Here is a 57,671-nt window from a genome sequence, read left to right as displayed (position 1 = left end):
GGCCCGCAATCTTGCCGTGGGGGATGGCGATGCCGTTGCCGACCCCTGTGGAGCCGAGGCGTTCGCGCTGCAGGATGACGTCGAAAATTTCGCGTTCCGCAAGGCCGGTGAGTTTCGATGCCTTGCCAGCCAGTTCCTGGAGAAGCTGCTTCTTCGAATTGGCGCGCATCGCGGGGATGATCGCATTCTGCTGCAGCAAGCCTGCCAATGCCATTGTCTCTTCCTCGTCCACGAACGAAGGGCTTGTGGCTCCTTCGCTCAAATCTCGCTGTGGCTGATCGACCGGCAGGGCGGCGGGGAACGCGTGATCCCCCGCCGCAGTGCGTCTCAGGCCTTGATGCTCGCGGCGTCGATCCAGCCAATGTTTCCGTCATTGCGCCGATAGACGATGTTCAATCCGGCGCCGTTGGGCGTCTTGAACATCAGCACCGGCTCGTCGGTCATATCGAGCGCCATTACGGCGCCGGCGACCGACATGGTCCGCAGTTGCTTGGAGCTTTCCGCCACGATGGTGGGGGCGAAGTCTTCGGGAACCTCGTCCTCTTCATCCGGCACCGGATCCATCACCGTATAGGCGATTTCTTCGAATGCGCTGGCATGGCCATTGCCGTTGTGGTGATCCTTGAGCTTCCGCTTGTAGCGGCGCAGGCGCTTTTCGATCCGCTCAGCGGCGCTATCGAAGGCGGCCTGGGGCTCGTTCGCCTGACCGTTCGCCTGCAGCACGATTCCCGTGTCCAGGTGAAGCTTGCAGTCGGCGCTGAACCGCGATCCGGATTTGTCCACAGTGACCTGACCTGAATAGCCTCCGTCAAAGTATTTGGTTACGGCCTGCTCGATCTGCTCCTCGATTCGGAGCCGGAACGATTCACCGATGTCCATATGTTTCCCGGATACACGCACACTCATGGAGTTTCCTCTCTTTGTTGTGGTCTGCGTGTCCAGTCTATTCCAAGCGCCTCCCGCATCCAAGCTTTTCAAGCATGTATCGCATCTTTAAACGGTGCGGGCGCACGCCGCGCTGAAGGCCCTCAATTCCGGGCCTGGCGCATGTGTGGCGGGGCATTAACGCTTCGGGGCGCCGGAGTCAAATCGCGTCTTGGGGAGTCCAAGCGTGATCATCCGCGGCAAAAATGTGGTCAGGAGGCGCACGTCAGGCGGTGGTTCGCTTCGCCAGCGCTCGTTTTTCGCGCCGCCGCTGCACGGATGACGCGATATTCATCGCCTCCCGGTACTTTGCGACCGTCCGGCGGGCGATATCGATGCCGCCCGCTTTTAGCATGTCCACAATATCGTCATCGGACAGCACCGTTTCCGCCGTTTCCTGGCCGATCAGGGTGCGGATCCGGTGGCGGACGGCCTCTGCGGAATGGGCATCGCCGCCCTCGGCCGAGCCGATCGAGACGGTGAAGAAATACTTGAGCTCGAACAGGCCGCGCGGCGTCATCATGTATTTGTTGGCGGTCACGCGGCTGACGGTCGATTCGTGCATCTTGATGGCGTCCGCCACCGTCTTCAGGTTCAGCGGCCGCAGGTGATGGACGCCCAGCCGGAAGAAGGCGTCCTGCTGGCGCACAATTTCGCTGGCGACCTTGAGGATCGTCTTGGCGCGCTGGTCGAGGCTGCGTGTCAGCCAGTTGGCCGTCTGCAGGCATTCGCTGAGAAAGACGTGGTCGGCCGAATTCTTCTGCGCGGTGCGCGAGACCGAGACATAATAGTCATGGTTGACGAGGACGCGGGGCAGGGCATCCGGATTGAGCTCGATGCCCCAGCCATCCGAGGTCTGCCGCAACACGATATCGGGCGTGATGGCTTCGCTGACATCCGTCTCGAAACTCGTGCCCGGCTTCGGATCGAGGCTTCGGATCTCCGCCAGCATGTCGATGAGATCCTCGTCATCGACGCCGCAGATCTTGCGCAGGCTCGAAAAATCGCGCCGCGCGAGGAGGTCCAGATGAGCAAGGAGCGCGAGCATCGCCGGATCGAGCCGGTCGCGGGCCTTCAACTGGATGGCGAGGCATTCCGACAGCGAGCGGGCAAAAACCCCCGGCGGATCGAACTGCTGCAGAACGGACAATACCCGGTCGATATCGGCTGCGGCGGCGCCCAGTCTTTCGCAAAGCTCCTTGAGATCGCATTGCAGATAGCCGGTCTCGTCGAGATGGTCGAGAAGATGTCCTGCAATCAGCCGGTCGGCCGGACCGGGAACGGCGAGCGGAATCTGCCGTTCGATGACGCTGCGCAGCGTCGCACGCTCGGCAACGAAATCGTCGAGGTCGTAGGCGTCGCTGCCTTCGCCATCCCCGCCGGGCATCGACTTCCACTGCCCCAGCAATTCCGGCGCATCCGGCCGGCTGGCATCGCGGTCATCGGGAAAGACGTTCTCGAAGTCGGTGTCGAGCTGCTCCGTCATGCGCCGGCCATCGGTGGCGAGCGTGCTGTCGTAGAGGTCGGTGGTGCTGCCATGCGCCGGCAGATCGCCCGCCTCGCGCTCGCGCTGCGCCTCACCGGCGTCGCCCGCCTCGCCGCGAGCACCGCCCGGCTGGTCGTCATTGGCCACGAGTTCGAGCAGCGGGTTCTTCTCCACCTCCTGCTCGATGAACTGGTTGAGCTCGACATGCGTCATCTGCAGCAGCTGGATCGACTGCATCAGTTGCGGGGTCATTACCAGCGATTGGCTTTGACGCAGATATAGGCTGGCCGAGAGTGCCATACGGACGCGAAACTCCCCTGATTTCGGGTGGATGCGCGTTTGTTCACGTTCTTTTCCGCGCCACGTCCCGAACTGGCCTGAAAATTGCTTATTATGCTCTCTTGGTCAAGAGCCGCCTTGAAAGGGGATGGTTTTTGGCCGCTAAGGGCCAGTCCCGTGCCGATTGCATAGGCACTGTGCCGCCGAAGCGCTCACCCACGCGCCGGGCGCGCCACAACGTGGATGATGGCCGACGTTCGCGCGCCTACGGGCTCGTCTGGCCCAAAAATTGCGTACTCTGCGCCCCCGGTCAAGAAAAATGCGCAAATGAGGGACGCACGGGTGCGCCCTTTGACGCAGGCCTGCGACAAGGGGCGCGATGGGCTGGCCTCAGAGGCTGAAATTGTCGCCGAGATAGAGGCGGCGTACATCGGCATTATTGACGATGTCATTGGCCCGTCCATGGGTCAGCACTTCGCCGGCATGGATGATGTAGGCCCGGTCGATCAGGCCGAGCGTCTCGCGCACATTGTGGTCCGTGATGAGAACGCCGATGCCGCGCTGTGTGAGATGGCGCACCAATGCCTGGATGTCGGCGACCGAGATGGGGTCGACACCCGCAAAGGGCTCGTCGAGCAGCATGAAGGTTGGGTCGGTCGCAAGCGCCCGGGCGATTTCAAGGCGCCGCCGCTCGCCGCCCGACAGCGAGATTGCCGCCGCCTTGCGCAGGTGCCCGATGGAGAATTCACCGAGCAGTTCGTCAAGCTTCGCCTCGCGCCGGTCGCGGTTCTTGTCGTGAACCTCAAGCACCGCCCGGATATTGTCTTCCACCGAAAGGCCACGGAAGATCGATGCTTCCTGCGGCAGATAGCCGACGCCGAGCCGGGCGCGACGATACATCGGCATGGTGGTCACAACATTGCCGTTGATTTCGATCGAGCCTTCGTCGACGGGCACAAGGCCGGTGATCATGTAGAAGCAGGTGGTCTTGCCTGCCCCGTTCGGCCCGAGCAGGCCGACGGCCTCGCCGCGCCGGACGACGAGCGAGACGCCATTCACCACGCGGCGGGACCGATAGGCCTTGGTCAGCCCGCGCGCGATCAGCGTGCCCTCGTAGCGCGCCTTGTCGGCGCGCGTGGCAGCGTCCTGCGCCTCGGGGCCCGCGCCCTTGGCGCTGCTCTTGAAAAAAGGGATCTGCACGGGTGTCGGATCAGTTCTGCTGCGGCTTGCGGGATTGCGGGTCGAGCTGAATCTGGACACGACCGCCACAGCTTTCAAGCTGCGCCTCGCCGCTGTCCATCTGCACGTTCAGCCGGCAGCCGACGAACACGTTCTTGCCTTCCGATAGAACCACCCTCTTGCCTTCCAGTACGAAGGTCTGGCGGGTCATGTCGAAATTGCCCTTGTCGGCAGTCGCCTGCTGCGTGCCGGAGGACAAGAACACCTTGTCATTGACCTCGATGCGGTCGATGTCGGCATCGCCGCTGGAGATGGAGCCGCCGCCGGACTTGTAAAACACGGTCATCGTGCCGCCCTGCAGGGTGGTGGTGCCCTGCACGACCTTCACATTGCCGGTGAAGATCGCCTTGCTTTCGGAATCCTTGATCTCGAGCTTGTCGCTCTCGATCTGGATCGGCTGGTCGTTGGAGAGTTTGAGGCCCTTCATGTTGCTGCTGGTGGTCTGCGCAGCGACGGGCGCGGCAGCAAGGGCGAGCAGGGTGCAAAGGGCGAAAAGGCGGGCGGGCGCGTACGAAAGGGCAAGCATGGCGACGACGGGTTCCTAGTTGTCAATCTTGCGGATGGCTGCCGGATCGACGTTCACCCGGACATTGCCCTCGAAGGTCACATTTCGACCCTTATCCGTCATTCTCAGCCGCTGCGCAACAATGGAACCGCCCTTCATGCTGATGGCGATTGGTTTGTCGCTGTTCATCTCGCCGGCGGTGATGTCGAGAAAGGCGGACTGGAAGTCGGCATTGGTGCCGTTGTTGATGGAAATGGAGAAGGGCTTGTCCATCTCCAGCGTGTTCTTGCCGCGATCGTAAATGCCGCTCTGGGCCTCCACGGTGGCGATCATGCTGTCCTTCATCGGCATCTGCGCGCGGATCGTTTCCAGCGTGATCATGTCGGGGTTGGCGATGTCCTGCAGCGCCCGGACCGCCTTCATGGAATAGGAAATGCCGTCCTTGTTGCGTCCCGCGATCGCCGGGTTCTGCATGACGATCTTGCCGTTCTCGATTGTTGCGGACTGAAGCTCCAGCTCTTCCGGCAGGAAGGTCCTGACCACGGAGACGCCGATGAAGGCCGCAGCGATCACTCCGGCAATGACCGGCAGCAGGATGCGCAGCCGCCGCACGCGCGACGAATGCTGGCGCGCCTTGCGGTAGGCTGCCTCGCCAGCGTCAAGCCGGGCGCTGCCAGGGGGGGAAACTGCGTCGAGCATGAAGCGGGCTTTCGACTTCCTCGCGGGGGCCCGCTTGCGGGGCGCGTTGGTAGGTGGCGTTTAACGCAGCGAATATGGCGATTTTTCTGGCAGGCTACAATGGAAGCGCTTAATTGTTTGCCAACCCTTTGCGCCGCCCGCCGGTTTTGCGCAAACCAGAAGGAATTGAGATGGAAGACCTCGCGCTTCTCGACCGCCGCCGCCTGCGCTCCAGGCTGGCCTTCTGGCGCTTTGCCGCCATCGGCATCGCGCTCGCCGCGATCGCTGGTGCCATCTATTTCGCCGGCAGTGGCAGCCGACAGGCGGTGCCGCATGTCGCCCGTGTCACGATCTCGGGCCTCATCCAGGATGATCGCGACCTGCTGGAGCGGCTTGACACGATCGAGAAGACCGATGCCGTCAAGGCGCTCATCGTCTCCATCTCCTCGCCCGGCGGCACCACCTATGGCGGCGAGGCGATCTACAAGGCGCTGCGCCGCATCTCGGCCAAGAAGCCGGTCGTTGCCGATATCCGCACGCTGGCGGCCTCCGCCGGCTATATGATCGCCATCGGCGCCGATCATATCGTGGCCGGCGAGACCTCGATCACCGGTTCGATCGGCGTCATCTTCCAGTATCCGCAGATCAAGCCGCTACTCGACAAGCTCGGCGTCTCCCTGGAAGAGATCAAATCCGCGCCGCTAAAGGCCGAACCCTCGCCCTTCCACCCCGCCACGCCGGAAGCGCAGGCCATGATTCAGGCGATGATCAACGACAGTTTCGGCTGGTTCGTCGACCGCGTCGCCGAGCGTCGCGGCATGGACCCGGCCGCCGCCCGCCAACTGGCCGACGGCCGAATTCTGACCGGCCGCCAGGCCAAGGCCGCGGGCCTTGTGGATGAACTCGGCGGCGATCCCGAGATCAAGGCCTATCTGGAAACGCGAGAGATCGACGAGGATCTGCCGGTGATTGAGTGGCGTGCGCCATCAACCGGTCTGCCTTTCGGTCTTGGTTCCCTGGCCGATGCGCTGGCCGACCACTTCGGGAGCCAGTTTTTTCAATCTTTTCAGGGGATAGAAAAGCACATGACCGACAAGTTGTTCCTTGACGGTATGGTTTCCGTTTGGCAGGTTGAGCCACGTTAAGAGGAAGCGGAAGGCTGGCAGCTGCCCGAAAGGGTGTCTCGCCGCGTGGTGGGTCAAGCTTCCCTATCGATAGAACCTTTGGAAACGGGCGAGGGGCGACAGTGATCAAGTCGGAACTGGTACAGATCGTTGCGGCACGCAATCCGCATCTCTATCACCGCGACGTCGAAAACATCGTCAATGCCGTCCTCGACGAGATCACCGATGCGCTGTCCGCCGGCAACCGGGTCGAACTGCGCGGCTTCGGCGCCTTTTCCGTCAAGAACCGTCCGTCCCGCTCCGGCCGCAATCCGCGCACCGGCGACAGCGTGTTCGTCGAGGAAAAGTGGGTGCCCTTCTTCAAGACCGGTAAGGAACTGCGCGAGCGCTTGAACCCGGGCATGGCCGACAAGGATGATGATTGAGGCTGGCGGCCGGGCCGAAGAAGGGTCCGGTGCGACACCGTGCCAATAAGCCCCCCTTGTCTTCCGGCGCCATCGCCCTGTTTATGCCGAAGTGACCCGGCAACGCTGACCGGACCGGCCCGGAGGCTTGAGAAGAGACATGATCAGGAAAACCGTCAACATCATCGTGCTCGTGCCGATCGCCATCGTGCTGATCGTGCTCTCCGTCGCCAACCGGCAGGCGGTGACGCTGGCGCTGAACCCCTTCGAGCCGACCGATCCCGTGCTTTCGGCCACGGCGCCCTTCTTCGTCTTCCTGTTTGCCGCCCTCATCCTCGGCATGATCATCGGCTCGATGGCCACCTGGGTCAGTCAGGGCAAGCACCGCAAGCGCGCCCGTGCCGGCGCAACGGATGCTGTGAAGTGGCAGAGCGAGGCCGAGCGCCAGCGCCAGCGCGCCGAAACTGCCGCATCGCAGGCCGTCGTGCCGGTCAAGACTTGAGCCTATTTTCCGGCTCTGGATGCGCAAACGCGCGGCGGGTGTTTCCCATTGTGTGAAAAATGCTCTATGGGCAGCGACCAGACCAGAAACAGTCAGTTGATCGCACGGGAACATCCACGTGAAGGATAGGCAGAAGCGCCCCGCCGGAGCTCCGGCCAGGGGCAAGCCCTCCGGCAAGCCCGGCACGAAAGGGGTCGACAAGCGCCCGTCCGGCGCCGCCAGCGCAAAGGCTTCGTCGCGGACCGAACGCCCGCAGGCGGCGGAGCGCATGGCCGCCGACCGCAAGCGCGGCCCCGAGCAGGCGCTGTCAGCCGCTCCCTCCGGCCAGCCGAAGCGCGAGCGCATGCCGGCCCGCGAGCCGGCGGCCGCGATGGAGGCTGCGCCTCGCTATGTCATGGTGGCCCGAACCGGCGAGAAGCCGGGCGAGCGCGTGCCCCTCATCCTCGAGACCGTCGCCGGCGGCGATTATCACCTGATCGACAGCGGTGATGGTGAGAAGCTGGAGCAATACGGCCCCTACCGCATCGTGCGCCCCGAGGCGCAGGCGCTCTGGCCGCGCGCGTTGCCTGCCTCCGTCTGGGAGAAGGCCGATGCCATCTTCACCGGTGATACGGACGAGGAGGGCATGGGCCGCTGGCGCTTTCCCGGCCTGCCGCTTGGCGAGACCTGGCCGATGCGTCTTCTGGACACCGATTTTCTCGGCCGCTTCACCGCCTTCCGCCATGTCGGCGTCTTTCCCGAGCAGCTCGCCCACTGGCGCTGGCTGGCCGGCGAGGCCGAGAAGGCACGGCGTCCGCTGAAGGTACTGAACCTTTTCGGTTATACCGGCGTCGCCTCGCTGATCGCGGCGCGGGCCGGCTGCGAGGTCACCCATGTCGATGCCTCGAAAAAGGCGATCGGCTGGGCGCGCGAGAACCAGACGATCGGCCGCCTCACCGACCTGCCGATCCGCTGGATCTGCGAGGACGCCATGAAATTCGTGCAGCGCGAGGAGCGCCGCGGCAGCCGCTACGACATCATCCTCACCGACCCGCCGAAATTCGGCCGTGGCCCGAACGGCGAGGTCTGGCACCTCTTCGATCACCTGCCGGCCATGCTCGACACCTGCCGCGCCATTCTCTCGGACGATGCGCGCGGCCTCGTGCTGACGGCCTATTCCATCCGTGCCAGCTTCTATTCGATCCACGAGCTTCTGCGCGAAGTGATGCGCGGACGCGGCGGCGTGGTCGAATCCGGCGAACTCATCATCCGCGAGGCGGGTCTGGATGCGGCAACGCCGGGCCGGGCGCTCTCCACCTCGCTCTTCAGCCGCTGGGTGCCCGCATGACGCAAGACAGACGCAACGACGGACCTTCCAAGGTGGGCACTGGGAAGGTCGGGCAGGTGAAGGACGTCACCAGCCTCGCCAATCCGATCATCAAGGACATCAAGGCGCTTTCACTCAAGAAGCACCGCGACGAGACCGGCACCTTCATGGCCGAAGGGCTGAAGCTCGTGATCGACGCTCTGGACCTCGGCTGGACCATCCGCACGCTGGTCTATGCCAAGAACGTCAAGGGCAAGCCGGCGGTGGAGCAGGCGGCGCTGAAGACCGTGTCGCGCGGCGGGCTCGTGCTCGAAGTCAGCGAAAAGGTCCTGTCCGCCATCACCCGGCGCGACAATCCGCAGATGGTCGTCGGCATCTTCGATCAGCAATACCGTCGCTTGTCGGATATTCGCCCCGCCAGGGACGAGACCTATGTGGCGCTCGACCGGGTGCGCGATCCCGGCAATCTCGGCACGGTGATCCGCACTTCCGATGCGGCCGGCGCTTCCGGCGTCATCCTCGTCGGCGACACGACCGACCCCTTTGCCATGGAAACGGTTCGCGCCACGATGGGCTCGGTCTTCGCCATGCCCGTCAGTCGCGCGACGCCCGAAGAGTTCATCGCCTGGAAGAAGCAGGCCAAGGCAAAGGTCGTCGCCACCCACCTTGCCGGCGCCGTCGACTACCGCACCATCGAGTATAAAGGCGCGCCCGTCGTGCTCCTGATGGGCAACGAACAATCCGGCCTTCCCGACGAACTGGCACGGGAGGCCGATGCGCTCGCCCGCATCCCTCAGGCCGGACGGGCCGATTCGCTGAACCTTGGGATCGCCACCGGCATCATGCTCTTCGAGGCCCGCCGCCATCTCCTGACCCTGGATGCCCGCTGATATGCTGGAAGACACGACTGTCGAAACGGACGCCCCGCGCCCCGCGCTCTTTTCCCGCCCGCTGCCGATCGCGCTCTTCATTTTCGTGGCGGTGGCGCTGGATCAGGTGATCAAGGTCGCGCTGAGCGACATGCTGCCCTTCGAGCAGGCGGTGTCGCTGCTGCCGTTCCTGGCGCTCTATCTCACCCACAATTACGGCGTTGCCTTTTCCATGCTGTCTGGCATGGAAACCGAATTCATCATCGCCCTTCGCCTTGCCGTGGTCGCCTTCGTGCTGTGGCTGTGGAAGAAGACGCCGAAGCATCGCGGCCTTGCCCATCTCGGCTACGCCATGATCATCGCAGGCGCGATCGGCAATCTCATCGACAAGCTGATCTTTGGCTATGTCGTTGATTACGTGCTGTTCCACACCGCGACCTGGTCGTTCGCCGTTTTCAACCTCGCCGACAGCTACATCACGCTCGGCGCGGGCGCGATCATCCTCGACGAAATCCTGCCGCGTCGAAACCCGAAACACGAGAGCCCAAAACACTAAAATCCGAACCTTTGCCGGAAGCCATTCGGAACGTCTGGTGTGATAGGGTCGCACCATGACAAACCCGTCCCGACTTCACGATCGCGTTCGCTTGGCTTTTGCCGCCGCCCGGCCAGAACGGCGCCGGCTCCGGGAGCGACGCGGCAAAACGGCCTTCGGGCCGCCCTCCCTGTATGGTGCCGGCGATGCCGCCGCCATCTGCGCTACCGGCCTCGCCCACGAGCACGCCCCGGCCGGCAACGTGGCGATCGCGGGTGCCGGTCTCCTGTCTTCCGCATTCATTCTCGGCACCGGTCTGGAACAGGGCCTCGGCGCGCTGGCAGCCGGCGTGGCGGCGGCCGGTATCGTCGGTGCGATTGCCCTGCTGCGCCGCCGCAAGCCGGCCGCCTCCGGCCGCAAGGACCTTGCCGAACGGCAGGGCGACCGCCGCTGGGAGCGGCTGGAAACCCGCGAACTTCTCTTCGGCGTCCACGACCAGTTCGGTGATATCGCCATGATCCGGGATCACCTGGGCCGCATTCTTGCCGCCAATGCGGTGGTGCGCCGGCTGGGCGACGACAAGGACCCGATCGGCAGGACCTGCGACGAACTCGGGCTTCTGTTCGAGCCGGCCGAGGGCCACGAGCATTACCGCGTCTGCGCACCCGGCCCTGACGGCATGCGCGTTTATGACTGGCACAACATTCTCCTGCGCGATGCCGAGACCGGCCAGCTGACCATGCATTCCATCGGCCGGGACATGACCCGCGAGGAGCGTGTGATGCGGGTCAATGAAGCGGCGCGGCTGAGCGCCGAGGAGGCCAATCGCGCCAAATCGCAATTGCTCGCCACCGTCAGCCACGACATTCGCACGCCGCTCTCCGGCATTCTGGGCATGAGCAATCTTCTGTCGCAGACCCGCCTGACGCGCGAACAGGCCAACTATCTCGCCGGCATGCAGCAATCGGGCCACGCGCTGGTGCAGCTTGTCGAGGATCTCCTCGATTTTTCCAGCATGGAGGCCGGCCGCTTCGAACTGAGGCCCGGCGATCATGGTCTTCGCGAACTCCTGGAAAGCGTCGTCGAGTTGATGTCGAGCCGCGCCCATGACAAGGGCATTGAGATCGCCTCCACCGTTGCGGTCGACATTCCTGCAAAACTCTCCTTCGATGCTCCGCGCCTGCGCCAGGTGCTCTTCAATGTGATTGGAAATGCCGTGAAATTCACCTCCGCCGGTGGCGTCTTCGTCTCGACCGTCCTTGAGGCCGGCAACGTCGTCATTCGTGTCGAGGACAGCGGCGCAGGCATGACGGAGGCCGAGCTTGCCCGTATCTTCGACGAATTCGAGCAGGCCGGCGCGCCCGACCAGAAGGCTGACGGCACGGGACTCGGGCTTTCGATTTCACGACGCATCATGACCGCCTTCGGCGGCGCGCTCACCGCCGACAGCCGGCCCGGCTGCGGAAGCTGCTTCACCATCCGCTTCCCGCTAACGCCTGCCCGCGAGCCCGTTGACGATCCCCGCACCGGCAGCTTGGCCTCCACGCTTGCGCTGGTTCTTGCCCCCTCCGGCCCCGTGGCGCGGGCGCTCGAAGGCACCATCACGGCGCTCGGCGGCACGGTGGTTCTTGCCGCCACGCTGGCCGAGGCCGAGGCCGCGGTCGCCGCGATCATGGCGACCGGATCCGCACTCACGGATGTGATCGTCGACCATCGCCATGCCCCACAGTTCACGCGGCTTCTCAGCCTTCATCCAGAGCTTGCCGCGCCGCAGCTTCGCAAGACCTATCTGCTCAATCCGGAGGAGCGGCTCGCCCATCCCATCAACCAGGTCGACGGCTATCAGGCGTGGTTGATCCGTCCCTTGCGCGAACGCACGCTGGTCGATGTCCTCCGGGGCCGGATGAAGGGCATCGAAACGCGCGATGCCATCAATGACAATCGGCCCGTCCTGCGCGATGCCGCCAACCCCGCGGTGGCGCCTGAGGTGGCCGTTCCGTCGCCGCGGGCCGCCGGCGAGCGCAGCATCCTGCTGGCCGAGGATGATCCGGTCAATGCCATGCTGGTCCGCTCTGTCGTGGAAAAGGCAGGCTTTGCCGTGCGCGTTGTCGGCAGCTTCCCGGCCGTCACCGCCGCCCTTTATGACGCTGCTGCGCCCGCGCGCCTGCAACCCTCCCTGCTGATCACTGACGTCAACATGCCCGGCGGCGATGCGGTTCGGCTCATCGAGACGATCCGCGCCCAGCCGGATGCGGACGCTGCGGCCCTGCCGATCCTCGTCCTGTCGGCGGATACGAGCGCCGGCACCCGCCTTGCCCTTGCGGCGGCTGGAGCCGACGCGATTCTGGCAAAGCCGGCCGCCCCAGCCGCACTTCTCGCCGAAATCAAGCGTCTCCTGTCTGCTTGATGCACGGTTTGTCGTCGCCTTTTCAATGGGTAAGCCGGTTCCGCGCGTCTTGTCACTTTCATGTCGCAGAATGGTGGTTTATGGCGTCCATTCACAAGCGACGTGGAATGGCGGGATGACGATCGAACTCCTCGAGCATGGGCAGAAACCAGCCGTCACGACGGTGTTGGCGCGGACCGACTTTGCGCGCACCGCTGACGACGTTCTCGGGCGGATCGGAAATCTGGAAACGCGCCTTGCCCGCAGCCGCGAGGAAATCGAGGCATGCCTGTCGGTTCGCTACCGGGTGTTCGTCGAGGAAATGAAGGCCGAGGTGGCGCCCGAGTGCCATCTGCGCCGCCAGGAGACCGATGCTTTCGACGCGATCTGCGACCATCTTCTCGTCATCGACAACGGTATTGACGGCGACATGGAAGACCGCGTCGTCGGCACCTATCGTCTGCTGCGGCAGGAAGTGGCGGCAGCCAAGGGCGGCTTCTACTCCCGCTCCGAGTTCGAGATCGACCAGCTGCTCGCGCGCCACGGCGACAAGCGCTTCATGGAGCTTGGTCGCTCCTGCGTGCTGCCGGCCTACCGGACCCGCCGCACCGTGGAGCTTCTGTGGCAGGGCAACTGGGCCTATGCACTGCGCCATGGCATCGATGCCATGTTCGGCTGCGGCTCCTTCCCGGGCATCGTGCCGGAAGAACACGCGCTGGCCCTGTCCTTCCTGCATCACAATGCACGCGTCCGCGACGAATGGGTGGTGAGCGCGCGCCCCGAGCTTTATCGCCTGATGGACTTGATGCCCGCCGAGGCTATCAATCCGCGCACGGCTTTGTCTGCCCTGCCGCCGCTTATCAAGGGCTATTTGCGGCTGGGTGCGATGATCGGTGACGGCGCTGTGGTTGATGCCGCCTTCAACACCACGGATGTCCTTGTGGTTCTGCCCATCAGCAGCATCGCTGGCCGCTATTTGAATTATTATGGTGCCGATGCAGGACGGTTCGCATAAAAACTTAGATGCCGCATCGCAGCATTCCCGCTTGACTCTGCGTCAAAAAAAGGCATAATCACTTTCAGGTTACTTTTTCATCAAGAATGTTTATTGCATCGACTATTAGTGGTGTCCGGTCCTCCCACGGACGAAAATTCACCGGATAAAGCTGCCGTTTCAGTATTGTTTTCAGAACCCAAAACACCCGCCTCTTTCCGGAGGCGGGTTTTTTGTTTTCCAGCTCGGATGAGCGTGAGCGTTCGACATGGCGCAGGTCGTTGTCGATAGGGCCACGTGCACCCCTCCGGCGACCTGACATCGCCGAAGGCTGAAATGGCCTTGTTGCGCGCGTCCGTGCGGGCCTACGCACCGGCATTGTAGGCCGCAATGGCGGCCATGGTGACGATATCGCTGTCCTTGGCGGCCATGGAGACGATCTGCACCGACTTGTCGAGGCCGACGAGCAGCGGGCCGATCACGGTCGAGCCACCCAGCTCCTGCAGCATCTTCGTGGCGATGGAGGCGGAGTGGAAGGCCGGCATGACCAGCACGTTGGCCGTGCCGGAGAGCCGGCAGAAGGGATATTGCTCCATCAGCTTGCCGTTCAGCGCGACGTCGGCGGCCATTTCCCCGTCATACTCGAAATCCACGCGGCGCTTGTCGAGGATATGCACCGCCTCGCGTACCCGCTCGGAACGTTCGCCCGAGGGATGCCCGAAGGTGGAGTAGGCGAGCATGGCGACGCGCGGCACGTAGCCGAGGCGCTTGGCAAGGCCGGCTGCCTCCTCGGCGATATCGGCCAGTTCCTCTGAGGAGGGCATGTCGTGCACGGCCGTATCGGCCACCAGCACGGTGCGGCCGCGGCACAGCGCGATGGAAACGCCGATGATGCGGTGGCCAGGCTTCGGGTCCAGGCAGCGGCGCACATCCTCGAGCGCCGTAGAATAGTTGCGCGTTACGCCCGTCACCATGCCGTCGACATCGCCGAGCGCCACCATGCAGGCGGCAAAGTGGTTACGGTCGTTGTTGATCAGGCGCTGCGCATCGCGGAAGAGGTAACCATTGCGCTGCAGGCGGGCATAGAGGTAATCCGTATAGGCGCCGATCCTGCGCGAGATGCGCGCATTGACGATCTCGATACCGGGACGGTTGAGGTCGATGCCCTCGCGTTCCGCCGCCTCGCGGATCCGCTCCTCGCGCCCCAGGAGGATGGCCGTGCCGAGCTGCTGGTTGGCGTAGGAGACGGCAGCGCGCATCACGAGCACTTCCTCGCCCTCGGCAAAGACGATGCGCTTCGGCTGCCGGCGCACGCGCTCGAAGATGCGCTGGGTGGTCGACGCGATCGGGTCGCGCCGGGCCGAGAGCTGGCGGGCATAGGCGTCGAGATCCGGTATCGCCTTACGGGCAACGCCCGTTTCCATGGCCGCTTTCGCGACCGCGATCGGAATGGAGGAAATGAGGCGCGGATCGAAGGGGACCGGGATGATATATTGCGGCCCGAAGCGCGGACGGTTTCCCTGGTAGGCGGCGGCGACGTCGTCCGGCACGTCTTCCTTGGCAAGGCTGGCGAGCGCCTGCGCGGCGGCGATCTTCATCGCATCGTTGATCGTCGAGGCGCGCACGTCGAGCGCACCGCGGAAGATGTAGGGAAAACCGAGAACGTTGTTGACCTGGTTCGGATAGTCCGAACGGCCGGTGGCGACGATCGCGTCGTCACGAATGCCCGCCACCTCTTCCGGCGTGATCTCCGGGTCGGGATTGGCCATGGCGAAAATGATCGGCCGCGCCGCCATGGACTGGATCATCTCGGCGGAAAAGGCGCCCTTCTGTGACAGACCGAAGACGACGTCCGCATCGACCAGTGCTTCGGCAAGGGTCCGGTGTTCCGTCTCGACGGCATGGGCCGATTTCCACTGGTTCATGCCCTCGGTGCGGCCCTTGTAGATGACGCCCTTGGTGTCGCAGAGCGTCACGTTCTCCGGCGCAAAGCCCATGGCCTTGATGAGCTCGATGCAGGCGATGGCTGCGGCGCCCGCGCCGTTGCACACGAGCCGCGTCGTCTTGAAGTCGCGGCCGGTCAGCGCCAGCGCATTGATGAGGCCGGCCGCCGCGATGATGGCTGTGCCGTGCTGGTCGTCGTGAAAGACGGGGATGTCCATGAGCTCGCGCAGACGCTGCTCGATGATAAAACAGTCCGGCGCCTTGATATCTTCAAGGTTGATGCCGCCGAAGGACGGCCCGAGATAGCGCACCGCGTTGACGAATTCATCGACATTTTCCGTGTCGACCTCAAGATCGATGGAATCGACGTCGGCAAAGCGCTTGAAGAGCACGGACTTGCCTTCCATGACCGGCTTGGAGGCGAGAGCTCCGAGATTGCCGAGGCCGAGAATGGCGGTGCCGTTGGAGATGACGGCAACCATGTTTCCGCGCGTCGTGTAGTCGTAGGCAGTTGCAGGGTCCGCCGCGATCGCCTTCACGGGCACCGCAACGCCCGGTGAATAGGCGAGCGAAAGATCGCGCTGCGTCGCCATCGCCTTGGTGGGCGTGATCTCCAGCTTGCCCGGCCGTCCCTGGCTGTGGAAGTCGAGGGCTTCCTGTTCCGTCACCGTCGTCGTGGCGCGCTCGCTGCGGGGCTTTGCGGGGATCGTTGGCGCGGGCATGGGGGTCCTCCTCCGTTGTGGGCGGCTTCGGGACGGCCGCTGTTTCCAGTTGTGTTCTATAACCCGCAGCGAATACTGTGCACGCACTTTTTTGACGGAATTCAAGCTCGTGAATGAATTGGGACTGACGCGCGACGAGGTCTTTTCGGCAGCCGAACTCGCGGCCGGGGAAAGCCGTGCCTCCGCCACGCCGATGATGGAACAGTACATCGAGATCAAGGCCAACAACCCGGATTCGCTGCTCTTCTACCGCATGGGCGACTTCTACGAGCTGTTCTTCCAGGATGCGCTGGATGCGTCGCGTGCGTTGGGCATCACGCTCACCCGGCGCGGCCAGCACATGGGCCAGGACATCCCCATGTGCGGCGTTCCTGTGCACGCGGCGGACGACTATCTTCAAAAACTGATTGCGCTCGGCTTCCGCGTCGCGGTCTGCGAGCAGGTGGAAGATCCGGCTGAAGCCAAGAAGCGCGGCTCGAAGTCGGTCGTCAAGCGCGATGTCGTGCGCCTCGTCACCCCCGGCACCATCACCGAAGACAAGCTGCTTTCGCCATCGGAATCCAACTACCTGATGGCGCTCGCCCGCATCCGCGGCGGCTCGGAGCCGGCCTTCGCTCTGGCCTGGATCGATATCTCCACCGGGGTCTTCCGGGTGGCGGAGAGCGGGGAGGGGCGGTTGCTCGCCGACATCCTGCGCATCGAGCCGCGCGAACTGATCCTCGCCGACGCCGTCTTCTATGATCCCGAGATGAAGCCGGTCATGGACGTTCTCGGCCGTGTGGCCGTGCCGCAGCCGGCTGTGCTTTTCGACAGCGCGACGGCCGAGACGCGCGTCGCGCGCTACTACGGCGTCAAGACGCTGGACGGTTTCGGCAGCTTCTCCCGCGCCGAGATCGCCGCCGCCGCCGCCGCCGTGTCCTACATCGAAAAGACGCAGATCGGCGCCCGCCCGCCGCTCGGCACGCCCGAGCGCGAAAGCGTCGCCTCCTCCCTCTTCATCGATCCCGCCACCCGCGCCAATCTCGAGCTGACCCGGACGCTCTCGGGCGAACGCTCGGGCACGCTGATGCGAGCCATCGATCGGACGGTCACGAGTGGCGGCGCCCGGTTGCTCGCCGAACGGCTGATGTCGCCGCTGACGGATCCCGTTGCCATTGCCGAGCGGCTGGACTCCGTCACTGCCCTGCTGTCCGCACCGCTGGTGGCGCAGGATGCGCGCGACTGCCTGCGCCGCGTGCCGGACATGCCGCGCGCCCTTTCGCGCCTGGCGCTCGGTCGCGGAGGCCCGCGCGATCTGGGTGCCCTGAAGGCTGGGCTGGAGGGGGCAGTGCGCATCCGCGACATCCTCGCCCGGATCGACCTGCCGGCCGAGCTTGCCGCCGCCTGCGCCGCGCTCAGCCGCCTGCCGCAGTCGCTCGCCGATCACCTGACGGAGATCCTTGCCGACGAACTTCCGCTGCTGAAACGCGACGGCGGTTTCGTGCGGGAGGGCGCCCGGCCCGAACTCGATGAGTTGAGAGCCCTGCGCGACCAGTCCCGCCGCGTCATTGCCGGATTGCAGCTCTCCTATGCCGAGGAAACCGGCATCCGCTCGCTGAAGATCAAGCACAACAATGTGCTCGGCTATTTCATCGAGGTGACCGCCGGCAATGCCGGGCCGCTGACGGATACCGATGCCGCCAAGGCGCGCTTCATCCACCGTCAGACCATGGCAAACGCCATGCGCTTCACCACGACCGAACTCGCCGACCTCGAAAGCAAGATCGCCAACGCCGCCGACAAGGCGCTCACCCTCGAGCTCGGCCTCTTCGACGAGATGGTCGCCGCCGTCGTGGAGGCGCAGGAGGCGATCAAGGCAGGCGCGTCGGCGCTTGCCGTTATCGATGTTTCGCTCGGTCTTGCCATTCTCGCCGACGAGCAGGATTACCGTCGGCCGGTGGTCGACCGCTCCCGCATGTTCCGCATCGAGGCCGGCCGCCATCCGGTGGTCGAGCAGGCGCTGCGCAAGCAGGCATCCGATGTCTTCGTGGCGAACGGCTGCGATCTCTCGCCGGCTGACGGCGGCGACTTTGGCGCGCTCTGGCTGCTGACCGGCCCCAACATGGGCGGTAAATCGACCTTCCTGCGCCAGAACGCGTTGATCGCCATCATGGCGCAGATGGGCTCCTTCGTGCCGGCGACTGCTGCCCATATCGGCGTCGTCGACCGGCTCTTTTCCCGCGTGGGCGCCTCCGACGACCTCGCCCGCGGCCGCTCCACCTTCATGGTCGAGATGGTCGAGACGGCGGCGATCCTCAACCAGGCGACGGACCGCTCGCTGGTCATCCTCGACGAGATCGGCCGCGGCACGGCGACCTTCGATGGCCTGTCGATTGCTTGGGCGGCGGTGGAGCACCTGCACGAGGTCAACCGCTGCCGCGGCCTCTTCGCCACTCACTTCCACGAGCTGACGGTGCTCTCCGAAAAACTGGCGCGGCTGTCCAATGCCACGCTGAAGGTCAAGGAGTGGGATGGCGAGGTGATCTTCCTGCACGAGGTCGGTCCAGGCTTTGCCGATCGCAGCTATGGCATCCAGGTCGCCCGTCTTGCCGGCCTGCCGGCGGCGGTGGTGACCCGCGCCCGCGACGTGCTGGCCCGGCTGGAGGATGCCGACCGCAAGAATCCGGCAAGCCAGCTCATCGACGATCTCCCGCTCTTCCAGGTGGCCGTGCGCCGCGAGCAGGCTGCAAAAGCCGGGCCCTCGAAGGTCGAGGAGAGCCTGAAAGCGCTCGAACTCGACGACATGACGCCGCGTCAGGCGCTGGACGCGCTCTATGCGCTGAAGAAGCAGCTGTCCTGAAAGGGTCGGCTTCGAAGCCGAAAGAACTTGGCAAGGCCGGCGCTCTATAAGGAAGCCGAACATCGCCGCCGGGGCCGGCGAGCGAATTTTTTCTGTGCAGTGCCGGGCAAAGGGATTATAGCGCATGCAAACGCAGACGCAGCCGCTCGCAGGACGCGACAGACAGGAGCGCGACGGCGACCCGATGGCAACAGACCTTCAAGCCCATATCGAAATCTTCGATCCGGCAGCGCTTCGCGCCAAATGCCGCTTCATAGCGTCCGCCTATGCCGAACAGCGCGATCCCATGCGCCGAGCGCTTCTGGCCGCCTTCAAGGAAGCCAATCTCGCTGGCCGGGCCAAGGCGCGTGAACTGCTCTTCGCCGATGGCAGTGGCCTCGAATGCGCCCGCCGCATTTCCTGGCTGCAGGATCAGTTGATCTCGATCCTGCATGATTTCGTGCTCGCGGAAATCTTCGATGCCGGCCAGACACCCGAGATCATGCGCATCACGGTGGCGGCCGTTGGCGGTTACGGCCGCGGCACGCTGGCGCCGGGTTCCGACATCGATCTGCTCTTCCTGCTGCCGCAGAAGAAGCAGGCCTGGGCGGAGCCCGCCATCGAGTTCATGCTCTACATTCTCTGGGATCTGGGCTTCAAGGTCGGTCATGCCACGCGCACGGTCGAGGAGTGCATTCGCCTGTCGCGCAGCGACATGACGATCCGCACCGCCATTCTCGAATTCCGCTACATCTGCGGCTCCGCCACGCTGGCGGCCGAGCTCGAAACGCGCTTCGACAACGAGATCGTCAAGAATACCGGCCCGGACTTCATCGCCGCCAAGCTCGCCGAGCGGGACGAACGCCACCGCAAGGCCGGCGACACGCGCTATCTGGTCGAACCCAATGTCAAGGAAGGCAAGGGTGGCCTGCGCGACATCCACACGCTGTTCTGGATTGCCAAGTATTTCTACCGCGTCAAGGACAGCGCCGACCTCGTCAAGCTGGGCGTGCTCTCGAAGCAGGAACTGAAGCTCTTCGAAAAATCCGACGATTTCCTGTGGGCCGTGCGCTGCCACATGCACTTCCTGACGGGCAAGGCGGAAGAGCGGCTGTCCTTCGACATCCAGCGCGAGATCGCCGAATGCCTTGGCTATCAGGACCATCCGGGCCTCAGCGCCGTCGAGCGCTTCATGAAGCACTATTTCCTTGTCGCCAAGAATGTTGGCGACCTCACGCGCATCATCTGCGCGGCGCTGGAAGACCAGCAGGCCAAGCAGCAGCCCGGCCTTTCCGGCGTCATCTCCCGCTTTGCAAACCGAAGCCGCAAGATTGCCGGCACAACCGATTTCCTGGATGATGGCGGCCGCATCACCATTGCGAGCCCGGACGTCTTCAAGCGCGACCCGGTGAATCTCCTGCGCCTCTTTCACATCGCCGATATCGCCGGCCTCGAATTTCATCCGGCTGCGCTGAAGCAGGTGACGCGCTCGCTGTCGCTGATCACGCCGCAGCTGCGCGACGACGAGGAGGCGAACCGGCTCTTTCTCTCGATCCTGACGTCGCGGCGCGATCCTGAACTGATCTTGCGCCGCATGAACGAGTCGGGCGTCCTCGCCCGCTTCATTCCCGAATTCGGCAAGATCGTCTCGATGATGCAGTTCAACATGTATCATCACTACACGGTGGACGAGCATCTGCTGCGCACGGTGCGCGTGCTCTCCCGGATCGAGCAGGGCAAGGAAGAGGATGCCCATCCGCTGGCCGGTAAGCTCATGCAGCATATCGAGGATCGCGAGGCGCTCTACGTTGCCGTTCTTCTCCACGACATTGCCAAGGGCCGCCCGGAGGATCACTCGGTCGCAGGCGCCCGCGTTGCCCGCAAGCTTTGCCCGCGCTTCGGCCTGACGCCCAAGCAGACCGAAACGGTCGCCTGGCTCATTCAGGAACACCTGACCATGTCCATGGTCGCCCAGACCCGCGATCTCAACGACCGGAAGACGATCATCGATTTTGCCGAAAAGGTGCAGTCGCTCGAGCGGCTGAAGATGCTGATCGTGCTGACGGTCTGCGACATCCGCGCCGTCGGCCCGGGCGTGTGGAACGGCTGGAAGGGCCAGTTGCTGCGCACGCTCTATTACGAGACCGAGCTCATGATCTCCGGCGGCTTTTCCGAAATGCCGCGCAAGGAGCGGGCACAGCATGCCGCCGGCATGCTCGAGCGCGCCCTGACCGAATGGAGCGACGCCGATCGCGAAATCTACGCCAAGCTTCACTACCAGCCCTATCTGCTGACGGTGCCGCTGGAGGACCAGATCCGTCACGCCGATTTCATTCGCGAGACCGACAGGGCCGGCCGGACGCTCGCCACCATGGTGCGCACCCACCAGTTCCACGGGATCACCGAAATCACGGTTCTTGCGCCCGACCATCCGCGCCTTCTGGCCGTCATCGCCGGCGCCTGCGCGGCAGCGGGCGCCAACATTGTCGATGCGCAGATTTTCACGACCTCGGACGGGCGCGCGCTCGATACCATCCTCGTCAGCCGGGAATTTGCTATCGATGGCGACGAGATGCGCCGTGCCACCAGTGTCGGCCGGTTGATCGAGGAGGTGCTGTCGGGCACCAAGCGCCTGCCGGAAGTGATCGCATCGCGCACCAAGGGCAAGCGTCGCAGCAAGGCCTTTACCGTCACTCCGAGCGTCACGATCTCCAACAGCCTGTCGAACAAGTTCACGGTGATCGAGATGGAGTGCCTGGACAGGCCGGGCCTGCTCTCCGAGGTTACCTCGATGATGTCCGACCTCTCCCTCGACATCGCCTCGGCCCATATCACCACCTTCGGTGAAAAGGTCATCGACACCTTTTATGTCACCGATCTCCTCGGGGAGAAGATCACCAGCGAAAACCGCCAGATGAACATCTCTGCGCGCATCCGTGCCGTCATCGCTGAGGAGGCGGACGAGGCGCGCGAGCGCATGCCCTCCGGCATCATTGCGCCCCCCGTCATTCCCCGCTCCCCGCGTCGTCCGAAGGCCGAGTCATGAGTCTCGTCAAGAAATTCGTCACCGTCGGCGGCGCCACGCTCGGCAGCCGCATCCTTGGCTTCACCCGCGAAACGATGATGGCAGCGGCGCTGGGCACCGGTCCCTATGCCGATGCCTTCTACGCCGCCTTCCGCTTCCCCAATCTCTTCCGGCGCCTCTTCGCCGAGGGCGCTTTCAACGCCGCCTTCGTGCCGCTCTTCGCCAAGGAGATCGAGGCGAACGGGATCGATGGCGCCAAGCGCTTCTCCGAGGAGGTCCTCGGCGTCCTCTTCACGGTGCTCCTCCTCATCACCATCGCCATGGAACTGGCGATGCCATGGATCGTCGCCACCATCATTGCGCCGGGCTTCGTGGGCGATGCCGAGAAGTTCGACGTGACCGTGCAATTGTCCATGGTCATGTTCCCCTATCTCATGTGCATGTCGCTGACGGCGATGTTGTCGGGCATGCTGAACTCGCTGCATCATTATTTTGCTGCCGCAGTCGCGCCCATTTTCCTGAACCTCGTGCTGATCGCGGCACTCGGCTACGGCCTGTGGACCGGGGCCGATCCGCTGACCACGGCCTGGTATCTCTCCTGGGGTGTGCTGGCGGCGGGACTCTTGCAGATGGCCGTGCTCTATGTCGGCGTGCGCCACGCCGGCATGCGCTTCGGCCTCAGCCGCCCGCGCATGACACCCAACGTCAAGCGACTGCTGTGGCTGGCGTTGCCCGCGGCCGTCACCGGCGGCATCACGCAGATCAACCAGGTCATCGGCCAGATGATCGCCTCCACCAAGGACGGCGCCATTGCCGCCCTCCAATATGCCGACCGAGTCTACCAGCTGCCGCTCGGTGTCGTCGGTATCGCCGTTGGCGTCGTGCTCCTGCCGGAGCTGGCACGGGCGCTCAAGGGCGGCCACGAGATCGAGGCACAGAACCTGCAGAACCGCTCGGCCGAGTTCGTGCTGTTCCTGACTCTGCCGGCCGCCGGCGCGCTTTGGGTCATCTCCGACGAGATCGTCCGCGTGCTGTACGAGCGCGGCGCCTTTTCGCCGGAAACGACGTCCGTCGTTGCCGGCATCCTTGCCATCTACGGCCTCGGGCTTCCGGCTTTCGTGATGATCAAGGCGCTCAATCCCGGCTTCTTCGCCCGCGAGGATACGCGCACGCCCATGCGCATCTCCGGCATCTCGGTCGCGATCAACTGCGCGCTTGCCGTCTCGCTCTTCCCCTTCTTTCAGGAGCGCGGCATCGCCACGGCCGAAGCCGTCTCCGGCTGGCTGACGGCCATCATGCTCTTCGTCGTTCTCGTCCGCCGCGGCCACTGGGTCTGGGAAGGCGCCCTCGTCAGCCGCGTCGCGCGTCTTCTCGTCTCGACATTCATCATGGCCGGCGTGCTGGAATATACCTCCCGCCAGATGTCGAGCTGGCTGGATTCCGGGCAGGGGGTGCTGACCCAGCTTGCAGCGCTGGCCATCCTCATCTCCCTCTCGATGATCGTCTATTTCGGTCTCGCCTTCGCCACCGGCGGCGCCGACCTCGGCATGCTCCGGCGCAATATGAAGCGCAAGGGTACGAAGCGCACGGAGAGCATGGAGTAGACGGTCTGCGGTGATCGGCGGGCGGGGCAGAGGGGGGCAATCCAAGCCCGCATGCCATCAGCATCCAAGCACCCCAAAAGCAAAAGGCCCGCCGTTGGCGAGCCCTTTGCAATGTCGATTCTTGCGGCTTACCGCGTCAGGCTGATCACCGTCCCGCCGGGGCCGTCCTCATCGTCATCCTTGTTGTCGACGAAGCGGTAGCCCTCGATCTCGTCGCGCAGGCGGTCGTTCTCGGCGCGCACCGCCTCGATGACCCCGACGAGTTCGGCGAATTTCGTCGCGTGCTGCAGGTCGTTGTTTTCCATCAGCGCCGTGTTCGACTTCAGGGCGCTGTCGAGGCGGGTGTTCTCCTCGCGCGCAATGTCGAGCTCGATTTCGAGCTTGCGGCGCTTTTCGCCCTCGCTCGCCATCTCTTCTTTCATCGCTGCGACCAGTTCGCTCGTGGTGAGCAGCTGGCGGCGCAGGTCCATCACCTCTTCCTTGGAGGAGTTGAGGGTGGAATTGAGCTGCGAGAGTTCGTATTCGCGCTGGCTCTTCTCGCGGCGGACCGAGTTCAGCGTATGTGCCTCGGCCTGGTAACGCATGCGCGATTCCTCGAGCAGGCGTTCCAGCACGCGATAGCGGCCACGCGCCGCTTCCAGCTGGCTTTCCGTCTGGAGGCGGATGTCCTCGCGCTCCTTGATCAACTGGTCGTTCTCGTTCTTCAGCGAACGCGACACCATCGTCTCGCGCTTCAGCTTGGCCACCAGCGAGGCGATCTGATCCTTGGCGGCATTCATGGTGTTGTCGCGTTCGGCCAGCGCCTTCATGGCGGTATCAACGCGTTCCGTCAGGCTCAGCTTGTCGGCCGTCAGGTTGTTGTTGCTCTCGATAAGCTTGGCGGTCTGTTCGCGCAGGCGAACCACCTCGCTCTTGAATTCGGTGACTTCGCGCTCGGAGCGTTCCTTGAGGTCCTGAGCCTTTTCCAGCTCGGCGACCAGGGTCTCCTTGGTGATCTTCAGCTCACGCACCATCGGGTCAAGACGCGACAGGCGTGAATTGAGATCCGCATTGGCAAGGCGAAGATCCGCGACAGAGGCTTCGAGTTCGATGGTCTTCTGGCGCTGGGCGGTGTGGGCGGCAGCCTCGCGCTGCAGGCCATATTCCAGACGCTCCGTTTCGGCCTTCATCGTCTCGATGCGAGCCGTCATTTCCGAGTTGCGCTGGCGCTCCTCGTTGATGTTTTCTTCCAGCTGGCCGCAACGTTCCTTATAGTCCGCCAGGTCGTCGAGCATTTCCTCGAACTGCGGAATGAAGCGCCCGAATGCCTTGGGGATGTCCTGAAGACGTTCCAGGGTGGATTCGAAGTCGATCAGCTTCTGAATGGCGGGATGACTGGAGACCTTTACTTCGCTCTGCTCAGCCTCAATTGTCGCCTGGTCCTGCTTATCATTTTTCATGAAAGCTTTGAGGAACGCAATCGGCTCCATATTTGTCTCCCCGGAAAGAATAGCCAATTCCTAACACAATCGGTCGTATTTTCAAGATTTTTTAATATTCATGCGGTCTTAGTGCAAGTTTCGGGCAATGTAAGCGAAGTGATGCCGACCATTTCTGGGTTGTTTGCGCCTTGGCCGATGTCGCGTCAGGCGCGATTGCGCGAGCGCGCGTTTCGCGTCACCTGCCGACTTCCCCCGCTCTTGATCGCCGCAGCCGCTCGGTGCATAAGCTCGGCCGACTTCGGCGGGGCGACGAAACGTTCCCGTGCGACGGCCCTCCACCAGCCTGAACGGGATCACCATGGCAGAGTTTCAGCCCCTCGTCTTCTCGGGCGTGCAGCCCACCGGCAATCTTCACCTTGGCAACTATCTCGGCGCGATCAGAAAGTTCGTGGCGTTGCAGGATAACAACGACTGCATCTACTGCGTCGTCGACATGCACGCGATCACCGCCCAACTCGTGCATGAGGACATGCGCGGCCAGATCCGTTCGATCGCCGCCGCTTTCATCGCCGCCGGGATCGATCCGAAGAAGCACATCGTCTTCAACCAGTCGGCCGTGCCGCAGCACGCCGAGCTTGCCTGGATCTTCAATTGCGTCGCCCGCATCGGCTGGATGGAGCGCATGACGCAGTTCAAGGATAAGTCCGGCGCCAAGAATGCCGAGCAGGTTTCGCTCGGCCTGCTCGCCTATCCGAGCCTGATGGCCGCCGACATCCTCGTCTACCGCGCCACCCATGTGCCCGTTGGCGACGACCAGAAGCAGCACCTGGAGCTTGCCCGCGACATCGCCATGAAGTTCAACCTGGATTTCACAAGGCAGATCCGCGATGCCGGCACCGGCGTCGACATCAAGGTCGGCGACGAGCCCGTGCACGCCTTCTTCCCGATGGTGGAGCCACTGATCGACGGCCCGGCGCCTCGCGTCATGAGCCTGCGCGACGGCACCAAGAAGATGTCGAAGTCGGACCCATCCGACCTTTCGCGCATCAACCTGATGGACGATGCCGAGCAGATCTCCAGGAAGATCAAAAAGGCTAAGACCGATCCCGACGCCCTGCCGAGCGAGGTCGAGGGCCTGAAGGGCCGGCCGGAAGCCGACAATCTCGTCGGGATCTACGCGGCCCTGTCGGACCGTACAAAGCTCGACGTGCTGAACGAATATGGCGGCCAGCAGTTTTCGGTCTTCAAGCCGGCTTTGATCGACCTTGCCGTGAACGTGCTTTCGCCGATCACCGGCGAGATGCGCCGCCTGATGGATGACACGACCCATATCGACGCGATCCTCAGGGATGGCGGAGAGCGGGCGCGTGCCCGTGCCGAGAAGGTCATGCACGACGTGCGTGACATCGTCGGATTCCTGCAGTAGACGCATCCATCGAACCGGTCGGATCGACACGGCAACAATTCGGCCTTGCGGGCCGGATTGTCCCGTGTAATCTCCCGCCCATGGTTTCACGTCGCCTTTCCCGCCTCGAAGGTCACCGCCGCAAATTCATGGCGGTCATCGATGATACGCCCGAATGCATGCGCGCCGTCCACTATGCCGGCATGCGTGCGAAGAACTCCAATGGCGGCCTCGTGCTGCTCTACGTGATCGCCAACGGTGACTTCCAACACTGGCTGGGCGTCGAGGAGATCATGCGCGCCGAGGCGCGCGAGGAAGCCGAGACGACGCTGGCGAAAATCGCCCAGCAAGTGCGCGAGACGATCGGCATCGAGCCGGAATGCGTGATTCGCGAAGGCAATGCTGCGGAGGAAATCCACGGCCTCATCGAGGAGGACCGCGACATCGCCATTCTCGTTCTCGCCGCAGGTTCCGCCAAGGATGGCCCGGGACCGCTCGTCTCCTCCATCGCAGGCAAGGCCGCGGCGTTCCCGATCCCCGTCACCGTCATCCCGGATGCGCTGACGGACGAGGAAATCGACGCCCTGAGCTGACGGCATCGCATGGCGCCGACCCTTGAAGCAGGGCGTTGAACCGACTATATTTTGGAATAATTCTAAACTTGAGACCGGCTGAGGCTGACGGCCTGCCGGACACGGAGCAAGACCATGTTCATCCAGACCGAAGCCACGCCGAACCCGGCGACCCTGAAATTCCTGCCGGGCAAGGTGGTCATGGAGCAGGGAACGGCCGAGTTCCGCTCGGCCATGGAGGCGGCCGCCGCCTCGCCGCTGGCCGCGCGTCTGTTCGACGTTCCGGGCGTCACCGGTGTGTTCTTCGGCTATGATTTCGTGACCATCACCAAGGATGGCCCGGAATGGCAGCACCTCAAGCCCGCCATCCTCGGCACCATCATGGAGCATTTCATGTCGGGTGCGCCCGTCATGGCGAGCGCCGGTGCCAATCATGAGCAGGCCGACGAGGACGGCGAGTTCTTCGAGGCGGGTGACGAAACCATCGTCGCCACGATCAAGGAGCTGCTTGAAACCCGCGTCCGCCCCGCCGTCGCCCAGGATGGCGGCGACATCACCTTCAAGGGTTTCCGCGATGGAACCGTCTTCCTCAACATGAAGGGCGCCTGCTCCGGCTGCCCGTCCTCCACGGCGACCCTGAAGCACGGCGTGCAGAATCTTCTGCACCACTTCATCCCCGAAGTGCAGGCTGTCGAGGCGGTCTGAGGCGGTAAGGGGCTGGACGGTTCGGGTGTGGTCAGTTCCACCTCCGTCATGCTCGGGCTTGACCCGAGCATCCACGCGGCCCTCCGCAACCGGGGCTGTGGACCCTCGGGTCAGGCCCGAGGATGACGGCAGAGATGTTTTAGCCTTGTATATCAGCACTGCTCCTACCTTCGCCCCAGCATGCTTGGTTGGCCTGATGCGTCTGGGAAATTAGTCGGGTAATGTTCTGTAAGAGCTCCGAGGCCGGAATGGGGTAACTGGCGGAGTAGCTCAGCCCGCGGCCCCCAAGCAACCATGCGTGAACCGACACCAAAACCACACGATTTTTCTTGTCGTTGCAGCGCGATACCGGCTATCCGCACCTGAATCGCGATGCATAAATTGTTGTGTCGCGAAGCGGAACGAGGGGTGCATGCCATGATCGTGCTGGCGCTGGATACGGCGGCAAGCGGCTGCTACGCGGTTGTCTATGACGCTTCGGCGGGACGGGAGCTGGCGCGTGCCGGCGAGGAGATCGGCCGCGGCCATGCCGAGCAACTGATGGGGTTCCTCACCAAAGCGCTCGATCGTGCCGCCCTGCCCCTGTCCGCGATCGACCGCTTCGCCGTCTCCGTCGGCCCCGGATCCTTCACCGGCATTCGCGTCGGCGTCGCGGCTGTCAGGGGCCTCGCGCTTGCCTGCGGCAAGCCGGCGGTCGGCATCACCACCTTCGCCACGCTCGCCGCCATGGCGCAGCGCAGTGACAAGACGCCGGTCATGGTTCTCCTGGATGCCAAGCGTGACGAGGTCTACGGGCAGGCCTTCCACGCGGACGGCAATCCGGACGGCGATGCCTTTCTGTTGCCGGTCGATGAGGCCAGGCGGCGGGCACAAGGCGTCTCCGCCCGCCTGATTGGCACGGCAGGAGCGGCTCTCGGCCTTGATGTCGGGGATCTCGGCCCGGCCGACATCGGGGTCGTGGCAATGCTGGGCGCGCGCGCCGAACCGGGCGAAAAGCCCCGTCCGCTCTATCTGCGCGGCCCGGACGCCAAGCCGCAGCTCGGTTTTGCGCTGGCCCGTGCCTGAAGGACGATCCCGCTCGTGAGCCTCGTCGATTATTTCACCCGCAAGCCCGAATTCGACATCCTCGCGATGGAGGAGGCCGACTGCCAGCCGGCGGCCGTCCTGCATCGCCAGCGTTTTGCCGCGCCCTGGTCCGATGGCGATCTTCACGGCCTGATTGTTCAAGCCCCGGTCTTCGGCCTTGTAGCCCGCCAGTCGAATGCCATCGTAAAGGGCGTCACTGGCGGCTTCGTGCTCTCCCGCGCGGTGCTCGATGAAGCGGAAATCCTGACGATTTGCGTCGATCCTCGCTATGCCCGCACGGGCCTTGGCTGGCGCCTCATGCAGGGCGCCCAGCGGGAGGCCCTGTCGCGCGGCGCGGCCTCCATGTTCCTCGAGGTCGATGAAGCCAACGTGGCTGCGCTTGCGCTCTATCGCAAGCTCGGCTTCGAGAAGGTCGGGGAAAGACGCGGCTATTATCAGGACGCCACCGGCAGGCGGACCGCGGCGCTTGTCATGCGGCGCGATCTTCGCTAGTCCGCTTCCACACCCTCGCCAAATGTGAGCGCCAGAAAGTTGCCACTGATGACGGAACCGGAAACATCGCTGGAGGACCTGTGCGTCGCGCGCGGCATGCGCATGACCGAGCAACGCCGCATCATCGCGCGCGTGCTTGAAGGCTCGGCCGATCATCCGGATGTCGAGGAACTCTACCGCCGCGCCGTAAAGGTCGACGCCCGCATCTCGATTTCGACCGTCTACCGCACCGTGAAGCTGTTCGAGGATGCCGGCATCATCGAGCGCCACGATTTCCGCGATGGCCGCTCGCGCTACGAGACGGTGCCGGAAGAGCATCACGATCACCTGATCGACCTCAAGACGGGCGTCGTCATCGAATTCCACTCGCCGGAAATCGAAGCGTTGCAGGAGCGGATCGCGCGCGAGCACGGCTTCCGCCTCGTCGACCACCGGCTGGAGCTTTATGGCGTGCCATTGAAGAAGGACGAGGCGTGAGCATGGGCCAAATGCCCGGAGCCGCCCGATGATAAAGTGGCTGCGGACGGCGCTTGCGGCGACCCTGCTGATCCTCTTCACACTGGTTCTTCTGCCAGTGCAGCTTGTCTGCCTGCGCTTCGACCTCAGGCTTCGCCGCCTTCTCCCCCGCGTGTGGCACAAGGCCGCCTGCCATGCGCTCGGCATTCGCGTGCGCGTCCATGGCGACCTCAACCCCCATCGTCCGCTGATGCTCGCCTCCAACCACGTCTCGTGGAAGGACATCGTCGTACTCGGCTCGGTGGCCGATGTGGTCTTCATCGCCAAGTCGGAGGTGAAGGCTTGGCCCGTTTTCGGCCTTCTCGCCCGCCTTCAGGCGACCATCTTCATCGAGCGGGAGCAAAAGCGCAGCACCGGCGATCAGGTCAACGAGATCGGCCGGCGACTGGCGGCCGGCGAGATTGTCGTGCTCTTTCCGGAAGGCACGACGTCCGACGGCAACCGCCTGCTGGAGATCAAGACCTCGCTCTTCGGCGCGGCCGCCTCCGCCGTGCCGCTCTCGCCGACCGGGCTCGTCCACGTTCAGCCCGTTGCGCTCTGTTACACCGGCGTCTACGGCATGCCCATGGGCCGCTTCCACCGCACCATCGCCGGTTGGCCGGGCGACATTGGGCTGGTGCCGAGCCTGATGGGCCTGCTGCGGGCCGGCGCCATCGATGTCGACGTGGTCTTCGGGGAAGCGGTCGTTTACGAGGCCACCAGCAACCGCAAGCTGGTCAGCCGCGAGATCGGCATCCGCATCCGCTCCATGCTCATCCGGCGCCTGCGCGGCCGCTGATAGCGGCCAAGGACTCTCGGGCCTTCATTTTACCGCGTCTTTCGACTATGGAGACGGCCATGAGCACCGAGATCGCCGCCCCGACGGCCGCCATGGCGGCCCCTGCATCCTCTGCCACGCCCAAGAAGGTCTTCCTCAAGACCTATGGCTGTCAGATGAACGTCTATGATTCCGACCGCATGTCGGATGCGCTGGCGAAGGACGGCTATGTCTCCACCGACAGCGTCGAGGATGCCGACCTCGTTCTGCTCAACACCTGTCATATCCGCGAAAAGGCGGCCGAGAAGGTCTACTCTGAACTCGGGCGCCTGCGCGAGATGAAGAAGGCGCGCGCCGCCGATGGCCGCGAGATGGTGATCGGCGTCGCCGGCTGCGTGGCGCAGGCGGAAGGGGCCGAGATCATCCGCCGCTCGCCCGCTGTCGATCTCGTCGTGGGACCGCAGACCTACCACCGCCTGCCACAGTTCCTGGCCCGTGCGCGCGCCGGCGAGCGCGTCATCGAAACGGACTATGCGATCGAGGACAAGTTCGAACATCTGCCGATGCCGGACAAGGCGCGCACGCGCGCCCGCGGCGTGACGGCGTTTCTGACCGTGCAGGAAGGCTGCGACAAGTTCTGCACCTTCTGCGTGGTGCCCTATACGCGCGGCTCCGAGGTCTCGCGCCCCGTTGCCCAGATCGAGGCGGAGGCGCGCCGACTGGTGGAGGCCGGCGTGCGCGAACTGACCCTGCTCGGCCAGAACGTCAATGCCTGGCATGGCGTCGGTCCCGACGGCACGGAATGGACGCTCGGCCATCTCCTCGCGCATCTCAGCGACATTGAGGGCCTCGCCCGGCTGCGCTACACGACCAGCCATCCGCGCGACATGGATGATGCGCTGATCGAGGCGCACCGGGACCTGCCGAAACTGATGCCCTACCTGCACCTGCCCGTTCAGTCCGGCTCCGACCGCATCCTGAAAGCCATGAACCGGCGCCACAAGGCCGCCGATTACGTGGCGCTGATCGAGCGGATCCGTGCCGTCCAGCCGGATCTCGCACTGTCGGGCGATTTTATCGTCGGCTTCCCCGGCGAGACGGACGAGGACTTCGAGGACACGATGCGGCTCATCGAGACTGTGGGTTATGCACAGTCCTACTCCTTCAAATATTCGACCCGCCCCGGCACGCCCGGCGCCGATCTGACCGACCAGGTGCCGGAGGATGTGAAGTCCGAACGGCTGGAACGCCTGCAGGCTCTGCTCTTTGCCCAGCAGACGGCCTTCCAGAAGGCCTGCGTCGGGCGCGAGATCGATCTCCTGATCGAAAAGCCAGGCCGCCTGCCCGGACAGGTCGTGGGACGCTCGCCCTGGCTCCAGCCTGTGATTGTTGATGCAAAGACATCGCAAATCGGTGACATTATCAGGGTACGAATCACCGCAGCCGGCACCAACAGCCTCCATGCCGAGGTCGCGTGAGGACCGGACTGCCAATGGACGGAGCCTGACCGCTTGAACGGACACGAATTGATGACGTCGCCCTCGCGCCAGTCGAAAGCCTCAACGGCCGGTGCCAATCACTTCGTGCTCACCTTCGAGAACAACCGCTACGCCAGCGAACTCTTCGGCCAGTTCGACCAGAACCTGAAGCTGATCGAGGAGCGCCTGCACATCGACGCCCGCCCGCGCGGCAATTCGGTCTCGATTTCCGGCGATATCGCGGCCACCAACCAGGCCCGCAACGCACTCGACTATCTCTATGACCGGCTGCTGAAGGGCGGCACGATCGAGAAATCCGATGTCGAGGGTGCCATCCGCATGGTGCAGGCCGCCGACGACCAGTTGCAACTGCCCACCATGGAGCGGAAAGCCAAGTTGAACCTCGCGCAGATCTCGACACGCAAGAAGACCATCGCCGCTCGCACGCCGACGCAGGACGTCTACATGCGCGCGCTGGAGCGCTCCGAACTCGTCTTCGGCATCGGCCCGGCCGGCACCGGCAAGACCTATCTCGCCGTCGCCCATGCCGCCCAACTCTTGGAGCGCGGCGCGGTCGATCGCATCGTGCTCTCGCGCCCGGCCGTCGAGGCCGGCGAACGCCTCGGCTTCCTGCCCGGCGACATGAAGGAAAAGGTCGATCCTTATCTGCGCCCGCTCTATGACGCGCTGTACGACATGATGCCGGGCGACAAGGTGGAACGCGCCATTCAGGCCGGCGTCATCGAAATCGCGCCGCTCGCCTTCATGCGCGGCCGCACGCTCGCCAACGCCGCCGTCATCCTCGACGAAGCCCAGAACACGACATCGATGCAGATGAAGATGTTCCTGACGCGCCTCGGCGAAAATGGCCGCATGATTGTCACCGGCGATCCCAGCCAGGTGGACCTGCCGCGCGGCGTCAAATCCGGCCTCGTCGAGGCGCTGCAGATCCTGCGCGACGTCGAAGGCGTCTCCGTTGTCCGCTTCAAGGATGCGGACGTGGTGCGCCACCCGATGGTGGCCCGGATCGTGCGGGCCTACGAGGCACAGACCGCGGTGATGGACGAAAGCGAGCGGGGCGGAGACCGCTAGGCCGGTCTCCGATCATCATGGCACGCCTGGACATCCAGATTTCCCGCGAAGAGGGCGATTGGGCAGAGGAGGAAGCGCTTCTCGACGAGGCACGCCGCGTCCTCGAATTTGCCGCCGGTTTCCTCGCGGTCGAGGAGGATCAGCCCTTTGCCCGCCAGCCGGTCGAAGTCTCCCTCGTCTTCACCAACGACGCAGAGATCCGCACCATCAATGCCCAATGGCGCGGCTTCGACAAGCCGACCAATGTCCTGTCCTTCCCGGCTTCACCGATCCAGCCCGGCGACATGCCCGGCCCCATGCTCGGTGACATCATCATCGCGCAGGAGACCGTGGCGCGGGAGGCGAGCGAGCAGGAAAAGCCGTTCGAGGCGCATCTGACGCACCTCCTGGTGCATGGCTTCCTGCATCTTTTTGGCTACGACCACGTTGACGAGGACGACGCCGAGGAGATGGAAGGGCTTGAGACTCGCATTTTGGCCGGTCTTGGGTTATCTGATCCCTACGGGGACACCGATCCGGTGTGACTTTGACCCGGTTTGACAGTTTGGAACAATGAACGATTTCAAGACAGGACCTTTGACGGTCAACAAGGACGAGGCGGACGCCGCGTCTTCAGACGAGGCTGGCAGTACAAGCGCCGCCTCGCGAGCCGAGAGCGGGCGATCGAACAGCACCTTCTGGCAGCGGGCAGCCCGCATCTTCCGGGCCGGCAGCTCCGCAAACCTTCGCGAAGATCTTGCCGATGCCCTGATGACCGAGGGCGGCAGCGATGATGCCTTCTCCCCCGCCGAGCGCGCCATGCTCAACAACATCCTGCGCTTTCGGGAAATCCGGGTCGAGGACGTCATGGTGCCGCGCGCCGATATCGAGGCGGTGGACCAGAGCATCACGCTTGGCGAATTGATGGTGCTTTTCGAGGAGTCCGGCCGCTCGCGCATGCCGGTATACAGCGAAAGCCTCGATGATCCCCGAGGCATGGTCCACATCCGCGACCTTCTCGCCCACGTCACCAAGCAGGCCCGCAACAAGCGTCGCAATGGCGCGCGCGCCGCTGCCGCCGACAAGGCGGAGAAGCCTGAAAAACCGACCCGCCAGCCGCGCGCCGAATTCGACCTCGGCCGCGTCGATCTGACGAAAACGGTGGAAGAGGCCGGCATCATCCGCAAACTGCTTTTCGTGCCGCCTTCCATGCCGGCGCTCGATCTCATGCAGCGCATGCAGGCCGCCCGCATCCAGATGGCGCTCGTCATCGATGAATATGGCGGCACGGACGGCCTCGCCTCGCTGGAAGACATCGTCGAAATGGTCGTTGGCGATATCGAGGACGAGCATGACGACGAAGAGGTGATGTTCGCCCGTACCTCCGACGATATTTTCGTGGCCGATGGCCGCGTCGAACTCGAGGAGATCGCCAAGGCGATCGGCCCGGATTTCGACGTGACCGAACAGATCGAGGACGTCGACACGCTCGGTGGCCTGATCTTCGCGGCGCTCGGCCGCATTCCGGCTCGCGGCGAGGTGGTGCAGGCCATTCCAGGCTTCGAATTTCAGGTGCTCGATGCCGATCCGCGCCGCGTCAAGCGGGTCCGGATCATGCGCCGGCGCGCGCTGGCCGTACGCCGGCGGGTCAAGGAAGAGCCGGTGCCGGAAGAAGTGGCGCCCGCCGCCTCGGCGATCACCGAGCCTGTGCTCTCGCCGGACGGACCCTCCGCCACCGACTCCCGCAATTGAATAGGACGGCCGGCCCCGCAACGGCCGGTCGATTTGCATGGGCGCGGTCAAGCGCGCCATGCGGCCCTGGGGTATCGCTTGGTGACGGGCGCGCCAAACCTCCCGCTTCGCGCAACGTCGCCATGGGAGGACAAATCCACGCAATTTTGGAAGACTGCGCGGTGATTCGCGGGGCTGTCGTTATGGGGACGGCCAGGCGCGTCAGACCTGCAGCGGCGGCTTGTGGCTGTCGGCACGGTGACGGTGAGGGGAACAAGGCATGGAAAGACTGGCGAGCCGCGTGATCCTGTCCTCGGGGATTGCGCGGGCATTCCTGGCCATGTTGGCCGGCGCGCTTGCCGTGCTCGCGCAGGCGCCCTTCTTCATCATCGTCACGCCGTTCATCTCCTTCACCCTGCTCGTCTGGCTGATCGACGGTGCGACCGGCAAGGCCGGCGCGGGCATGGTCCGGCGGCGCCTGCCGGCATTTCTCGTCGGCTGGTGGTTTGGTTTTGGCTATTTCCTTGCCGGCCTCTGGTGGCTCGGCGCCGCCTTCCTCGTAGAGGCGGAGGATTTTGCCTGGGCGATGCCGCTCGCCATCATCGGCCTGCCGGCCTTCCTCGCCTTCTATTTCGGCTTCGCCACGCTGCTGGCGCGCCTCTTCTGGTCGGAGGGGGCAGGGCGCATCTGCGCGCTCGCCGCCGCCTTTGGTCTCTTCGAGTGGCTGCGCGCCTTTCTCTTTACCGGCTTTCCATGGAATGCGATCGGCTATGCGGCCATGCCGGTGCCGCTGCTGATGCAGTCAGATGGCGCCATTGGCCTGTGGGCCGTGACCACGCTCGCCGTCTTCGTTTTCGCAACGCCCGCTTTGTTCGGCACGCGTCGCGGCCTCGTGCCGGGTCTTGCCGTCGCGGTGCTGCTGGTCGCAGCCCATGTGGGCTATGGCGCCTTTGCGCTTGGCCGCCCCGCACCGGCAGCGCTGGAGCCTGTCCTGCCCATCCGCCTTGTCCAGCCGGTGATCGATCAGGCCAAGAAGCTCGATGATGCCGAGCGCGGCCAGATCTTCGAAGAGCATCTGGCGCTGAGCGCCGCCGCGCCAGCCGATGGCCGCCCGAAGCCGAAGGTCATCGTCTGGCCGGAGACGTCGATTCCCTTCATTCTGACGCTCAATCCGGATGCGCTGGTGCGCATCGCCGATGTGCTTGAGGAGGGCCAGGTGCTCATTGCCGGTGCCGTGCGTTCGGAAGATGCGGGCCCCGGCCTCCCGCCGCGCTACTACAATTCCGTCTATGTCATCGACGACCGCGGCCAGATCGTCGCCGCCGCCGACAAGGTCCATCTCGTGCCCTTCGGCGAGTACCTGCCTTTCGAAAACCTGCTGAAGGAAGCCGGCCTCCAGGCTTTGGCCGCCTCTATGCCGGGCGGCTATTCGGCCGCCGCTGCCCATCAGCCGCTGACACTGCCGGGTGGCAAGGTCTTTTACCCGCTTGTCTGCTACGAGGCGATCTTCCCCGACGAGATCGACGCGGCGCCGCTGACGACCGACGCGCTGCTAAACGTCACCAATGACGGCTGGTTCGGCAATACGCCAGGTCCCTTCCAGCATTTCCACCAAGCGCAGTTGCGGGCGGTCGAAACGGGGCTGCCGCTCATTCGCGTTGCCAACACCGGCGTTTCCGCCGTCATCACGCCGCGCGGCGTTGTTGTGGATGGCCTCCAACTCAATGCCAAGGGTTTCGTGGATGTCGATCTGCCGGCCAAGGAAGCACGGCCCGTGCCGCGTCCCTGGCAGACGCGCGGCTTCCTGATCGGATGTGCGCTATTGCTTACGGTTGCGCTGATTTCGCGTAAAAGTTACGCCTGAGCGGTCAATTGACCGCAAACCCCTAAAATTGCATAGTGACCGAAGGGGTTAACTTCAACCATGCTGACGCCGGGAGAGGGACGTGTCTGTCATCCCGGCCAAGACTGGCATAATGTGCCGGGCTGAGTTCACCGCGAAAGCGTTCCCTAGGGATTATGACGATGATTGAGAACAAGAAGAAGCCCAATCCGATCGACATCCATGTCGGTAGCCGGATCAGGCTTCGCCGCACCATGTTGGGCATGAGCCAGGAAAAGCTCGGTGAACAGCTCGGGATCACCTTTCAGCAGATCCAGAAGTACGAGAAGGGCACCAATCGCGTTGGTGCCAGCCGTCTGCAGAACATTTCCGGCATCCTCAACGTCCCGGTCTCGTTCTTCTTCGAGGATGCCCCCGGTGAGGCCGGCGCTGCCCAACCCGGCATGTCCGAGGTGGCAAGCTCGAACTACGTCGTCGATTTCCTCTCCTCCTCCGAAGGCCTGCAGCTCAACCGCGCCTTTGTGAAGATCGCTGACCCGAAGGTCCGTCGCAAGATCGTCGATCTCGTCAAGGCGATCGCCACGGACGCCGATGTGGATTAGACGATCTCTCCGGCGACCGCCGTTGCGACGGCGCGCTGAATGACGCCACCGCTCCTCTAGGTTCGGGCAAGCGTGAAAGATCAAAACAGCGGCCTGTGGGCCGCTTTTTTGTTGGGGTGGCACATAAAGATATATTTATATCGTTCTGCCTATATGCTAACGCCAGATCGCAACCAGCTCTGCCAGCTCTTTCTTTGAGGGGACTTCCCGATGCGTGCCAACTATCTCTTCACCAGCGAGTCCGTGGCGGAAGGCCATCCGGACAAGGTCTGCGACCGCATTTCCGATGAAATCGTCGATCTCGTCTACCGCGAAGCGGCCAAGACCGGTGTCGATCCTTGGACGGTGCGCATCGCCTGCGAGACCCTGGCGACCACCAACCGCGTCATCATTGCCGGTGAAGTGCGCCTGCCGCCGAGCCTGATGAAGAAGGACAAGGACGGCAAGGACGTCATCAATCCCTCCAAGTTCAAGTCCGCCGCCCGCAAGGCGATCCGTGACATCGGCTACGAGCAGGACGGTTTCAACTGGAAGACCGCGCGCATCGACGTGCTGTTGCATTCGCAGTCCGCCGACATCGCCCAGGGCGTCGACAATGCCGCCGACAAGCAGGGCGACGAGGGCGCGGGCGACCAGGGCATCATGTTCGGCTATGCCTGCCGCGAAACCGCCGAGCTCATGCCGGCACCGATCTACTATTCGCACCGCATTCTCGATCTGCTCGCCGCCGCCCGCAAGAAGGGCGAGGGTGACGCCGGCAAGCTCGGCCCGGACGCCAAGAGCCAGGTGACCGTTCGCTACGTGGACGGCAAGCCGACCGAGGCGACCTCCATCGTGCTCTCCACCCAGCATCTCGATGAAAGCTGGGATTCGGCCAAGGTGCGCTCGGTCGTCGAGCCCTTTATCCGCGAGGCGCTTTCCGACCTGAAGATCGCAGACGATTGCGCCTGGTACATCAATCCCACCGGCAAGTTCGTCATCGGCGGCCCGGATGGTGACGCGGGCCTCACAGGCCGCAAGATCATCGTCGACACCTATGGCGGTGCGGCTCCCCATGGTGGCGGTGCCTTCTCCGGCAAGGACACGACCAAGGTGGACCGCTCGGCTGCCTATGCCGCACGCTACATCGCCAAGAACGTCGTCGCTGCGGGCCTTGCCGATCGCTGCACGATCCAGATCTCCTACGCCATCGGCGTTGCCCAGCCGCTGTCGATCTATGTCGATCTGCACGGCACAGGCACGGTGACCGAGGACGAGGTCGAGGCCGCCATTCGCAAGGTCATCGACCTCTCGCCGTCGGGCATCCGCCGCCACCTCAACCTCAACAAGCCGATCTATGCCAAGACGGCCTCCTACGGTCATTTCGGCCGCAAGGCCGGCCGCGACGGCTCCTTCTCCTGGGAGAAGCTCGATCTGGTGAAGCCGCTGAAGGACGCCCTGAAGGGCTGACACGCGGACCATCTCGCATTATGAGGGCGGGTGCTTCCGGAAGGAGGCACCCGTTTTCACATCCGGCGACCCTGCGGGTGCCGCCACGACCGACCGCCTGGAGACATGAGCCGATGACCGACGAGCCCCGCGCCAGCCGCGCCAGCGAAGCCTTCTTCGGCCGTCGCAAGGGCAAGCCGTTGCGCAGTCGGCAGGCCGAGCAACTGGACACGATCCTGCCGCGCCTGCGGCTGGACCTTGCCAATCCTGCGCCGGCGGACCTGAAGGCGCTTTTCCCCGATGGGATCGAGCGCCTCAGGCTGGAAATCGGCTTCGGCGGCGGCGAGCATCTCATCCACCGCGCCGTCGAGGAGCCAAAGACCGGCTTCATCGGCGTCGAGCCCTTCGTCAACTCCATCGCGAAACTGGTGGCGCAGGTGGAGGAGAGGGGGCTCTCCAACATCCGCCTGCATGATGACGACGCAACCGTTGTGCTCGACTGGTTGCCGACGGCCAGCCTCGACCAGATCGACCTGCTCTATCCCGATCCTTGGCCGAAGCGGAAGCACTGGAAGCGCCGCTTCGTCTCCGTCGTCAATCTCGATCGTTTCGCGCGCGTCTTGAAGCCCGGTGGCCGTTTCTGCTTCGCCTCCGACATAGATACCTATGTGAACTGGACCCTGCTGAAGACGCGTGCTCACGGCGCCTTCGACTGGCCGGCGCAAAGCTCGGCCGATTGGCTGACGCCCTATGCGACCTGGCCGAGCACGCGCTACGAAGCCAAGGCAAGGCGCGAAGGCAGAAGCTCCGCCTATCTCACCTTCATCCGCAGATAGAAACGTTTTGGAAGCGGCCGGATGTCCGGCCGCACAAGGACCGGTGATCAGTGCAGGCTGACGGTCTTCAACTCGTCTTCGGCCGCCTTGTAGAAGGTGCTGGAGCGATTGTCCGTAAGCAGGATCGGCGTTCCATCGGCGCCAAACAGCGCCCACAGATCGATGCCGGGATCCATGTCGGGTGCCTCGGGAAAGCACCGCGAGACGTCCTCAGACCGGATCTTGCGGATATAGCCGAATTCTCCGGCCCCAAAGCGGGCGAGATCATTCTTGGACATGGATGTGTTCAGACTTTTCAGTCCCATAGGCTCTGCTCCGTCGTCGGCGAGGGTGGAAGTGCCGACCTTCGCTTGAGCCTCAGTCTGAAACGGAAATGTTAATTTTCCGCACCATGCGGGCGGGTTCCGGGCGAACGAGATCAATGGAGAGCAGACCGTTGCGCAGCTCCGCGCCGAGCACCTGCATGCCGTCGGCCAGGACGAAGATGCGCTGGAACTGGCGCGCCGCAATGCCGCGATAGAGGTAGTCGCGTTCCTGCGTCTCCAACTGCCGACCGCGGATGACGAGCTGGTTCTCTTCCGTCGTCACATCGAGCTCGTCTTCGGAAAAGCCGGCGACCGCAAGCGTGATCCGCAATCTCTCGGGAAGATCCGAGGCCGCATCCCGGCCAATACGTTCGATATTGTAGGGAGGGTATCCGTCATTGCCCTTGGCAACGCGCTCCAGCGTCTTCTCCATGGCATCGAAGCCCAGAAGAAGGGGGCTGGTAAAGGTCGTCATCCTGCTCATCTCAAAGCCCTTGGCGTTCAAGCGACTTGGCGCCGCGCCCTCGGGCATCGGCCGGTGAATGGACCCCGCAGGCATCCATGGCCTGCAATATGGGAAGTGCGCCCAGCGAACGCAAGGCGCAATGGTCGCATTCCCCGCGCAAATCATCGTGCGCGATTTCAAATGCTTAAGCAGCCTCCACAAACAGCCTTGCCCGCTCGCAAGGAGCGACAGGGATGAAAATTCGCGTTAAAAGGCTTGCCTGCGATCGGCCCGATCGCGACAGGCTTTCAGGAGTGCAATCATGGCCGAGCGCCGCAAGATCATCATCGACACCGACCCCGGCCAGGACGACGCCGCCGCCATCATGCTGGCGCTGGCCAGCCCGGACGAGATCGAGGTTGTCGGCATCACCGCCGTCGCCGGAAACGTGCCGCTCGACTGGACCTCGCGCAACGCCCGCGTCATCTGCGAACTGTGCGGTCGCACCAACATCCCCGTCTTCGCCGGTGCCGAGCGGCCGCTGCTGCGCCAGCTCGTGACCGCCGAGCACGTGCACGGGCGCACCGGCATCGACGGGCCGCAGCCGGATCTGCCAGATCCGACCATGCCGCTGCAGGAGAAGCACGCGGTCGATTTCATTATCGACACGCTCCGGGGCGAGCCGGAGGGCACGATCACGCTCTGCACGCTGGGCGCGTTGACTAATATCGCCACCGCTCTGCAGCGCGCGCCCGACATCGCTCCGCGCGTGCGCCAGCTGATCATGATGGGCGGCGGCTATTTCGAGGGCGGCAACATCACGCCGGCCGCCGAATTCAACATCTATGTCGACCCGGACGCGGCCAAGATCGTCTTTGCCTCCGGCATCCCGATCGTCATGATGCCACTCGACGTCACCCACCGCGTGCTGACGCTGCGCCGGCGCGTGGAAAAGATCCGCGCCATCGGCACCGCACCGGCCATTGCGCTGGCCGAGATGCTGGACTTCTTCGAGCGCTTCGACGTGGAGAAGTACGGCAGTGACGGCGGCCCGCTGCATGACCCGACGGTCATCGCCTATCTCATCCGCCCCGAACTCTTCCGCGGCCGCGACTGCAACGTCGAGATCGAAACGGAGTCGGCGCTGACGGTCGGCATGACCGTTGTCGACTGGTGGCAGGTGACCAAGCGTCCGCACAATGCCCATGTCATGCGTTTCATCGATGACGAGGCCTTCTTCGAACTGCTGACGGAGCGCGTCGCGCGGCTTTGATGCGCGGCTGAGGTTGAAGCCATCTTAAAGGCGAAAGGCCCGGAGATCGCTCTCCGGGCCTTTCCTTATGGTGTCATCTGCGCGGTGCGGCAGGCTCAGAATTCTTCCCAGCTGTCGCTGCCCCCGCCGGAGGCTGCACGCTTCGGCGCACTGGCGCGGTGACTGGCGGGCTGAACATCCCGCGTCGGTGCGGCCGCGCGCATGGTCTGCGCGGTCTGGCGCAGGCGCGCCGCCGGGTTCGCTCCCATCCGCTGATGGCCGCCGGCGATGCGGAAGCGCGAGACGAGCTCGGAAAGCCGCATGGCCTCTTCGTTGAGGGCCATGCTGGAGGCTGTCGTCTCTTCCACCATGGCGGCATTTTGCTGGGTGACCTGGTCCATCTGGTTGACGGCCGCGTTGATCTCCTTGAGGCCGACGGCCTGCTCGCCGGCGGAGTTGGAGATCTGGCGGATGAGGCCGTTGATCTGCATGACCTGTGCGGAAATCTTCTGCAGCGCGTCGCCGGCCCGTCCGACGAGGTCCACGCCATCGCGAACCTGGCCCGCAGAGGCGTTGATGAGCCCCTTGATCTCCTTGGCGGCCGTTGCGGACCGCTGCGCGAGCTCGCGCACCTCCTGCGCCACGACCGCAAAGCCCTTGCCCGCTTCCCCGGCGCGCGCCGCTTCGACGCCGGCATTAAGGGCGAGCAGGTTGGTCTGGAAGGCGATGTCGTCGATGACGCCGATGATGCGGCTCATCTCGCCGGAGGATTGGGCAATACCCTGCATGGCGGTGATCGCCTGCTGCACAACTTCGCCGGACTGTTCGGCATCGCTGCTTGCCGCCTGGACGGAACTGGCCGCCGTGCGGGCATTGTCGGCGCTGGCATTCACCTGCGAGGTCAGCTCATCGAGCGCCGCCGCGGTCTCTTCGAGGCTGGCCGCCTGCTGTTCGGTGCGCTGCGAGAGATCGCCGGAGGCCGAGCTGATCTCGCCGGTGCCCGCGCCGATATTGGCCACGGCGGCGTTGACCGTCGTCACCGTCTGCTCGAGGCTTTCGATCGCGGTGTTGAAGTCGCGCTTGATCTGGGCGTATTCGCCCGGGAAGTCGTCGACGATCCGGTAGGTCAGATTGCCGGTCGACAGTTCCGACAGGCCGGCGGCGAGCTTGTTGACGATGTCACGCTGCAGGGCGGCGCTCGCGGTGCGCTCCTGTTCGCTGCGCTGACGCTCGCCCTCGGCGGCGGTGCGCTGGCGTTCGCTTTCCGCTTCGAGGCGGTGGGTATCGGCCAGCTTGTGACGGAAGCCTTCCAGCGCCCGGGCGACAAGCCCGGTTTCATCCGTATTGGTCTGTCCCCCCACCGGCTGGTCGTAATCGCCATTGCTGAGCGCACCGACGTCCCGCATCAGGCCGTTCAGGGGACGCTGGATCAGATGGCGCACGGTGAGATAGAGCGCGACAAGCACGACCAAAAGAACGGCTAGCCCGCCGATGATCATCATGTAGGTCTGCTGGTAGACCGGCGCGCTGATGACGGCGGTCGGGACATCGATGAGCAGCACCCAGCGGGCATTGAGACCCGGCAGTTGGAAGGGCATCACCAGACGATGCACATCCTGGCCGTCACGTCCGGCAATGCCTTCGAGCTGGGTGGTCTTTCCTTCGGCAAGAGCGGCCTTCACCGCATCGGCGCCGGGACCGTCGACATCCTTCATCATGACATCCGGGGAGGGGCCGACCAGCCATTTCATGTCCTGGGACACCAGCATCACATTGCCGGTGCCGAAGGGGCGCATCGACGAAACGCGTTCGCTGAGCGAGCCGAGCGAGATATCCACCCCGCCGACGCCGATCATCTTGCCGTTGGAGAAAACCGGATAGGCGATCGAACTCATCGTGGTCGGCACATCCGTGCCTTCTGCCAGATAGGGCTTGGTGATCGCGCCCTTGCCGCTCCTGGCCGCCGCATCATACCACTCGGCCGCGTAGTTGGCTGCGAAGGTGGACAGCTGCGCCTGCCCATCCTTGTTCTTCGACCAATAGGGCGTGAAGGCACCATCCTTGTTGCCGCCCTTGGCAAGGTCGTCCTTGATGACCTTGCCGTCGAAGGCTTCAGGGGCCTCCGCGAACCAGCTTCCGAAGGCAAAGGCATGCTGTTCCAGATTGGCCTTCAACATGGTGATCGTACCCTCGCGATCGATCCTGCCGTCCTGATGGGCCCGTCCGATCGCGCCCATCATCGTACGCGCCGCACTCGCAAGCTCGCCGACGCTCTCGCCGATATCGGCGGCGATCGCCTTGGCTTCGGAGCCGGCTTGCTGCGACACCAGGGTCGTCACGCGCTCTTGCGTCTGCGTGATGAGAACCACGTTGGAGGCGACCAGAACCACGGCAACCGTTGCGGCGGTGACCGTCATCAGCTTGGCAGCCAGTGTCTTGGGAAGGAGGGACAGCATGAGATACTCCGGGCGTCATGCCCCCGGACCATCCTCGTCTGGAGCAAGGATCAGGAATGGGAGCGAATAAGATCTTCTGGCCGCACGATCCTTGATAACTGTTAACATTCTAATGAAATCTCCGCACGACAAATGGTGTCACGGAAAGTTCATAAGCCCGGGTCGGAGGGTGCCCTCCGCAGAGTCGAGCCGCTTTCCGCCGCTACAGATCCTTTGAAAGCCTGAGCGCATCGTAGATTGCGGCGTGGGTGTTGCGCGCGGCGACGGCGTCCCCGATCCGGAAGAGCTGGTAGGCGCCTTCGGGATTGCGCTCAACGACCTGCGGCGCGCCGGAAAGCAGCGCGTCGTAGGAGACCTCCCCAAGATTTCTCGAACCCGGCTTCAGTTCGAAATAGAGCTCGTCCAGCGGAATGGTGCCGTGGTTGACGACGATCTGATCGACGATGCGCTGGCGGGAGACGCCGCCATAATCGCTGCCGACATGGGCGACGATCTGGTTGTCGCGCCGCTCCGCCGCCTCCAGCCGCCAGGTGACGGTAAACGTCGTGTCGAGCTTCTGCAGGGCGCGCATGTAGGGCACGAGGTTCATGGCCATGACCTCGGGTGCGAAGGAACGGTCCGGCGTCATGATCTCGACCTTGCCCCCGGCCTTGGCGATGATTTCCGCCGCCTGCAGCCCGGCATGGTCGCCGGCATCGTCGTAGACGAGCACATTGCTGCCCGGCCGCACATCGCCCGAAATGATGTCCCAGGAGGAGACGACGAGATCGTTGCCCGCTGACAGAACCTCTGTATGCGGCAGGCCGCCGGTGGCGATGATGACGACATCGGGGCCCTCGGCCGTGATCGTCGCGGCATCGGCGAAGGTGTTGAAATGGAAGATCACGCCTAGCTTCTCGCACTGCGTCATCCGCCAGTCGATGATGCTCATCATCTCGCGCCTGCGCTCGCTTTGCGCCGTCAGGCGGATCTGCCCGCCGGGGTTGTTTGCTGCCTCGAAGACGACGACCTCATGGCCGCGCTCGCCGCACACGCGCGCCGCCTCGAGCCCCGCCGGCCCGGCCCCCACGATGACGACTTTGCGGCGAACATCCGCCTTCGCCAGCGTGTGCGGCATGGTCTCTTCGCGCCCGGTCGCGGGATTGTGGATGCAGAAGGCCAGCCCGCCCTGATAGATGCGGTCGAGACAGTAGTTTGCGCCGACGCAGGGGCGGATGTCGTCCTCGCGTTTCTCCATGATCTTGCGTACGATATGCGGGTCGGTCATGTGCGCGCGCGTCATGCCGATCATGTCCACCTTGCCGGCCGCAATGGCGTGGCGGGCGGTTGCGACGTCCTGGATCTTTGCCGCATGGAAGGTCGGGAAACGGGTCGCGGCACGGATTTCGCCGGCAAAATCCAGATGCGGCGCGCTCGCCATGCCCTGGATGGGAATGAGATCCGTCAGGCCGGGATCCGTGTCGATATGGCCGCGCACCACGTTGAGGTAGTCGATGAGGCCGCTGTCGCGCAGCCGCCGCGAGATTTCGATCCCCTCGTCCCGCCCCGTCCCCCCGGGAAGACATTCGTCGGCCGTGTAGCGCACGCCCAGGATGAAGTCATTGCCGACCCGCGCGCGCATGGCCTTGAACACGTCGAAACAGAAGCGCATGCGATTGTCGAGCGAGCCGCCGTAGGGGCCGTCCAGCTCGTTGGTCAGCGGCGAGGTGAACTGGTCGATGAGATGGCCGTAGGCCTCAAGCTCGACGCCATCCATGCCGCCCGCCTTCATGCGCTCGGCCGCATCGGCGAAATCCTTGATGATGCGCGCAATATCCCAGTCTTCCAGCTTCTTGGGAAAGGCCCGGTGCGCGGCCTCGCGGTGGTGCGAGGGGGCGACAACCGGCAGCCAGTCGCCCTTGTCCCAGCGCGTGCGCCGGCCAAGATGCGTCAGCTGGATCATGATCGCCGCACCCGTCTCGTGGACCGCATCGGTCATCTTGCGGATCCACGGAACGATCTCGTCCTTGTAGGCGAGGAGATTGTTGAAAACGGGCGGGCTGTCCTTCGAGACCGCCGCGGACCCTGCCGTCATCGTCAACGCGACGCCGCCCTTCGCCCGCTCTACCGTATAGGCCCGGTAGCGCCCCTTCGGCATGCCGTCTTCGGGATAGGCTGGTTCATGCGAGGTCACGATGATGCGGTTGCGCAGGGTCAGATGCTTGAGCTGGAAGGGCTGAAGCAGGGGATCGTTCGACATGAGCCGGGCTCCGTTTGAAGGGATTTCGGCAACGGTAAACAGGAGTGTACACAGGTGTCAAGAATGAAAGCATGGGTGTACATTCACTTGCCGACATCAGGTTGATTGGCTAGGAGAGGGCATGGAACAGGCGATGGATGATGGGGGGTGGCGCGGCTCGCGCGAGGGGTGGCTCGAGGCCGCCTATGAGGCGCTCCTTGAGTCCGGCATCGATTCGGTGAAGATCCTGCCGCTCGCCAAGCGGCTCAAACTCTCGCGCACCAGCTTCTACTGGTTCTTCACCGACCGCGAAGAACTTCTGGCCGCGCTGGTGGCGCGCTGGCGGGAGAAGAACACCGGCAATCTCGTCAAACAGTGCGAGGCCTATGCGGAATCGCTGGCCGAAGCGATGCTGAACGTCTTCGACTGCTGGCTGGACAAGAACCTCTTCGATTCCCCCTTCGAATTCGCCGTCCGGAGCTGGGCCCTGCAATCGCCCGAGATTTTGGCTGAGGTACAGGCCGCCGACCAGACCCGCATGGAGGCCCTCAGCCGCATCTTCCTGCGCTTCGGCTTCGATGAAGCGTCCGCCGATGTCCGCTCCCGAACGACCTATCTGGTCCAGATCGGCTATATCTCGATGCAATCACGCGAGGATCTCGCCCTGCGCATGAAACGCATCCCCGAATACATCGCCATCTTCACAGGCCACGCCCCGCACCAGCGCGAACTCGACCGCTTTTTCGCGCGGCATGGGTATAGGCCGGAGTAGGGTGGGCGCGATCGCCATCGGTCTGCCGTCCGGCGGACAGCGCTTCGTCCTGTAAATGAACGGCAAGCCAACGACATCAACGGCGCGGGACCACGTCGGAAAAATTTCAAGAAAATCAAAGGGGAAAATGGCGCACCCGAAGAGATTCGAACTCCTGACCCCCAGATTCGTAGTCTGGTGCTCTATCCAGCTGAGCTACGGGTGCGTCTGCCGCGCTGATCGCGTCGGCGTGGCGATCCTCTAAAACGTCCTTCCGGGGAATGCAAGCGCTGTTGCGAAAAAAAGTGACGGGGGGATGACAATCAGTTGCGAGCGCGGTTGCGGAACGTGTCGAGGGAGACGGGCTGGTCCGGCAGTTCGATGCGGAAAAGCGTGCCGGCGGTCGGCTTTTCGACAAGCGCGATGGTGCCGCCATGGGCGAGCACGATTTCACGGGCGATCGCAAGGCCAAGTCCGGTGCCGCCGGAGCGGGCGGAGCCGCGGAAGGCCGTGAAGAGGTTTTCCCGCGCCTTCTGCGGCATGCCGGGACCTGTATCGTCGATGGAGATGGAGACGACAGACCCCATGCGCAGCGCCGAGACGGTGATCTTGCGCTGCGTCAGCGTCTCGTCGGCGGAAAGCGCCTGGACCGCGTTGCGGCACAGATTGTGGATGACGCGGAAGATCTGTTCACCATCGGCATCGATCTCGATCGTCTCTTCCACCTCGATGGCAAAGACGATCTCGCTCTGGGCATCAAGGCCCAGCATGTCGGAGACATCGGCCACCAGCGGCTGGAGCGCCAGCTTGCGCCGGTTGGGCGGCGCCTCCTTCGTGCCGCCATAGGCGAGCACGTCGCTCGTATAGCCGACGGCGCGGTCGATGGTGCGCAGGAGCTTGGGCGCGAAGCGCTTGACGACGGGATCGTCGACATCGTTCAGGCGGTCGGAAATGAGCTGCGCGGAGGAGAGGATGTTGCGCATGTCGTGATTGATCTTGGAGACGGCGAGGCCGAGGTCGGCAAGGTTCTTCTGTTCGCGCAGCGTGCGCTGCAACTGCGTCTGCATGGCAGAAAGGTGCTGGCCGGCGATCGAGATTTCGTCGCGCCCGTCCGTCGGCACCAGCACGCGATCCGGATCGGCGGGGTGGGCGGCGAAATCCTGCATGCTGGAGATGATCCGGCGCAGCGGCACGATGGTGAGGCGGTTGACGGAGACGAAGATCAGCGTCGCCGTAATCAGCGAAATGAAGAAGGAGAGGATGAAGACGTTGCGGGCATAGGTCAGCATCGCCTTGCGCAGGCTGCGGTCCTTCATCACGACGTCGATGGTCTGGTCGCTCTCGCCGATCGGACCGTAGACGCGGATGGTACGGTTGCCGCCGAAAATCAGCGTGTCCAGTGCATCGCGGATCGCATCAAGGGAGCCGGTGTTGGCCATGTCGTATTGCGCGTCGATGTCGACGGGGTCCTCGACGGTGGCGATCAGCCGCGAGGCATCCTGCCGGCGCAGCGCGATCGTGCGCGTACCCGTCGCCATCAGCGTCTCGTCCTGCACGGCGCGCGGCAATTCGACATTGTCGAGCCCATCGACGGTCACGGCCGCCGCTGCGGCCGTATTCAGCCGGTCGTTCAGCCAGCGCAGCCGCATGGTGGCGACGGACGGCACGAAGATCATGACTTCCGCGACCATGACGAAAATCACCGTCAGCAACAGCAGACGTCCCGACAGACCGCGGAAGAAACCGGGTTCGGCAATGTCCGTCTTCAGGCCTTGTCGCTCGGGCTCGCTCGTCACGGGCTTGACTGCCTCCATCGTCTCGGCCGGCTTGCGCCGTCCCTCGGCGGTATCCTGCGGCCCGTTACCGGAACCTCTACGACAGCGCCCCGCCATTGGACTGCAGGCGATACAAGGCCTGCGTCGTTGTTGAACCCTAAAACACTTCTGCGCGGGTTTGAATGGGCGTCAGCAACGGATGCGCCATTGGCCGCAGGAGTGAGGCCTCTTCATGACGGCGAAAGGCGTTGGCGAGGTAAGCGACAGGCAGGCGCCAAAAACGAAACATCGCAGGGTTGGCCCTGCGATGTCGTGGATGAGATGAGAGGAGGCCCGGGCCGTTACCCGCTCGATCAGAATTCCGACCAGCCGGAGCCGCCGGCCGCCGCGCGTGGCTTGGCCGTGAAAGCCTTTGCCACCGTGTCCACCATGCGACGGGCCGGCGAAGCGACCGGGGCATTGTGGCCGGATGCGGCAGCAACGGGCTGGTTTCTGTCCTGTCCGTCCGCAATGCGGAACTGCGCCACCAGGCGAGCCAAGGTCGTGGCTTCGCCGGAGAGTTTGTGGGCGGAGGCATTGGCCTCTTCCACCATGGCAGCGTTCTGCTGGGTCACCTGGTCCATCTGGTTGACGGCGCGGCTGACCTCGCCAAGGCCGGTCGACTGCTCGCGTGCGGCGGCGGCAATCGAGTGAATATGTTCGTTGATCTTGACGACGCTCGTCTCGATCTCCGCGAGGGCCGTGCCGGTCGCCTGCACGAGGCGCACGCCGGTGGCAACCTCGTCGCCGGATTTGGCGATTAGCCCCTTGATGTCCTTGGCGGCGCTGGCGGCACGCTGCGCCAGTTCCCGCACCTCCTGGGCCACGACGGCAAAGCCTTTGCCGGCGTCACCGGCGCGGGCTGCTTCGACGCCCGCATTCAGCGCCAGAAGGTTGGTCTGGAAGGCGATCTCATCGATCACGTTGGTAATCTGGCCGATTTCCCGTGATGCCTGCTCGATCCGCTCCATGGCGTTCACGGCATCGCGCACGATCACCGCAGACTGGGCAGCGCTTGCCGTCGTCTCGCCAACCATGTCGGTAGCCTGCTGGGCCCGGTCGGTCGACTGGCTGACCGCCGTGGTGATTTCCTCCAGCGCTGCCGCCGTCTGCTCAAGGGCGGCCGCCTGCTGCTCGGTGCGCTTCGACAGGTCGTCCGCAGCGTTGCGCAACTCGCTCGCATTGCCGGAAATCTGGTCGGTTGCCCCGTGAACGTCGCGCATGGTGGACTGCAACGTGCGCAGTGCCTCGTTCACATTGCGCTGCAAGGCGGCGAAGGCGCCTTCGAACGAGCCGGACATGCTGCCCGTGAGGTCGCCCGCTGCCAGACTGGCCACCGCGCGCTGCGTTTCAGAAATGCCGAGGTCTACCGCGGCAACGAGCGCGTTGACGCTTTCGGCAAGGCGGTTGAGGCCGGGTTCGCCATAGTCTTTCTGAATGCGACCCGAAAAATCACCATTCACGGCGGCGGAAACAACGCTGGCAATATCGGTCTGCAGATTGGCGGTGTTGTCGCGCATGATCCGTTCCTGGACGTTCAGTTCCTTAGCTTCGATGCCATTGCGCTTGAACACTTCGACCGTAGCAGCCATTTCGCCGATTTCGTCCTTGCGTCCGGCAAAGGGAATGGTGGTTGCGTAATCGCCGGCAGCCAGCGCCTTCATATTTGCGTTCAGCTGCGTGATCGGCCGGCTGATGTGGTGCGTTGCGATCATGAAGGCCGCACCAAGTCCGGCGCCAAGACCGACGACACCGGTCACGAGCACCAGGAGGAACATGGTCCCGCGGACGTTTTCGATATCGGCGCGGACGGCTTCGAGAACGGCCTTGTCCGTCTCGACGACGGCATCGATCTCGGCTTGGAACGCCTTGCGGTTGGCGCGGTTTTCCTCGTTATTGCCCTGTGCATTCGCAGCCTGGGGCGTTTCCTCGCGCCCCAGACGCGCCGTCTCCATACGGAAAGCGCGGAACTCGCCGGCGCGCTTGACGACCGCGTCGAGGGCGGCGCGCTGCTCGGCGGGTACCAGTGGCAGCCAGCTCGCCAGCAACGCGTCGATCTTGTCGAGGCTCTTGACCACGGCCTCAGCAAAAGGCGCCGCCTTTTCCTTGCTGGATGCGGCATAGATGCCGCGGGCATCCATCACGACGGCCGTGACGAGACGGTTCAGCCGCTCACCCTTGTAGGCCCGGTCGGCGGCATTTTGGAATGTTTGGAACTGATGATTGTAGCGTTCGATCACGCCGAGCGCCACGGCGCCCATCAGAAGACTCACAAGGGCCATCAAACCAACGACCAGATAGATTTTACCGCGGATCTTCATGAGTGTCTGATTCCCTTGAACGCTGCCTCAAACTCCAGAGGCGCGAACCTATGTCAGTCGCGGTTAACGAAAGCATAGCGTTCATAGTTGAAATTCGGGAGCGCTGGGCCTTCTTGCGCGTCCAAAACCATGCTGCGCACGCGGATCTGGTCAATGAAAGTCCGGCGCTGATTGACTTTGCGCGCTCTTTGCACTTATAAGCCGCGCACGCCTGGGCTGGGCGCAGACAAGCCTCGTCTCGCCGTGCCCGGATCGTAAACGCTCTTGCAAAACTGCAAACCCAAGAAGGGCCGCACACCGCGGTATTTAAAAAAATGAAGCGTACCTACCAACCCTCCAAGCTTGTTCGCAAGCGCCGGCACGGCTTCCGTGCTCGTATCGCCACCAAGGGCGGCCGTCTGGTCATCAAGGCTCGCCGCGCCCGTGGCCGCAAGCGCCTGTCGGCCTGATCGCCGTGAGCGCCCGGCGTCCTGATCGCGGGCCTTCCGTGGCCGACGACAAGACGCCGGCGGACAAACCAACTGTCGGGCGGCTGAAAAGCCGGCCGCAGTTTCTCGCGGCAAGAGAGGGCGAGCGCCGCAAGGGCCCGCTGTTCCAGTTGGAAGTTCTCGACCGCAAGGTGCCGGACGAACCGGCCCGTGTCGGATTTACCGTCACGAAGAAGCATGGCAACGCGGTAGAGCGCAATCGCATGCGCCGTCGCCTGAAAGAAGCCGTGCGCCTCTCCGCAGCATTTGCAATGCAGCCCGGACACGACTATGTCGTTGTCGCCCGCCGCGAGGTGCTCGGCGCCTCCTTTGAAGCGCTCACGAAAGCCCTTGGCGACCGCATCCAGTCAAAGCCGAAACCGAAGCGGCCGCCGGCCGGCTCCAGGAACGAGTGATGGAAAAAAACCGTAATTATTTCGTGGCGATCGGGCTCTCCGTGCTCATCCTGATTGCTTGGCAGTTTCTCTACATCAATCCCAAGATGGAAAAGGAACGCCTGGCAGCCCAGCAGCGTCAGGCCGCACAGACCGAGACGACGGGCAACGCCACGACTGCTGCCAATGGCCAGGCCCAGCCGGCCACCGGCAGCGCGGCCGGCACCGTTCCCGGCGGGGTGGAAAACCGTGACGAGGCGCTGGCCAAGGCCGCGCGCGTTCAGATCGACACGCCGGCCCTTTCCGGCTCCATCAGTCTGACGGGCGCCCGCTTCGACGACCTGAAGCTCAAGGCCTACCACGAGACCGTGGACCCGACGAGCCCGATCATCACCCTCTTCAGCCCCGCCGATACGAAGGACGGCTACTTCGCCGAGGCAGGCTTCGTTGCCGGCAGCGATGTCGGCACGGTCCCGTCCGCCAACACGGCCTGGACGCTGGCTTCCGGCGACAAGCTGACGCCTTCGACGCCGGTCACCCTCTCCTTCACCAACGAAAAGGGCGTCGTCTTCACCCGCACCATTTCGGTCGACGACAAATACATGTTCCAGATCGTCGACAGTGTCAGCAATGGCAGCGACGCGCCGATCGAATTGTCCACCTATGGCCGCGTGACGCGCTTCAGCAAGCCGCTGACCCCGGCCGCTTACGTTCTGCATGAAGGCTTTATCGGCTACATCGGCGAGCATGGCCTGCAGGAAGAGACCTATCACGCCTCCGAAGAGGACGGCACGCTTTCGCCCGGCAAGGCCACCGGCGGCTGGCTCGGCATCACCGACAAATACTGGGCCGCAGCGCTCATCCCGCCGCAGGCGACCGCCTACGATACGCGCTTCTCGCACTTTACCGATGGCCGCGCCCGCTATCAGGCCGACTACCAGCAGGACAAGCAGACGATCGCGCCGGGCCAGAAGTCCGACTACAAGACGCTTCTCTTCGCCGGTGCCAAGCAGGTTCCCGTCATCGACGGCTACGAGACAAGCTACGCCATCCCGCATTTCGACCTGATGATCGACTGGGGCTGGTTCTACTTCTTCACCAAGCCGATGTTCTGGGTGATGGACTACTTCTTCCATCTCTTCGGCAATTTCGGCGTGGCCATCCTGCTCACTACCATCGTGGTCAAGCTGCTCTTCTACCCGCTCGCCAACAAGCAATACGCGTCCATGGCGAACATGAAGAAGGTTCAGCCGAAGATGGAGGAACTGAAGGCCAAGTTCGGCGACGACCGCATGGGCCTGCAGCAGGCGATGATGCAGCTCTACAAGGAAGAGAAGATCAATCCGCTGGCCGGCTGCTGGCCGATCGTGGTGCAGATCCCTGTCTTCTTCGCCCTCTACAAGGTCATCTACGTCACGATCGAAATGCGCCATGCGCCGTTCTTCGGCTGGATCCGTGACCTCTCGGCGCCGGACCCGACCTCGATCTTCAACCTCTTCGGCCTGATCCCGATCGAAATGCCGCATATGTTGATGATCGGCGTGTGGCCGATTCTCATGGGCATCACCATGTTCCTGCAGATGCGCATGAACCCGACGCCGCCCGATCCGGCCCAGGCGATGATCTTCACCTGGATGCCGCTCGTCTTCACCTTCATGCTGGCCAGCTTCCCGGCGGGCCTGGTGATCTACTGGGCCTGGAACAACACGCTCTCGATCATCCAGCAGTCGATCATCATGAAGCGCCATGGGGTGAAGGTGGAGCTCTTCGACAATCTCAAGGGATTGTTCAAAAAGAAATCGGCGCCGGCGAAATAGCTGGCAGGACGATGCGAAAGATCTGGGGCGCGTATCTGGAAGGGTACGCGCCCTTTATCGTTGGCGCGGTTGTGGCGGGATACCCACCCTCTGTCCTGCCGAGCATCTCCCCCACGAGGCGGGAGATCGACCTGAGGGTAATGTCGCGCTCCCTCATGACCGGGTCACCTTCGGGAAGTCGCCACTTTGCAGGAATGTCGCGCCTCTTGCCAATCTTCCCCTTGTGGGGGAGATGCCCGGCAGGGCAGAGGGGGTGCTGCCCGCCACCGCTTCCCTTTTCCCGCAGGACATGCGACGACCCGCGTCGTTGGTGCGGCTTCCGATGGGAAGCGATGGCGCTAAGCTCGTTCGTAAGCAGACTGCAGGCGACATCGCCGCCGGGGAGAGGACACCGCCATGACCGCCGCCATGCCGCAGGCTGCGACGCCTGGAAGCGAACAACGCCTCGGCGCCGCCCTCGTCTTCGGCTCGGCGGTCGTGTGGAGTTTCGGGGGCATGCTGGTGCGCTTCCTGCCGGATGCCGACAGCTGGACCATCGTCTTCTGGCGCTCCGTCTTCGCGGCGCTCTTCCTCATCGGCTTCATGGCGTTGAGGGACGGTCCGCGCGCCATGTTGCGGCTCTTTCCGGCCATGGGGCTGCCGGGCGTTGCCGTCGGGGCGTGTTTTGCCACGGCCTCCACTTCCTTCGTTCTGGCGCTGTCCTACACCACCGTCGCCAATGTCGTGCTGATCGGAGCGGCGGTGCCGCTGATCGCGGCGCTGATGAGTTGGCTGATCTTTCGCGAGCGCGTCTCCGGCTCCACCTGGATCGCCATTGCGCTCGTGATTGCTGGCGTCGGCATCATGGTTTCGGACAGCATGACGGGCTCCGTCTCGCCGCTCGGCGATGCGCTGGCCGTGCTGGTGGCGCTCGTCTTTGCCACCGCCACCGTCATCACGCGGCGTTATGCCCATGTGCGCATGACGCCGGCCGTCTGCCTGGGGACGCTGATGGCCGCCACCATGGCGGCCACCCAGACACCCGGCTTTGCCGTCACCGGCCAGGAACTCATTGTCCTCATCGCGCTCGGTGCCCTCAATTTCGGCCTTGGCCTTGCGCTCTTCGTCACCGGCGCGCGCCTCATTCCCTCGGCGCTGGCCGCGCTCCTCGGCACGGCCGAAACCGTGCTGCAGCCACTCTGGGTCGCCATCGTCCACGGCGAAATCCCCGCAGTCTCCACCCTGATCGGTGGCGCCGTGGTGCTCGTCGCGCTCTTCGGTTATCTGACGGTCGAGATGCTGCGCCAGCAGCGCCGACCCACCTCCGCGCCGCCCAAGCCCATGCCTGCACCTTGACTTTCGCGCTCAAATCCCGAAAGCCGGGGAGATAATGTCACTCCCGGAGCAGAAGAACGATGAACAATCCCGCGCCCGACGAAGAACGGCCTCTCTTCGGCAAGCCCTGGGTGTTTATCCGCGGCGTGCCTGCGCTGAAGTTCCTGCCGCCCGAGGGACCGCCGGAAATCGCCTTTGCGGGCCGCTCCAATGTCGGCAAGTCCTCGCTGATCAATGCGCTGACGGGACAGAAGGGTCTTGCCCGCACGTCCAATACGCCGGGCCGCACGCAGGAGCTCAATTATTTCGTGCCGGATGGCTATAGCGGTGCGGACGGCGACCTGCCGCCCATGGCGCTGGTCGATATGCCCGGCTACGGCTATGCCGAGGCACCGAAAGAGACGGTCGACAACTGGACCAAGCTCGTCTTCGACTATCTGCGCGGCCGCGCCACGCTGAAGCGCGTCTACGTGCTGATCGACAGCCGCCACGGCATCAAGAAGAACGACGAGGAGGTCATGGCCCTGCTCGACAAGGCGGCCATGTCCTACCAGCTCGTGCTGACAAAGACCGACAAGATCAAGGAAGCCGGCGTGCCCCGGCTGATCGCCGAGAGCCTCGAGCGCATCAAGAAGCGCCCGGCCGCCTATCCGGAGATCCTTTCGACCTCGTCCGAAAAGGGCAGGGGCCTCGACGAATTGCGCGCCGCGATCGTCAAGACGGTCACGACGTGACAGGGCGACGCTGACAAAACGACGACGCCGCGCCTGCCGTGAGGCAGACGCGGCGCGACGACCGAGGGAAGCGACGACTGGACCCGAAGTGCCGCCGCCTCACCGTGCCGGCCGACGGGGCGTTCCGACGACAGCGCCGAAACACCGGAGGTTTTCAGGCCTAGAGACTTCCCGGTGAAAACCGGATCACCGGAAATTCTCGAGCTCCTGTTTTACGCAGTCCGGACGCAAAACCGCTAACGCACTTTTGCTGGACGTGCTTTAGCTCTTCGGCAGCAGGACCTTGTCGATGACGTGGATCACGCCGTTCGACTGCTTGACGTCGGCGATCGTGACATTCGCCACGCCGCCATTTTCGTCCGTCAGCGTCACCTTGCCGCCATCGGCCTTGGCCTGCAGCACGCAGCCGCCGACCGTCGTGACATTGTGGGTACCGCCATCGTCAGCGATCATCTTGGCGAGCGCGGCAGACATCACGTCAGCGGCCACAACGTGGCATGTCAGCACCTTCGTCAGCTGTTCCTTGTTTTCCGGCTTCAGCAGCGTGTCGACCGTACCGGCCGGCAGGGCTTCGAAGGCGGCGTTGGTCGGCGCAAACACGGTGAACGGGCCGGCGCCGGAGAGCGTCTCGACGAGGCCGGCGGCCTTCACGGCGGCGACCAGCGTGGTGTGATCCTTCGAGTTGACGGCGTTCTCGACGATGTTCTTGTTCTCATACATGGCGGCACCGCCAACCATCGGGTTTTCGGCATGCGCTGCCAGCGTGCCGGCTGTCAGCATCGTGGCCACGGTCAGGGTACGGATCATGGTCTTCAGCATGGGTCTTCCTTCCAGTTGTTGGCGACGCCGTGCGGGCTTCATCCCGCCACTCCAAGCGCCGTTCCTCCTTGGGAACGTTGGCATCTACGGGAGGGGTCGAAAGGAAGTTTCAGGCCGACGGAAGAAAAATCGACTGGGCGCAAAAAAGAAAAAGGCCGGCGGGACGGCCGGCCATTTCACGGTAGCAGGATGCGGCGCGGCGGTCGCTATTGCGCCATTGCGCCCACGAGGATCACCGGACCCGTCGCGACACCCGTTGGCGAGCCACCAAACGGCTCCACACTGACGGCCAGTGTTGCGCCGTTCGTCATGCCGCCCCGCAGATCGGGCGAGACGGTCAGTGAGCCCTCACCTGTCTGCGGCAGCACGCCAAGGGAGACGGTCTTGCCATCCGGCTTCACAAGCCACAACTCGAGCGATTTTTGGTCGTCCGCACCGGCGGCCACCGGCGTCACATCCAGCGTTCCGCTCGTCGCATCATAATGGGCAACGAGGTCGATGGGCGCATCCTTGCCCTTCATTTCAGCCACCAACGGCGCACGCGTGCCGCGCGGGGTCATCACATTGCCGTTGCCGAAGGCAAGAAGCCCGGCGATCCCGGCGACGGAGGCGAGCGAAAAGCCGCGCCAGAAACCAATAGAATTCCAAAGGCCGCGCGGCTGGCGTGCCGGCGTCAGGGCCGTCTCGGCAAAAAGGCGCTTTTCGATCGCCGCATAAGTGCTCTTCGGCGGGGCGATCGGTTCGTAAGCCTCATCGAAGCTGGAAAGGTTGCTCTGCCAGCGGTCCACCATGGCGGCAAAGGCGCGGTCGGTCGCCAGGCGCGATTCCACCTTCCGGCGGTCCTCGGCCGAGAGAACGCCCAGCACATATTCGCCCGCGATCACCTCGTCGCGCGTCGAGTCGCCACCCTTGGTTCCCTTGCTGGTCATTGCTCCATGCACTCTCTCAGCTTCAACAGGCTGCGTCGCAGCCATGTTCTCATCGTATTCAGCGGCACGGAGAAGAGGTCCGCAAGCTCCTGGTAGCTCAGGCCTTCCACATAGGCCCGGCGCACGGCCGTTGCCCTGTCTTCTCCCAGCCGCTCCATGCAGGTATCGATCCGGCGCCCCTCGGCCCGCAGTTCCACCTGCATTTCCGGGGTGGGGGCAGAATCGGCCAAATCATACGCCTCGTCAATCGTGTCTCCTACGGGCTTGCGGGCCCGGATCACGTCGATGGCGTGATTGCGCGCAATGGCCGCAAGCCAAGCGATCGGCGTCGCCGACCCGGTGGCGAA

At 63.9% G+C, this 57,671-nt stretch carries 50 protein-coding genes and 1 tRNA gene (2 of these 51 only partly in view); 33 read left to right on the top strand and 18 right to left on the bottom strand.

Going from position 1 to position 57,671, the window contains the following annotated elements; genetic code table 11:
- From ptsN to lptC, 6 genes are all read right to left on the bottom strand, one after another.
- On the bottom strand, positions 1-214 hold the 5' portion of the coding sequence (ptsN, locus tag F3H41_RS11000; RefSeq protein WP_149738722.1) for a PTS IIA-like nitrogen regulatory protein PtsN. The gene continues 251 nt to the left of window position 1, outside the view; the window shows 214 of its 465 coding nt (coding positions 1-214); the start codon lies at positions 212-214; its stop codon lies off the left edge, out of view.
- Positions 215-327: 113 nt separating this feature from the next.
- Positions 328-906 carry a ribosome-associated translation inhibitor RaiA gene (gene raiA / locus F3H41_RS10995; protein WP_149738721.1) on the bottom strand — a complete coding sequence of 193 codons (579 nt, stop codon included), beginning with the start codon at positions 904-906 and terminating at the stop codon, positions 328-330.
- A 244-nt stretch (positions 907-1,150) separates the two neighbouring features.
- Complete coding sequence (gene rpoN, locus F3H41_RS10990) at positions 1,151-2,710, bottom strand: RNA polymerase factor sigma-54 (protein WP_149738720.1); 1,560 nt, start codon at positions 2,708-2,710, stop codon at positions 1,151-1,153.
- 369 nt (positions 2,711-3,079) lie between these two features.
- On the bottom strand, positions 3,080-3,889 hold the full coding sequence (lptB, locus tag F3H41_RS10985; protein WP_149738719.1) for an LPS export ABC transporter ATP-binding protein: 810 nt from the start codon (positions 3,887-3,889) through the stop codon (positions 3,080-3,082).
- A 10-nt stretch (positions 3,890-3,899) separates the two neighbouring features.
- Positions 3,900-4,454, bottom strand: a complete 555-nt coding sequence (locus F3H41_RS10980; RefSeq protein WP_149738718.1) for an LptA/OstA family protein — start codon at positions 4,452-4,454, stop codon at positions 3,900-3,902.
- A 15-nt stretch (positions 4,455-4,469) separates the two neighbouring features.
- A complete protein-coding gene (lptC, locus tag F3H41_RS10975; RefSeq protein WP_149738717.1) occupies positions 4,470-5,132 on the bottom strand; it encodes an LPS export ABC transporter periplasmic protein LptC in 663 nt (220 codons plus the stop codon).
- 170 nt (positions 5,133-5,302) lie between these two features.
- Here lptC and sppA point away from each other — a divergent pair, with 170 nt between their 5' ends.
- The 8 genes from sppA to F3H41_RS10935 all read left to right on the top strand — a co-directional run bounded on the left by sppA (position 5,303) and on the right by F3H41_RS10935 (position 13,252).
- The gene (gene sppA / locus F3H41_RS10970) at positions 5,303-6,256 is read left to right on the top strand and encodes a signal peptide peptidase SppA (protein WP_149738716.1); all 954 of its coding nucleotides are present in this window, start codon (positions 5,303-5,305) and stop codon (positions 6,254-6,256) included.
- Positions 6,257-6,357: 101 nt separating this feature from the next.
- The gene (locus F3H41_RS10965) at positions 6,358-6,660 is read left to right on the top strand and encodes an integration host factor subunit beta (protein ID WP_149738715.1); all 303 of its coding nucleotides are present in this window, start codon (positions 6,358-6,360) and stop codon (positions 6,658-6,660) included.
- A 139-nt stretch (positions 6,661-6,799) separates the two neighbouring features.
- Positions 6,800-7,141, top strand: a complete 342-nt coding sequence (locus F3H41_RS10960) for a DUF1049 domain-containing protein (protein ID WP_149738714.1) — start codon at positions 6,800-6,802, stop codon at positions 7,139-7,141.
- 118 nt (positions 7,142-7,259) lie between these two features.
- Positions 7,260-8,468, top strand: a complete 1,209-nt coding sequence (locus tag F3H41_RS10955; protein ID WP_188129428.1) for a class I SAM-dependent rRNA methyltransferase — start codon at positions 7,260-7,262, stop codon at positions 8,466-8,468.
- The gene (locus tag F3H41_RS10950) at positions 8,465-9,337 is read left to right on the top strand and encodes an RNA methyltransferase (protein ID WP_149738713.1); all 873 of its coding nucleotides are present in this window, start codon (positions 8,465-8,467) and stop codon (positions 9,335-9,337) included. The genes F3H41_RS10955 and F3H41_RS10950 overlap by 4 nt, the downstream gene beginning before the upstream one ends.
- Position 9,338: 1 nt before the next feature.
- The gene (gene lspA / locus F3H41_RS10945) at positions 9,339-9,872 is read left to right on the top strand and encodes a signal peptidase II (protein WP_149738712.1); all 534 of its coding nucleotides are present in this window, start codon (positions 9,339-9,341) and stop codon (positions 9,870-9,872) included.
- Between the two features lie 55 nt (positions 9,873-9,927).
- Positions 9,928-12,258, top strand: coding sequence for an ATP-binding protein (locus F3H41_RS10940; protein ID WP_149738711.1), 2,331 nt, complete (start codon positions 9,928-9,930; stop codon positions 12,256-12,258).
- Positions 12,259-12,373: 115 nt separating this feature from the next.
- Positions 12,374-13,252, top strand: a complete 879-nt coding sequence (locus F3H41_RS10935; protein ID WP_149738710.1) for a GNAT family N-acetyltransferase — start codon at positions 12,374-12,376, stop codon at positions 13,250-13,252.
- A 344-nt stretch (positions 13,253-13,596) separates the two neighbouring features.
- On the opposite strand, the gene F3H41_RS10930 is transcribed toward F3H41_RS10935, so the two are convergent.
- Entirely contained in the window at positions 13,597-15,882 is a 2,286-nt protein-coding gene (locus tag F3H41_RS10930; RefSeq protein WP_149738928.1) for an NADP-dependent malic enzyme, read from the bottom strand.
- A 124-nt stretch (positions 15,883-16,006) separates the two neighbouring features.
- Here F3H41_RS10930 and mutS point away from each other — a divergent pair, with 124 nt between their 5' ends.
- The 3 genes from mutS to murJ all read left to right on the top strand — a co-directional run bounded on the left by mutS (position 16,007) and on the right by murJ (position 23,344).
- Complete coding sequence (mutS, locus tag F3H41_RS10925; RefSeq protein ID WP_244616167.1) at positions 16,007-18,736, top strand: DNA mismatch repair protein MutS; 2,730 nt, start codon at positions 16,007-16,009, stop codon at positions 18,734-18,736.
- 184 nt (positions 18,737-18,920) lie between these two features.
- On the top strand, positions 18,921-21,761 hold the full coding sequence (locus F3H41_RS10920; RefSeq protein WP_149738927.1) for a [protein-PII] uridylyltransferase: 2,841 nt from the start codon (positions 18,921-18,923) through the stop codon (positions 21,759-21,761).
- The gene (gene murJ, locus F3H41_RS10915) at positions 21,758-23,344 is read left to right on the top strand and encodes a murein biosynthesis integral membrane protein MurJ (protein ID WP_149738708.1); all 1,587 of its coding nucleotides are present in this window, start codon (positions 21,758-21,760) and stop codon (positions 23,342-23,344) included. The genes F3H41_RS10920 and murJ overlap by 4 nt, the downstream gene beginning before the upstream one ends.
- A 128-nt stretch (positions 23,345-23,472) precedes the next feature.
- On the opposite strand, the gene F3H41_RS10910 is transcribed toward murJ, so the two are convergent.
- The gene (locus F3H41_RS10910; protein WP_149738707.1) at positions 23,473-24,783 is read right to left on the bottom strand and encodes a hypothetical protein; all 1,311 of its coding nucleotides are present in this window, start codon (positions 24,781-24,783) and stop codon (positions 23,473-23,475) included.
- Between the two features lie 340 nt (positions 24,784-25,123).
- Here F3H41_RS10910 and trpS point away from each other — a divergent pair, with 340 nt between their 5' ends.
- The 15 genes from trpS to F3H41_RS10835 all read left to right on the top strand — a co-directional run bounded on the left by trpS (position 25,124) and on the right by F3H41_RS10835 (position 39,287).
- The gene (gene trpS, locus F3H41_RS10905) at positions 25,124-26,191 is read left to right on the top strand and encodes a tryptophan--tRNA ligase (protein WP_149738706.1); all 1,068 of its coding nucleotides are present in this window, start codon (positions 25,124-25,126) and stop codon (positions 26,189-26,191) included.
- 80 nt (positions 26,192-26,271) lie between these two features.
- Complete coding sequence (locus F3H41_RS10900) at positions 26,272-26,763, top strand: universal stress protein (protein ID WP_149738705.1); 492 nt, start codon at positions 26,272-26,274, stop codon at positions 26,761-26,763.
- A gap of 114 nt (positions 26,764-26,877) precedes the next feature.
- Entirely contained in the window at positions 26,878-27,447 is a 570-nt protein-coding gene (locus tag F3H41_RS10895; protein WP_149738704.1) for a NifU family protein, read from the top strand.
- A 417-nt stretch (positions 27,448-27,864) separates the two neighbouring features.
- Positions 27,865-28,512, top strand: coding sequence for a tRNA (adenosine(37)-N6)-threonylcarbamoyltransferase complex dimerization subunit type 1 TsaB (gene tsaB, locus F3H41_RS10890; RefSeq protein ID WP_149738926.1), 648 nt, complete (start codon positions 27,865-27,867; stop codon positions 28,510-28,512).
- A gap of 15 nt (positions 28,513-28,527) precedes the next feature.
- Complete coding sequence (locus tag F3H41_RS10885) at positions 28,528-29,025, top strand: GNAT family N-acetyltransferase (protein WP_149738703.1); 498 nt, start codon at positions 28,528-28,530, stop codon at positions 29,023-29,025.
- Between the two features lie 48 nt (positions 29,026-29,073).
- The gene (locus F3H41_RS10880) at positions 29,074-29,502 is read left to right on the top strand and encodes a Fur family transcriptional regulator (RefSeq protein WP_149738702.1); all 429 of its coding nucleotides are present in this window, start codon (positions 29,074-29,076) and stop codon (positions 29,500-29,502) included.
- Between the two features lie 28 nt (positions 29,503-29,530).
- Positions 29,531-30,319 (top strand): lysophospholipid acyltransferase family protein, encoded by a 789-nt coding sequence (locus tag F3H41_RS10875; RefSeq protein ID WP_149738701.1) that lies wholly within the window; start codon positions 29,531-29,533, stop codon positions 30,317-30,319.
- 92 nt (positions 30,320-30,411) lie between these two features.
- Positions 30,412-31,776, top strand: coding sequence for a tRNA (N6-isopentenyl adenosine(37)-C2)-methylthiotransferase MiaB (miaB, locus tag F3H41_RS10870; protein ID WP_244616177.1), 1,365 nt, complete (start codon positions 30,412-30,414; stop codon positions 31,774-31,776).
- A 33-nt stretch (positions 31,777-31,809) separates the two neighbouring features.
- A complete protein-coding gene (locus F3H41_RS10865; protein WP_149738699.1) occupies positions 31,810-32,868 on the top strand; it encodes a PhoH family protein in 1,059 nt (352 codons plus the stop codon).
- A gap of 17 nt (positions 32,869-32,885) precedes the next feature.
- The gene (ybeY, locus tag F3H41_RS10860; protein ID WP_149738698.1) at positions 32,886-33,392 is read left to right on the top strand and encodes an rRNA maturation RNase YbeY; all 507 of its coding nucleotides are present in this window, start codon (positions 32,886-32,888) and stop codon (positions 33,390-33,392) included.
- Between the two features lie 28 nt (positions 33,393-33,420).
- On the top strand, positions 33,421-34,599 hold the full coding sequence (locus F3H41_RS10855) for a hemolysin family protein (RefSeq protein WP_149738697.1): 1,179 nt from the start codon (positions 33,421-33,423) through the stop codon (positions 34,597-34,599).
- Positions 34,600-34,858: 259 nt separating this feature from the next.
- The gene (lnt, locus tag F3H41_RS10850) at positions 34,859-36,442 is read left to right on the top strand and encodes an apolipoprotein N-acyltransferase (protein ID WP_149738696.1); all 1,584 of its coding nucleotides are present in this window, start codon (positions 34,859-34,861) and stop codon (positions 36,440-36,442) included.
- A gap of 161 nt (positions 36,443-36,603) precedes the next feature.
- Positions 36,604-37,023: a helix-turn-helix domain-containing protein gene (locus F3H41_RS10845; protein ID WP_149738695.1), complete on the top strand. Its 420-nt coding sequence runs from the start codon at positions 36,604-36,606 to the stop codon at positions 37,021-37,023.
- A gap of 210 nt (positions 37,024-37,233) precedes the next feature.
- Complete coding sequence (gene metK / locus F3H41_RS10840) at positions 37,234-38,472, top strand: methionine adenosyltransferase (protein WP_149738694.1); 1,239 nt, start codon at positions 37,234-37,236, stop codon at positions 38,470-38,472.
- A 113-nt stretch (positions 38,473-38,585) separates the two neighbouring features.
- Positions 38,586-39,287: a tRNA (guanosine(46)-N(7))-methyltransferase TrmB gene (locus F3H41_RS10835; RefSeq protein WP_149738693.1), complete on the top strand. Its 702-nt coding sequence runs from the start codon at positions 38,586-38,588 to the stop codon at positions 39,285-39,287.
- Between the two features lie 47 nt (positions 39,288-39,334).
- Here F3H41_RS10835 and F3H41_RS10830 read toward each other — a convergent pair whose 3' ends face one another.
- Both F3H41_RS10830 and F3H41_RS10825 read right to left on the bottom strand, forming a co-directional pair.
- Complete coding sequence (locus F3H41_RS10830) at positions 39,335-39,592, bottom strand: DUF1150 family protein (RefSeq protein WP_149738692.1); 258 nt, start codon at positions 39,590-39,592, stop codon at positions 39,335-39,337.
- A gap of 52 nt (positions 39,593-39,644) precedes the next feature.
- Complete coding sequence (locus tag F3H41_RS10825; RefSeq protein ID WP_149738691.1) at positions 39,645-40,076, bottom strand: Hsp20 family protein; 432 nt, start codon at positions 40,074-40,076, stop codon at positions 39,645-39,647.
- Between the two features lie 283 nt (positions 40,077-40,359).
- Here F3H41_RS10825 and F3H41_RS10820 point away from each other — a divergent pair, with 283 nt between their 5' ends.
- Positions 40,360-41,310 carry a nucleoside hydrolase gene (locus tag F3H41_RS10820; RefSeq protein ID WP_149738690.1) on the top strand — a complete coding sequence of 317 codons (951 nt, stop codon included), beginning with the start codon at positions 40,360-40,362 and terminating at the stop codon, positions 41,308-41,310.
- A 95-nt stretch (positions 41,311-41,405) separates the two neighbouring features.
- Here the strand turns inward: F3H41_RS10820 and F3H41_RS10815 are convergent, their stop codons facing one another.
- The gene (locus tag F3H41_RS10815) at positions 41,406-43,745 is read right to left on the bottom strand and encodes a methyl-accepting chemotaxis protein (protein WP_149738689.1); all 2,340 of its coding nucleotides are present in this window, start codon (positions 43,743-43,745) and stop codon (positions 41,406-41,408) included.
- Between the two features lie 202 nt (positions 43,746-43,947).
- Positions 43,948-45,984 carry an NADH:flavin oxidoreductase gene (locus F3H41_RS10810; protein WP_149738688.1) on the bottom strand — a complete coding sequence of 679 codons (2,037 nt, stop codon included), beginning with the start codon at positions 45,982-45,984 and terminating at the stop codon, positions 43,948-43,950.
- Positions 45,985-46,105: 121 nt separating this feature from the next.
- Here F3H41_RS10810 and F3H41_RS10805 point away from each other — a divergent pair, with 121 nt between their 5' ends.
- Positions 46,106-46,735, top strand: a complete 630-nt coding sequence (locus F3H41_RS10805) for a TetR/AcrR family transcriptional regulator (protein ID WP_149738687.1) — start codon at positions 46,106-46,108, stop codon at positions 46,733-46,735.
- Between the two features lie 128 nt (positions 46,736-46,863).
- On the opposite strand, the gene F3H41_RS10800 is transcribed toward F3H41_RS10805, so the two are convergent.
- From F3H41_RS10800 to F3H41_RS10790, 3 genes are all read right to left on the bottom strand, one after another.
- A tRNA-Arg gene (locus tag F3H41_RS10800) sits at positions 46,864-46,940 on the bottom strand.
- Positions 46,941-47,037: 97 nt separating this feature from the next.
- Positions 47,038-48,483: a HAMP domain-containing sensor histidine kinase gene (locus F3H41_RS10795; protein ID WP_244616176.1), complete on the bottom strand. Its 1,446-nt coding sequence runs from the start codon at positions 48,481-48,483 to the stop codon at positions 47,038-47,040.
- 359 nt (positions 48,484-48,842) lie between these two features.
- Positions 48,843-50,849: a methyl-accepting chemotaxis protein gene (locus F3H41_RS10790; RefSeq protein ID WP_149738685.1), complete on the bottom strand. Its 2,007-nt coding sequence runs from the start codon at positions 50,847-50,849 to the stop codon at positions 48,843-48,845.
- 314 nt (positions 50,850-51,163) lie between these two features.
- Between F3H41_RS10790 and rpmH the strand changes: the two genes are divergently transcribed.
- The 5 genes from rpmH (at position 51,164) to yihA (ending at position 55,576) form a co-directional block, all read left to right on the top strand.
- Positions 51,164-51,298, top strand: a complete 135-nt coding sequence (rpmH, locus tag F3H41_RS10785) for a 50S ribosomal protein L34 (protein ID WP_149738684.1) — start codon at positions 51,164-51,166, stop codon at positions 51,296-51,298.
- A gap of 38 nt (positions 51,299-51,336) precedes the next feature.
- A complete protein-coding gene (gene rnpA, locus F3H41_RS10780) occupies positions 51,337-51,732 on the top strand; it encodes a ribonuclease P protein component (RefSeq protein ID WP_149738683.1) in 396 nt (131 codons plus the stop codon).
- Entirely contained in the window at positions 51,732-53,528 is a 1,797-nt protein-coding gene (gene yidC, locus F3H41_RS10775) for a membrane protein insertase YidC (protein WP_149738682.1), read from the top strand. The genes rnpA and yidC overlap by 1 nt, the downstream gene beginning before the upstream one ends.
- Positions 53,529-53,924: 396 nt before the next feature.
- On the top strand, positions 53,925-54,863 hold the full coding sequence (locus F3H41_RS10770) for an EamA family transporter (protein WP_149738681.1): 939 nt from the start codon (positions 53,925-53,927) through the stop codon (positions 54,861-54,863).
- Positions 54,864-54,922: 59 nt separating this feature from the next.
- Complete coding sequence (yihA, locus tag F3H41_RS10765) at positions 54,923-55,576, top strand: ribosome biogenesis GTP-binding protein YihA/YsxC (protein WP_149738680.1); 654 nt, start codon at positions 54,923-54,925, stop codon at positions 55,574-55,576.
- A 261-nt stretch (positions 55,577-55,837) separates the two neighbouring features.
- On the opposite strand, the gene F3H41_RS10760 is transcribed toward yihA, so the two are convergent.
- The 3 genes from F3H41_RS10760 to F3H41_RS10750 form a co-directional block, all read right to left on the bottom strand.
- A complete protein-coding gene (locus F3H41_RS10760) occupies positions 55,838-56,395 on the bottom strand; it encodes a fasciclin domain-containing protein (protein ID WP_149738679.1) in 558 nt (185 codons plus the stop codon).
- A 206-nt stretch (positions 56,396-56,601) separates the two neighbouring features.
- Positions 56,602-57,324 carry an anti-sigma factor gene (locus F3H41_RS10755; RefSeq protein ID WP_149738678.1) on the bottom strand — a complete coding sequence of 241 codons (723 nt, stop codon included), beginning with the start codon at positions 57,322-57,324 and terminating at the stop codon, positions 56,602-56,604.
- A protein-coding gene (locus F3H41_RS10750) for a sigma-70 family RNA polymerase sigma factor (protein WP_149738925.1) crosses the window boundary here: on the bottom strand, positions 57,321-57,671 show its 3' portion. It continues 192 nt past the right edge of the window; the window shows 351 of its 543 coding nt (coding positions 193-543); its start codon lies beyond the right edge, outside the window — the gene reads right to left on this strand; the stop codon is at positions 57,321-57,323. Before F3H41_RS10750 ends, F3H41_RS10755 begins: the two co-directional genes overlap by 4 nt.

The sequence above is a fragment of the Rhizobium sp. RU20A genome (genome assembly GCF_900155885.1).
Taxonomy (GTDB): Bacteria; Pseudomonadota; Alphaproteobacteria; order Rhizobiales; family Rhizobiaceae; genus RU20A.
The sequence above is the reverse complement of the archived record's forward strand: the minus strand, read 5'-3'. Positions and strand labels throughout refer to the sequence as shown.

Coding starts and splice junctions, on each gene's coding strand:
- F3H41_RS10755 (WP_149738678.1), bottom strand. CDS start 57,324: ATGACCAGCAAGGGAACCAAGGGTGGCGACTCGACGCGCGACGAGGTG.
- yihA (WP_149738680.1), top strand. CDS start 54,923: ATGAACAATCCCGCGCCCGACGAAGAACGGCCTCTCTTCGGCAAGCCC.
- F3H41_RS10790 (WP_149738685.1), bottom strand. CDS start 50,849: ATGAAGATCCGCGGTAAAATCTATCTGGTCGTTGGTTTGATGGCCCTT.
- F3H41_RS10825 (WP_149738691.1), bottom strand. CDS start 40,076: ATGAGCAGGATGACGACCTTTACCAGCCCCCTTCTTCTGGGCTTCGAT.
- metK (WP_149738694.1), top strand. CDS start 37,234: ATGCGTGCCAACTATCTCTTCACCAGCGAGTCCGTGGCGGAAGGCCAT.
- F3H41_RS10940 (WP_149738711.1), top strand. CDS start 9,928: ATGACAAACCCGTCCCGACTTCACGATCGCGTTCGCTTGGCTTTTGCC.
- lnt (WP_149738696.1), top strand. CDS start 34,859: ATGGAAAGACTGGCGAGCCGCGTGATCCTGTCCTCGGGGATTGCGCGG.
- rpoN (WP_149738720.1), bottom strand. CDS start 2,710: ATGGCACTCTCGGCCAGCCTATATCTGCGTCAAAGCCAATCGCTGGTA.
- F3H41_RS10815 (WP_149738689.1), bottom strand. CDS start 43,745: ATGCTGTCCCTCCTTCCCAAGACACTGGCTGCCAAGCTGATGACGGTC.
- trpS (WP_149738706.1), top strand. CDS start 25,124: ATGGCAGAGTTTCAGCCCCTCGTCTTCTCGGGCGTGCAGCCCACCGGC.
- F3H41_RS10900 (WP_149738705.1), top strand. CDS start 26,272: ATGGTTTCACGTCGCCTTTCCCGCCTCGAAGGTCACCGCCGCAAATTC.
- F3H41_RS10830 (WP_149738692.1), bottom strand. CDS start 39,592: ATGGGACTGAAAAGTCTGAACACATCCATGTCCAAGAATGATCTCGCC.
- F3H41_RS10910 (WP_149738707.1), bottom strand. CDS start 24,783: ATGAAAAATGATAAGCAGGACCAGGCGACAATTGAGGCTGAGCAGAGC.
- F3H41_RS10760 (WP_149738679.1), bottom strand. CDS start 56,395: ATGCTGAAGACCATGATCCGTACCCTGACCGTGGCCACGATGCTGACA.
- F3H41_RS10810 (WP_149738688.1), bottom strand. CDS start 45,984: ATGTCGAACGATCCCCTGCTTCAGCCCTTCCAGCTCAAGCATCTGACC.
- F3H41_RS10820 (WP_149738690.1), top strand. CDS start 40,360: ATGGCCGAGCGCCGCAAGATCATCATCGACACCGACCCCGGCCAGGAC.
- F3H41_RS10875 (WP_149738701.1), top strand. CDS start 29,531: ATGATAAAGTGGCTGCGGACGGCGCTTGCGGCGACCCTGCTGATCCTC.
- F3H41_RS10805 (WP_149738687.1), top strand. CDS start 46,106: ATGGAACAGGCGATGGATGATGGGGGGTGGCGCGGCTCGCGCGAGGGG.
- F3H41_RS10880 (WP_149738702.1), top strand. CDS start 29,074: ATGACGGAACCGGAAACATCGCTGGAGGACCTGTGCGTCGCGCGCGGC.
- sppA (WP_149738716.1), top strand. CDS start 5,303: ATGGAAGACCTCGCGCTTCTCGACCGCCGCCGCCTGCGCTCCAGGCTG.
- yidC (WP_149738682.1), top strand. CDS start 51,732: ATGGAAAAAAACCGTAATTATTTCGTGGCGATCGGGCTCTCCGTGCTC.
- F3H41_RS10980 (WP_149738718.1), bottom strand. CDS start 4,454: ATGCTTGCCCTTTCGTACGCGCCCGCCCGCCTTTTCGCCCTTTGCACC.
- miaB (WP_244616177.1), top strand. CDS start 30,412: ATGGCGGCCCCTGCATCCTCTGCCACGCCCAAGAAGGTCTTCCTCAAG.
- lspA (WP_149738712.1), top strand. CDS start 9,339: ATGCTGGAAGACACGACTGTCGAAACGGACGCCCCGCGCCCCGCGCTC.
- tsaB (WP_149738926.1), top strand. CDS start 27,865: ATGATCGTGCTGGCGCTGGATACGGCGGCAAGCGGCTGCTACGCGGTT.
- rpmH (WP_149738684.1), top strand. CDS start 51,164: ATGAAGCGTACCTACCAACCCTCCAAGCTTGTTCGCAAGCGCCGGCAC.
- raiA (WP_149738721.1), bottom strand. CDS start 906: ATGAGTGTGCGTGTATCCGGGAAACATATGGACATCGGTGAATCGTTC.
- F3H41_RS10895 (WP_149738704.1), top strand. CDS start 26,878: ATGTTCATCCAGACCGAAGCCACGCCGAACCCGGCGACCCTGAAATTC.
- F3H41_RS10950 (WP_149738713.1), top strand. CDS start 8,465: ATGACGCAAGACAGACGCAACGACGGACCTTCCAAGGTGGGCACTGGG.
- ybeY (WP_149738698.1), top strand. CDS start 32,886: ATGGCACGCCTGGACATCCAGATTTCCCGCGAAGAGGGCGATTGGGCA.
- F3H41_RS10855 (WP_149738697.1), top strand. CDS start 33,421: ATGAACGATTTCAAGACAGGACCTTTGACGGTCAACAAGGACGAGGCG.
- F3H41_RS10845 (WP_149738695.1), top strand. CDS start 36,604: ATGATTGAGAACAAGAAGAAGCCCAATCCGATCGACATCCATGTCGGT.
- F3H41_RS10770 (WP_149738681.1), top strand. CDS start 53,925: ATGACCGCCGCCATGCCGCAGGCTGCGACGCCTGGAAGCGAACAACGC.
- lptC (WP_149738717.1), bottom strand. CDS start 5,132: ATGCTCGACGCAGTTTCCCCCCCTGGCAGCGCCCGGCTTGACGCTGGC.
- murJ (WP_149738708.1), top strand. CDS start 21,758: ATGAGTCTCGTCAAGAAATTCGTCACCGTCGGCGGCGCCACGCTCGGC.
- F3H41_RS10920 (WP_149738927.1), top strand. CDS start 18,921: ATGGCAACAGACCTTCAAGCCCATATCGAAATCTTCGATCCGGCAGCG.
- F3H41_RS10835 (WP_149738693.1), top strand. CDS start 38,586: ATGACCGACGAGCCCCGCGCCAGCCGCGCCAGCGAAGCCTTCTTCGGC.
- F3H41_RS10935 (WP_149738710.1), top strand. CDS start 12,374: ATGACGATCGAACTCCTCGAGCATGGGCAGAAACCAGCCGTCACGACG.
- F3H41_RS10960 (WP_149738714.1), top strand. CDS start 6,800: ATGATCAGGAAAACCGTCAACATCATCGTGCTCGTGCCGATCGCCATC.